Source organism: Achromobacter sp. RT286_PF (assembly GCF_059760425.1).
This window is the reverse complement of sequence record NZ_JCBAMR010000030.1, coordinates 1-57068: the sequence shown is the minus strand read 5'-3', so window position 1 is coordinate 57068 and position 57068 is coordinate 1. Positions and strand designations below refer to the sequence as shown.

Here is a 57068-nt window from a genome sequence, read left to right as displayed (position 1 = left end):
CCAAGGCCGCGGCGGATGACAGTTCGGTGCTGATGCCCCGGCGCTCAAGCCGTTGTTGCGCGGCAGCGGCAGCGGCATCGGAAACGTCCACCGGGGTGCCGCCCGAGCGGGCCAAGGCTTCCAGTGATTGCAACGTGCAGGTGCCGCCCGCGATGGAGTATTGCTGGGTGGCGCTTTCCCACAGGCCGCGCGCATCGCCCGTTGCGCGCGCGCGCGACAGGCGTGCATAGGGCTCGACGGCGTGCAGGCGAGGCAGGCGCGCGATGCGTCCGCTTTGCAGCAAATGCTGCCAGCCCAGCAAGATGCCCCACAGCAGATCGCCTCGCGCGGTGGGCACGATGATGTCGGTGGGCGTGGCGCAAACGTTCAGGATTTCGGTGGCGATGGGCTTGTAGCCTTCGACGCCATAGGGATGCGTGCCGACGGGGGGATTCAGATAATTGGTGCCCGCGAACGCGCCATGGTTGCGGCACAGATCCTCAACGTAGGGCCAGCGCGCCAGGCTGTCTTCGAACGCGCGAAGACGGGCGCCGAAGCGTTCCATGGCTTCCCGCTGCAAGGGCGGGCAGTTTTGGGTAATGGCGATATCCGCCTGCAAGCCGGCGGCGGCGCAGTAGGCCGCAATCGATACCCCGGCGTTGCCGCTGGAAGCCGCTGCCACGCGCGTCGCCCCGGCCAAGAGGGCCCGTGATATCAACTGGGCCGCCATGCGGTCCTTGTGGCTGCCTGTGGGGTTGGCGCTTTCGCACTTGAGCCATAGCTTGCCGATGCCTTCGGCGTCGGCAAGGTCGGGCGCCTCCAGGCAAGGCGTATCGCCTTCGCCCAAGGTCACCGCTTGAAGAACGGGCAGTGGCATGACGTTGCCGCTCTCCGTGGCGTCGTAGCGGCATTCCAGCGTGGCGGGGTGGCCGGCGGCAAGGCAGCTGGGGCAGCCTTCGGCGTAGTCGCCGGGCGCCCACAGGGCAGCGCAGCGGATGCAGCGCAGGTCGGTCAATCTGGGGTTCATCTGCATAGTCAGTATTTTGAGGCTAGGGAATCCAGGGGTAGGGCGGGGGCCACTTGCAGCAGGCAGTCGCCGTCGTCGCTGCGCGCGATGGCGCGCAGGCAAACCACCGTGCCGGCTTGCGGCGCGTAGAGCGGCCGCGCGGGGATATCCGGGCGCGCGGGTTCAATCAGGCGGCCGATCGGCTGGTCCGCCGTCACCACCTGCCCAAGCTCGACGCCGGGCACGAACACGCCGGGTTCGCCGGCGCGCAGCGTGGCGGCCGGCGCGTCCAGGTCATAGAGGCGGACGTCCCGATTCGCCGGAACAGGGGGGGCGGGCAATAGCCCCAGTTCGGCAAGGCAGCCCAGCAAGCCATCGCGGCAGCCGTCGACCAGCGCGCCGCGAGTCTGCCTGCCCCCGCCGATTTCGGCGCTTAGACGCAGCACGCCGTGGCGGCTGGCGGCGGCGGGCATCGAACCTGCCTCGTTGCCGCGAAAGAACACACAGTCGGGAAAGCCGAACGCGCGGGCCAGGGCTGGCAGGCGTTCGTCATAGGCGTCGTTGCCGTAACGCGTGATCACCGATGAAGGCAGGTAGCAGAGCGAGGCGCCGCCGCTATGCACGTCGACCATGGCCTGGATGCGGGGCAGCAGCCGTGCTTCCAGGGCCGCCGCCACGCTTTCCGTATAGCCGCGCGCCGGCGCGCCCAGGAACGCGCGATTCAGGTTGCCGCCGTCGCTGGGCGACAGACGCGTGCCGGCCAGAGAGGCCTCGGCATTGACCGCGGGCAGCAGGTACACGGTGCCATGTTGCAGCATGCCGGGAAGTTGCCGCCACAGGTCGAGGATGGCGGCCTGGCCTTCCCATTCGTCGCCATGCACGCCGGCAATCAAGGCCACGGCCGGGCCTGGTCCGGCCTCGATGCGCAGTACCGGCACGGTGACTCGGCGATAAGCCGAGTCATTGGTCGCAGCGGCAACAGAGAAGTCTTCCCGGCTTACGCGGACCATGCTTCGGCTCCGGCGGCTCTGGTGGCGGGGCGCGCGCCGGTCAATCCAGCGTGGCGGCCTTGATGATGCTTTCCCATTTGGGCAGTTCCTTGCGAATTTGGGTTTGGACGTCCTGCGGCGTGCCGCCCAGCGGCTCTTGCGACCGGCTACGCAGTTCCTTGGCGACGTTGTCCGATTGCAGTGCCTTGTTCATCGCGTCATTCAATCGACTGATCACGGCGGGGGGCGTGCCGGCGGGTGCGATCAGCGCGCTCCAGGCAGACTGCTCGTAGGCCGGATACCCTTGTTCGGCCACCGTCGGCACGTCGGGGTTGGATGCCGCGCGGGACTTGGTGGTGACGGCCAATGCGCGCAGTCGGCCGTCCTTCAGGTTGCCGATCAAGGGCGGCAGGTTTTCCATCATGGCGTCCACATGGCCGCCCAACAGATCCGACAACTGCGCGGCCGTGGCCTTGTAAGGGATCTGGCGCACGGCGGCGCCTGTCTGGGCGATGAACAGCTTGACGCCGACTTCACTGGTGGTGCCGGGGTCGGCCGATGTCATGGTCAAGCGGTCCGGCTGGGCGCGGCTGGCCTCGATAAAGCTCTTTAAGTCGCGATAGGGCGATGCGGCATTCACCACGATCACGTTGGGCGTTTCGGCCACCAAGCCGATCGGCGTTACGTCGCGGTCCAGGTTGTAGAGCTGTTGCTTGAACAGGAAGCGATGCAACACCAGCGTGCCGACGTGCGCGTAGCCGATGGTGTAGCCGTCGGCAGGGGCGCGAACCACGGCCTGCGTGCCGATGCGGCCACCCGCGCCAACGCGGTTTTCCACCACGACGGGCTGGCCCAGCTGTCGGCTCATTTCTTGTCCGATCAAGCGTGCGGTGATGTCGGCGTTGCCACCGGCGGCGGCTGGCACGATCAGGGTGATCGCGCGTTCTGGATAGTCGGCTTGCGCGGTGGTCGCGGCAAGGCAAAGCAGCAGGGCGGCAAGGCAGGCGGTGCGTTTCATGACGATTCCCCAGGCGTTGAGAGCTGCGCCATTGTGCGCGGCAGGCCCAAAGAATCCGTTTGCTTCAATTACATGGGTGTTCAAGAAAACCTAAGGGTTTTGACCCTTGTCCTTGTCCTTGTCGTTGTCGTTGTCCTTGTTGTTGTCCTTGTCTTGGTCCTGCCAAGCCCTGGCATCCGCCCGCTTGCCCAGCCCATAGCCGACGGCGGCCGCGCCCAGCGCCACCGCGGCGCCCAGCAGCGCGATCAGCGCCGCGCCATGGCCCAGCATGTCGACGCCGGCCTTGACCCATCCGCTGGCCGCGTCGCCGCCCCGGTAGACGACCGTATCGATGACGTTCTTGGTTTTGTATTTGTCTTCAGCAGGCACCGCCGTGAACAGCATTTCGCGGCCCGGCCGGATCAACGCATATTCGCCGGCACGGCGCAGGATCATCGCGGCGGCCAGGACGCCAAAGACCGGAAACGCGGCAAGGAACAGGAACGACAGCCCTACCGCCAGCGGCACCGCCGTCAACAGAAAGCGCACCCCCAGCCGGGCGGCCACGCGACCCGTGATGAACAGCTGCGACAGCAGCGCCAGCGTCTGCACGGTAACGTCCAGCGCGCTGAACACGCGGATGCGCTGGGCCGTGTCGGGAAAGGTATCGGCCACCAGGCGCGCCTGCTCCATGTACAGAAAGGTGTTCAGCGTGGCCAGCAACACCACCAGCAGCGAAATGCCAAGCAGATAGCGCGACTGGAAAATGCGCAGGATGCCGGCCAGCAGCGCGCCTTCGATGGGACGCTGCATGTCTTGCCGCCCGGTCTCGGGGCGTGTGGCGGCCCGCCAGCGCAACAACCATTGTTTGAGCGGCAGCGTGGCGGTCAGCAGCAGCGCCGATAACAGCAGCAAGCCGGCCGGGCCCAGCGCGCCGGCCAGCAGGGCGCCCAGCAACGGGCCGCACAACCCGCCAGCGCTGGCCCCCGCGGCAATCAGCGCAAAGAGGCGTTTGGCGGAGTCCATCCGGAACACGTCCGCCATCAAGCTCCAGGCGATCGACACCACGAACAGGTTGAAGACCGACAGCCACACATAGAATGCACGCGCCGCCCAGACGCTGCCCGGTTGCAGGTACAACAGGGCAGCGAAGCCCGCCATGGTCAGCGCAAAAATGCTGTACACCCAGGTCAGCAAGGTGGCGCGCGGGACGCGGGCGGACAGGGCGCCAAACAAAGGCACGACCGCCAGCGTGGCGACAAAGGTGGCGGTGAACAGCCATTGCAGCTGGTTGACGCCCGCCTGGATCCCCATGGTTTCGCGGATGGGGCGCAGCATGAAATAGCCGCAGAACAAAAAGAAAAAGAACGCGAAGCCGCAGGCGGCCGGGGCGATGTCGGCATCATGGATGCCCAGCGTTCGTGCAATGCGCGCGCGCGCGGGCTCAAGCCAGGCCCAGGCCATGGCCTTAAGCCAGCAGGGCCGCGATGCGGTCGCGCAGCGCGGCGTCGGGCTGCCGCCCGAACCCGGCCAGCGCGTTATCCGCCATGTTCGCGGGCTTGGACGTGGCGGGGATGACGGCGGTGACGGCCGGATGCCCGATGATGAATTTCAGAAAGATCTGTGCCCAGGAGGTGCAGCCGATTTCTGCGGCCAAAGCGGGCAGGGGGCGCCCCTTGATCTGCCGAAAGAGCGCGCCGTCCTGGAACGGGCGGTTGATCAGCACCGCCACGCCGTTGGCCTGGCAGGCCGGCAACAGGCGCTTTTCGGCGCTGCGGGCGCCCACGGACAGGTTCACCTGAAGAAAGTCGGGCTTTTCGCGTTCGACCAGTTCGGTCAGCTCGTCATGGGCATAGTCCGTGTAGTGCGTAATGCCGATGTAGCGCGTGACGCCTTGCTGCTTCAGTTCGCGCAGCAGGGCCAGTTGGTTGCGGGTGTCGATCAGGTTGTGCACCTGGATCAGGTCCAGCTTGTCACGCCTCAAGCGCCGTTGGGACTCGCGGATCTGGCCCATCGCGGCCTCCCGCCCTTGCGCGCCGATCTTCGTGGCCAGAAAGTACGGGGGCGCCGTGGCGGCCTGGCGGGCCAGCAGTGCGCCCACCACGGCCTCGGCCTGGCCGTAGCTGGGGGCGGTGTCGATCAGCGTGCCGCCTTCTTTGGTGAACACCTCCAGCACCTGCGCCAGCGGTGCCATGGCGGCGGCGTCATCGGGCGACGCGTTGAAGGTGTCCGCCGTGCCCAGGCCGATCACCGGAATCTGCTCTTTGGAGGACGGAATGGCGCGGGTCAACATGGCTTGCTTCATGCTGAGTGCGTGCACGGCGCCAGCTGGCCCCAGCAGGGCGGCGCAAGCGGCGGTCTGGAGGAAGCGGCGGCGGTCTTGCATCGGTAGCGCTCCAAAAGAAAAAGGCCTACACGTGAATGTAGGCCTTTGGACCGAACTGGCGGTGCGCGATTACTCGCGGTTGCCGCCGAAGATGCCCAGCAGCATCAGCAGGTTCGAGAAGACGTTGTAGACGTCCAGGTAGATGGCCAGGGTGGCCGACACGTAGTTGGTTTCACCACCATTGACCACGCGTTGCAGGTCAACCAGCATGAAGGCCGAGAACACCAGGATGGCCATGACCGAGATGGTCAGCATCAGCGCGGGCAGTTGCAGGAAGATGTTCGCCAGCGCCGCGATCAGGATCACGACCGCGCCGATGAACAGGAACTTCTGCATGCCGGACAAATCGCGCTTGATGGTGGAGGCCAGCGTGGCCATCGTGCCGAACACGATTGCCGTGCCGCCGAACGCCGTCATGACCAGCTGCGAGCCGTTGCTGAACCCCATGACGAAGCCCAACAGGCGCGACAGCATGATGCCCATGAAGAACGTGAAGGCCAGCAGCAGCACCACGCCCATCGAGTTGTTCTTGTTTTTCTCGATGGCGAACATCATGCCGAACGCGCCCACCAGGAAGACGATGGCGGACAGGCCCGGGCTGGCGCCCATGACGCGGTTGATGCCGGTGTACATGCCGACCGCCGCGCCCAGCACCGTGGGGATCAGCGATAGGGCCAAGAGCCAATAAGTATTGCGCAGGACCTGGTTGCGAGCGACCACGCCCGGCGCGCCAGCGACTGCGCCGGAACGATTAAAAGGGGACGGACGATATTCGTTCATGGAGAACTCCTGTATGCGCCAAAAAAGATAGCTTGAAAGCTTAGATGGGAAGGATACCTTACAGTTCCCTGAAGAATCCAGTTTTTGGAAGATTTACACCTGCGGCAAAGTGCCGGTTTCAGCCGGGTCGGACTTCATTCAGTACCCGGGAAACGATACCCGGTAATTCAGCGTCCATGCGCGTCTGGATCTGCTCGATGGCGTCGGCCAGCGCGCGGCGCATGAGCTGTTCGACTTCGGCTTGCAGGCGGGCCGTCACGACCGACGGGTCAGGCAGCGCGGCGGCGGAAGCTTGCGGGGCGGCCGAATGAACGGCGGGCGCTTCATCCACGTTCCAGTCCTGCCCGTTGTCGTCGGCGATGTCCGTCAGCAAGGGGAAGGCGTCGTCGGGGTCGGCAGCGCCGGCGTCGTCGGCCAGCTCGGTCAGCACCGGGGCGTCGGGCTCATCGGCCGGGGCCGGCGGCGCGTACAGCGTCGGTTCGGCCCGTTGAGTCAGGGTGGGAATGCCAGGGTCGTTGGGGCGAGAGGGCATGGGGGCTCCCGGATATCAGATTGCCGCAGTGGGCGCAGGGCCCACCGGACGGATTGGGCGGGTCAACCGCCGGCCTGTTGGCGGCTGAGATCGTGGCTTTGCGGCGTATGGCCTGCATTCTGGTACGTGCGCCAGCGCTGGCGGGCGGCCTGCTTGTCGTCAGGGTCGTCCGACACGATTTCAAGCACGCGTTCGAAGGCGTCGAAACCCGGCGGGCTGTCGTTGTCCAGATTCAGCAGCCACAGCGCGGGCGCGTCGGCGCCCGCGTTGGGTTGGGCCGCCTGGGCGGCCTGCTGCGGATCGCCCGCGGTCAGCACAACCGGCGTTTCAGGCGCCAGGGGGTCGTTGGCCAGCACGTGCGGGATGAAGGCGGTGTCGTCGAACGCCCACAGCATGCGGTCGAAAGCGGCCAGCCGCGAGCCGTCTTTACAGTACACCACCAGCCGCTGGCCCGCCAAAAATTGCTTGCGCACGACCTGGCAGGCCATGCGCAAGCGGTCGGGCGCGCCGAAGGCGAAATCGATCCGCGTCATGCCCGTTTCCGTTGCGAAGGTTTCAAACCTGATCCAGCAGGTATTGCATCAGCAGCGGCACGGGGCGGCCCGTGGCGCCCTTGTCCTTGCCGCCGCGCCAGGCGGTGCCGGCGATGTCCAAGTGCGCCCACGGGTAAGCCTTGGCAAAGCGCGACAGGAAGCAGGCGGCGGTGACCGCGCCGGCCGGGGGGCCGCCGATGTTGGCCAGGTCGGCAAAGTTGGACTTCAGCTGATCTTGGTAGGCGTCGTCCATCGGCATGCGCCATGCCGTGTCCAGCGACTTGCGGCCGGCAGCCGCCAGGGCGTCGGCCAGGGCGTCGTCCTTGGAGAACAGGCCGCTGTTGACGTTGCCCAGGGCAACGACGCAGGCACCGGTCAGCGTGGCGATGTCGATGACGGCCGCCGGCTTGAAGCGTTCGGCGTAGGTCAGGGCGTCGCACAGGACCAGGCGGCCTTCGGCGTCGGTGTTCAGGATTTCGATGGTCAGGCCGGCCATGCTGGTGACGACGTCGCCCGGCTTGTTGGCGGTGCCGCTCGGCAGGTTTTCGCAGGCGGGGATCAGGCCGACGACGTCAAGCGGCAGTTCCAGCTCTGCCAGGGCGCGGAACGAGCCCAACACGCTGGCTGCGCCGCACATGTCGTACTTCATTTCGTCCATGGTGGCGGCGGGCTTGAGCGAGATGCCGCCGGCGTCGAACGTGATGCCCTTGCCGACCAGCACGATCGGGCCTTGCGCATTCTTGGCGCCTTTCTTGGCGGCCTTGGCGCCGGCGTGGCGCAGCACGATGAAGCGCAACGCTTCGGCCGAGCCGCGAGCCACCGACAGGAACGAACCCATGCCCAGCGCTTCGACCTGCTTGCGGTCCAGCACTTCGACTTTCAGCGACTTGAATTCGCGCGCCAGGCGCTTGGCCGTGTCGCCCAGGTAGGTGGGCGTGCAGATGTTGCCGGGCAGGTTGCCCAGGGTGCGGGTCAGCTCCATGCCGTTGGCGATGGCCGCGCCTTCGCGCAGGCCCTTCTGGGCCTGGGCGGCGTCGGCGCGCTCGACGATCTGCACGATCTTCTTGAGTTTTGGGCGGGCGTCGCGATCAGGCTTGCCGAAGCTGGCGTCGTAATGATAGGTGGCGCCGCCGGCCGCGATGGCGGCGCTGCGGGCGCGGGCAATGATGGCGACGTCGGCAATGGGGTTGGCGGCCAGCGTGGACACGCCTTCCGTCAGTTGCGCAGCCACGCAGACCGAGGCGAATGCCTGTTCAGCCGACGCGTGGGCGCGGGCCGAATACTCTTCCTGCTTGCCCAGGCCCACCAGCACCACGCGCTGCGCGGTCACGCCGGGCAGGGTGCGCAGCGTCAGCGTGGAACCGGCGCGGCCGCGGAACTCGGTCTTGACCACGGCGCGCACGGCGCCGTTGGAAGCGCGGTCGATGATGTCCGCGGCGGGGCTCAACACGCCGTCCGCGTACACCCCGACAGCCAGGGCGGCGGTTTTAACCTGGTGCAGGGAAGCAGTGGTCTGTGTGCTAAATTCCATGAGGGTTTCCCGTGTGCGTCTGTGTATGATGCGGTCGATTATCCCGCATATTCTCCCATGTCTCTATTTAAACGCTCTGTCGTCAGCGAGATCACCAGTCACGCTGGCGTTGTCTTTTCCACGTTGCTCATCGTGTGGCTCAGCGTGCTTCTTGTGCGCCTGCTGGGTGAAGCAGCGGGCGGCAACATCGGAGCCGACGTCGTCCTGGTGCTGGCCGCGCTGTCCACGATCACCGCCTTGCCGACCATCCTGGCCGTGTCGATCTTCATTGCCGTGCTGACGACCGTCACGCGCAATTACCGCGAATCCGAAATGGTGGTGTGGTTTGCCAGCGGCTTGTCATTGGCCGACTGGTTAAAGCCCGTTCTGCGCGTTGCCGTGCCCGTGGCGCTGGCCGTGGCGGGCTTGACGCTGGTGGCCGCGCCCTGGGCGTATCGGCAAATCGGCGAATACCATGAACGCTTCGAGCAGCGCTCGGATCTGTCCAAGGTCACGGCGGGGCAGTTCGCTGAATCGTCGGGCGGCAATCGCGTGTTTTTCTCTGAAGACCCGGTTACGCCGACGGATGAATTGGGCAACGTGTTCGCGCGTGAAACCGGCCCTGAGTGGCTGAGCGTCTTGACGGCCAGCAGCGCGCACAGCGAAACGCTGCCCAATGGCGACCGCTTCCTGGTGCTGGGCGAAGGCCATCGCTACGACCTGAAGCCGGGCACGCCCGAAATCCGCCTGGTGCATTTCAACAAATATGGTCTGCGCCTGGAAAGCAAGGCCGGTGACGACCCGATCGGCGAAGCGCGTGCCGCGGCCGAGCGCTCGTCGAAAGCCCGTGCCACGATGCAACTGGTGGCGGACAACACGAACAGCAGCTGGTCGCAGGTGATGTGGCGCATTTCATTGCCTTTGGCCGCGCTGAACCTGGCGCTGCTGGCGATTCCGCTCGGGGCGGTGAACCCGCGCCTGGGCCGTTCGGGCGATCTGTTGATCGCAGGCCTGGTTGGCTTGCTCTATATGAACCTGATCAACCTGTCGCGCGCCTGGATTTCCAACGGCAAGCTCAGTTTCGGCGTGGGGGTGTGGGCGATTCACGGCGCGGTGGCGATGCTGACCGTGTTCCTGCTGATGCGCCGCCTGCGGGTCAAAGCACCCAAGGACGCCAAGCCGGCCTGAGTGCCGATAACGCTGCAACGAAGCGGGGGCCTATCTGGCCCCCGCTTCGCGTCAGGGCAGGTACTTCATCGTGCCGCGCTTGCCCGCCAGCAGGTCGGCGTTTTTCAGCACCGATTTGCGGATGAATTCCCACAGCACCGTCACGCGCTTTAGCTTGCGCAGGTCTTCGTGGCAATACATCCAAAACGATCGCGTGATTTCGATTTCGGTCTGAAGCACCGGCTTCAGGCGCGGGTCCTGGGCGGCGATAAAGCAGGGCAGCACCGCCAGCGACTGGCCCTGTAGCGCGGCGTGGTACTGCGCGACCACGCTGGTGCTGCGCAGCACCACATTGCTGGCGGGCAGCACATCTTCCAGGTAACGCAGGCGTTCACTGAACAGCAGTTCGTCCACATAGCCAATAAAGGTGTGATGCGCCAGGTCGGCGCGCGTCTCGATGGGGGCGTGGCGGGCCAGATAACCCGGCGTGCCGTACAGGCGCAGCGTGTAGTCGCACAGCTTGCTGCACACGTAGGGGCCGCGCTGCGGCCGTTCAATGGTGATGGCCAGATCCGCTTCGCGCTTGGACAGGCTGACAAAGCGCGGCACGGGCAAAATGTCCAAGGTGATGTGGGGATAGCGCCGCTGGAAGTCCGCCGCCAGCGGCGTCAGCACATAACTGCCAAAGCCCTCGGTGGCGCCAATACGCAAATGGCCGGACAGGGCCTGGCCGATGCCCGACAAGTTTTCGCGCGCGGTGTGCACCGTGCTTTCCATCTGCTCGGCGTGAACGAACAGGCGCTGGCCATCGTCCGTCAGCACAAACCCCGCACTGCGCGACTTTTCGAACAGCAGCGTATCCAACTCGGTTTCCAGCGCGCGGATGCGGCGCGACACGGTGGTGTGCTCGACCCCGAGCTTGCGCGCGGCCGCGCTGACCCGCTGGGTGCGGGCCACCTCCAGGAAGTACCGCAGGCTGTCCCAATCCAACACGATTTCGATCTCCGGATCCGCGCGCCCACGGGCTTGGGGCGGCCTTTTTGCGCTGTGCATTAATGCACAAGGAATGTGCATTTCTGGTGTTGCTTGTTGATTTTCACACATCTACACTGGGCCGGCAGGCCTCGGGGCATTGCCCTGGGAGTCGCAGGCCGCAAAGACGGCATCACGCTATCAATCAGCGCATAACACTCAGGAGACAAATCCATGAAATTGCACGCACGCGGGCTGGCCGCAGGCTTGTGTCTGGGCGCAATATTGGTAAGCCAGGCGCAAGCGGCCGACAAGCCGCCAGTGAAAATCGGCATCCTGACGGACATGTCCGGCACGTATGCCGGGATGGGCGGGCCCGGTTCGGTGGCGGCGGCGCAGTTGGCCATCGATGACTGCCTGGCCGCGGAATGCAAGGGCATGAAGATCGAACTGGTGTCGGCCGACAACCAGAACAAGGCGGACGTGGGCGCCGCGAAAGCGCGCGAATGGTTCGACCGCGATGGCGTCACGGCCATTGCCGACCTGACCAATTCGGCGGTGGCGCTGGCGGTGCAGGGCATCGCTCGCGAAAAGAACAAAGTGGTGATGTTCTCGGGTCCGGCCACGACAGCGCTGACCAACAAGGAATGCTCGCCCGTCGGCTTTCACTGGATGTTCGACACGTATTCGCAATCGGCCGGTGGCGCCAAGGCCACGGTGCGGGCGGGCGGCAAGTCCTGGTACTTCATCACGGTGGACTACGCGTTTGGCCATTCGCTGGAAGCCGACACGGTCAAGGCTGTGAAGGCGCTGGGCGGCACGGTGGCCGGCAGTGTGCGGCATCCCTTGAACGCGCCGGATTTTGCCTCGTACCTGTTGCAGGCGCAAAGCTCGAAGGCGCAGGTGGTGGCATTGGCCAACGGCGGGCAGGACACCGTCAACGCCGTCAAGCAGGCGCGCGAATTCGGCATCGTGTCGGGCGGGCAGCGCCTGGTGTCGCTGCTGATTTTCTTGTCGGATCTGCGGGCGCTGGGCCTGGAAAGCGCGCAAGGTTTGTCCTATGTGGACGGCTTTTATTGGGACTATGACGACGCGTCGCGGCAGTGGTCCACGCGTTTTGAAAAAGCCTTCCGGGGCTTGAAGCCGACGATGACGCAAGCGGGCGTGTATTCCAGCGTGTTGCATTACCTGCGCGCCGCGGCGGCGGCCGGCAGCACCGATGGCAAGGTCGTGGCCGACAAGATGCGCGAACTGCCAATCAAGGATCCGATCATGCGCAACGCATCGATCCGGCCCGACGGACGCGTGATCCACGACATGTACCTGTACGAAGTGAAGAAGCCCGCGGATTCCAAGGGCGGCTGGGACTATTCCAAGCTGGTGGCCACCATTCCAGCGGCCGAAGCCTTTCAGCCACTGGCCGACTCGACCTGCCCGCTGGTGAAGAAATAACCGGACGCGCCTGCCCGGCCCTTGCCTGGCAGGCGCGTTGCAAGATCCATGAACGCGGATTCATCCGCATCGACTACGCAGTGTGAGGAGCATCAAATGAGTGAAGTCCCCCGCGTTCCGCTATTGATCGGCGGCAAGCTCGTGCAGTCCAAATCCACCGAATGGCGTGACGTGATCAACCCCGCCACCCAGGAAGTCGTTGCCAAGGTGCCCTTCGCCACGCGCGAAGAGCTGGACCTGGCCGTCTCCAATGCCAAGGAAGCCTTCAAGACCTGGCGCAACAGCGGCCAGGGCGCGCGCATGCGCGTCATGCTGAAATTCCAGGAACTGCTGCGCGCCAACACCGGCAAGCTGGCCGAGATGATCACGCGTGAACACGGCAAGACGCTGCCCGACGCCGAAGGCGAGATCGGGCGTGGCCTGGAAGTGGTCGAGCACGCCTGCTCGATCGCCAACCTGCAATTGGGCGAGTACGCTGAAAATGCCGCGTCGGGTATCGACGTCTACACGCTGATCCAGCCGCTGGGCGTGTGCGCGGGTATCACCGCGTTCAACTTCCCCGTGATGCTGCCGTGCTTCATGTTCCCCATCGCGGTGGCGTGCGGCAACAGCTTCGTGCTGAAACCTTCTGAACAGGACCCGACGTCCTCGTTGTTCCTGGCGCAGCTGGCCCTGGAAGCCGGCCTGCCCCCGGGCGTGCTGAACGTGGTGCACGGCGGCCCGGATACGGCCAACGGCCTGTGCGAACACCCGGACATCAAGGCGGTGTCGTTCATCGGGTCGACCCGCGTGGGCACCGAGATCTACAACCGCGCATCGGCCGCCGGCAAGCGCTGTCAGTCGATGATGGGCGCCAAGAACCATTGCGTGATCCTGCCGGATGCCGACCCCGAAGTGGCGCTGAACCAGCTGGTGGGCGCGGCCTTTGGCGCGGCGGGCCAGCGTTGCATGGCCTCGTCGGTGGCCGTGCTGGTGGGCGACGCGCGCAATTGGCTGCCGGACTTTGTCGAGCGCTCGAAAAAGCTAAAGGTCAATTCGGGCACCGACCGCGAAGCCGATCTGGGCCCGCTGGTGTCGCCCAATGCCAAGAAGCGCGTGGAAAGCCTGATTCAAAAGGGCGTGGACGAAGGCGCCAAGCTGCTGCTGGACGGCCGCAACCTGAAGGTGAAGGGCTTTGAAGAAGGCAACTTCGTGGGCCCCACGATTTTTGACGGCGTTTCCGAGAACATGACCATCTACACCGAAGAAATTTTCGGGCCGGTGCTGTGCTGCGTTGGCGTGGAAACGCTGGAAGACGCGGTCGCCTTCATCAACCGCAACCCCAACGGCAACGGTGTGGCGCTGTTCACGCAGGATGGGGGCGCGGCGCGCTACTTCCAGAACAATATCGACGTCGGCCAGGTGGGCATCAACGTGCCGATCCCCGTGCCGGTGGCGTGGTTCAGCTTCACCGGATCGCGCGGTTCCAAGCTGGGCGACCTGGGCCCCAACGGCAAGCAGGCGGTGCAGTTCTGGACGCAGACCAAGACGGTCACGGCGCGCTGGTCCGCGCATGCCAAGACGGTGAACACCACCATTTCGATGCGCTGAAAGGGGGGACGCCTTGCTCCTAAGCTTATACGAATAAGTTATATGATGAGGCGTCCTTATTACTTATAATTGGCCGATCTATTAAGGGCCAATGTATGAACCTCCAGCAATTTCGTTTTGTGCGTGAAACCATCCGGCGCGACTTCAACCTGACCGAGGCCGCCCGGATGCTCTATACCTCGCAGCCTGGAGTCTCCAAGGCCATCATCGAATTCGAAGACGAGCTGGGCATCAAGATCTTCGAACGGCACGGCAAGCGCATCAAGGGCCTGACCAAGCCGGGCCTGGCGGTGTCGCAGGTTATCGACCGCATCATGCGCGAAGTCGACAATCTGAAAAAAGTCAGCGACGAGTTCGCGCGCCGTGACGAAGGCGGGCTGGTCATTGCCTGCACCCACACGCAGGCGCGTTATCTGCTGCCGCGCGTAATTCCCGCGTTCCGCAAGCAGTTTCCCAAAGTGCACTTGTCCCTGGCAGAGGGCAGCCCGGCGCAGTTGGCCGAAATGGTCTTGCACGAACAAGCCGATCTGGCGCTGGCCACCGAGTCCCTGGCGTTGACGCCGGGCTTGGCCACGCTGCCCGTTTATGCCTGGGAGCACACCGTTGTCGTGCGGCCGGATCACCCCTTGGCCGAGCTGACATCCAGCGCCGCCAAACGCCTGTCGCTGGCGCAGCTGGCCGAGCACCCCATCGTCACGTATGACCGCGCGTTTACCGGCCGTAGCACCATCGACGAGGTGTTCGCCAACCAGGGCATCCACCCCGACATCGTGCTGGAAGCCATCGATGCCGACGTGATCAAGACCTATGTGGACGTGGGCCTGGGCATCGGCATCATTGCCGGCGTGGCGTACGACCCCCGACGCGATTCCAACTTGGTCGGGCTGCCGGTGGGCCATCTGTTCGGCACGCACACGACGCGGGTGGGGGTGAAGTCCGGCGTGTTCCTGCGCGACTACGTCTACACGTTCCTGGAAATGCTGGCGCCGTCGCTGACGCGCGCGGTCGTGACCGAAGCAGTGCAGGGCGCGCCTAAATAGACCTTAGTTCGCACCAACAAAAAAGCGCGGCGTCTTCTGGACGGCGCGCTTTTTTTTGCGCGCAACATCCGCCAAGCGCGGGCCCCGACCGGCCGGAGAGCCGCGAGTTCCCTGGGCTTGAACAAATCTCGCTATCCCTTCCAGCTAGTTCATATAAATAATTAAATAAGAACCGATCTCATTTGAATTGACTAAAAAATAGGAATCATTATCATTACATCCAGGCTCAACGACCAGTGAGGTTCATCATGACGGCAGGACTCAGTGCAGTAGTGGTTGGCGCGGATCGTCTGGGAAATATCCCGGATCTGCTTAAAGGACACAACATCTCGATCACGCATCACATCAGCGGCCGAGACCCCTCGCACCAGAAGAAAACGCTACAACTGCCGTCGGGCACGCAACTGGTTATTTTGCTGACCGACTTCCTGGGTCACAACGTCATGAAGACGTTCCGCAACGCCGCGCAGCGCGGTGGCATCCGGGTCGTGGCTTGTCGCCGTTCGGTATGCAGCATGCAGCAAGCCCTGCAACAATGCGGCCTGTGCCCGCGCGCGGGTACGGTGCACTGAACCACCGCAATGCCAGCCATCGCCGGACCAAAAAATACTGGGGAGGCCGACACGGCCTGCGGCCTTCATGCCGCGAAAGAGCAATGAACACCAAGCACTGAAGCACGCATAATGAAAAACGCCGCCAGACAGAGGTCTGGCGGCGTTTTCTTTTTGGGGGATGGCGCCTGGGTGGCGTGTTGTGTGACGATGCCCGAGGCGGAAAATCAGGGATTAATCTTGCGCTCAGTTCGCGGCGCGGGCAGAGGCCATCAGGCTGTTGTCCAGGCGGCGGGCGCCGTTGTAGCGCTTGGTCCAGTAGGCCATGGTCATGCTTTCCACACGCACCACGCCACCGGCGCTGGGCGAGTGCACGAAGCGGTCATCGCCCAGGTAGATGCCCACGTGCGAGTAACGGCGGCCCATCGTGTTGAAGAAGACCAGATCGCCGGCTTTCAGTTCGTTTTTGTCGACCGAGACGCCTTGCTGGGCGATTTCGGCGGCGTTGCGGGGCAGCTTCAGGCCCAGCGAACGTTCTGCCGAATAGGCAACCAGGCCGCTGCAATCAAAACCGGTGTCGGGGGAACTGCCGCCGAAGCGGTAGCGGATGCCCAGGTAGTTAAGGGCTTCGCTGACCATGGCGTTGTCGCCGTTGACACCTGAATGGATGCCTTTGCCGGCTTGCTGGCGGTCGCGCTTGAACTTTTGCGTTACCAAGAGGCCGATGGGGTCATCGGCGGTGGCAACCCATTCCATTTCGTACGGATCAATCTCGGACGTATGGGCGGTTGACTTTTGCCCGGTACCTGCACAACCTGCCAGGGTCGCTACACAAGCCATCAACGCGAGCGTACGCAGACCGCGCTTTGCCTGGCCAGTGGATGAATTTAATCGCGCGATTATGGAGTGTCGATGCATTCGCCTGGGGATGACCTGCTTTTTGACAGCAAAAGCCACGGGATTAGCCGTGGATCGGGCCGAAATGTCAGCAGAATCAACAATTATCTACAACTTCGCGGGGATTCTACCAAACTTTCATTACCAATCATTGCCGAATCGGTAATGGTTCCATGCCGCGTGGACATTTGGCAGAACTTTTTGACTTGTGGCAAGCCTCGTGCAAGGTTTGCCTACCAGAATGACCGAATGATTCGCTAAGAAATCAATCAGCCTTAAGGCGTACGAACAATACCAGGAGACACAAATGCAAAAAACCCGGGATTTCCATTACAGATCATTGCATGACCGCGATGCGTTCTGGCGCGAGGAGGCCGGGCGCGTGCATTGGGATACGCCCTTTGAGTCTGTACTGGATTTTTCGCGCCCGCCATTCACCAAGTGGTTCGTGGGCGGCACGACCAATCTTTGCTACAACGCCGTCGACCGGTGGCTGCCCACGCAGGGCGACAAGCCCGCGCTGATCTGGGTGTCCACCGAGGTCGACCAAGAACGCATCTATACCCGGCAGGAGGTCTACGAAGAGGTCAATGCGGCCGCCGCCATGCTCGTGGAGCTGGGTGTTGCGCGCGGCGACCGCGTGCTGCTGTACATGCCCATGGTGCCCGAGGCGGTGTTCACCATGCTGGCCTGCGCGCGGATCGGCGCGGTGCATTCGGTGGTGTTCGGCGGCTTTGCGTCGGTCAACCTGGCGCAGCGCATCGACGATGCGGCGCCCAAGGTGGTGGTCTGCACGGATGGCGGCTCGCGCGGCGGCAAGGTGGTGCCCTACAAGCCCTTGCTGGACAAGGCGCTCAGCCTGGCGAAATCCCCGCCTGCCTCGGTCGTGGTGTTTGACCGGGGCTTGTCGCCCTTCGAACCCGTGGCCGGGCGCGACCATGACTACGCCACGCTGCGCGAACGCCACCGCGGCGCCCGGGTGCCGGTGCAATGGCTGGAGTCGTCCGAACCCAGCTACATCCTCTATACCTCCGGCACCACGGGCAAGCCCAAGGGCGTGCAGCGTGACACCGGCGGCTATGCCGTGGCGCTGGCCTCGTCCATGGAATATCTGTTCAACGGCCGCGCGGGTGACACCTTTTTCTGCACCAGCGACATCGGCTGGGTGGTCGGGCATTCCTATATTGTGTACGGCCCCCTTATCGGCGGGCAGACCACGCTGCTGTACGAAGGCACGCCGGTGCGCCCCGACGGCGCCATTCTGTGGCAGTTGGTGGAACGCTTTGGGGTCAACACGCTGTTCTCGGCGCCTACCGCCGTGCGGGTGCTCAAGCGCCAGGACCCCGCGCTGCTCCAGCGCCATGACCTGTCCACCCTGCGTGCGGTGTACCTGGCCGGTGAGCCGCTGGACGAGCCCACTGCCACCTGGATATCGCAAGGCCTGGGCAAGCCCATCATCGACAACTACTGGCAGACCGAGTCCGGCTGGCCGATTCTTTCCGCGCAGCCGGGCGTGGAGAACGTGCCGACCCGATTCGGCAGCCCGTCTTTTCCCGTCTACGGTTTTGACGCGCGCATCGTCAGCGAGGCCACGGGCGAAGACTTGGGCCCGGACGAAAAGGGCGTGGTGGCCATCGTGCCGCCACTGCCGCCCGGCGCCATGTCCACCATCTGGGGCGACGATGCGCGTTTCGTGCAGACGTATTTCACGTCGATTCCGGGGCGGCAGGTGTATTCCACCTTTGATTGGGGGCGCGTGGACGCCGATGGCTATTGGTTCATCCTGGGCCGCACGGACGACGTGATCAACGTGGCAGGGCACCGTTTGGGCACGCGCGAGATCGAAGAATCCGTCAACAGCCACAGCGCCATCGCCGAATGCGCGGTGGTGGGCGTGGCCGATCCGTTGAAGGGGCAGGTGGCCATGGCGTTCGCGGTCTTGAAGAATCCCGACATGGCCGCGACGCCCGCCGGGGCAAAGCAGCTGGAAGGCGATATCATGCGCCTGGTGGAAGATCAGCTGGGCGCCGTCGCAAGGCCCGCCCGGATCCGGTTCGTGGGCGCATTGCCCAAGACCCGGTCCGGCAAGGTGTTGCGCCGCGCGATCGTCGCCGTGTGCGAAGGACGCGAGCCCGGAGACCTGACGACCATTGAAGACCCATCCGCCCTGGAACAGATCAAGGAGTCGCTGCAATGAATACCAAACCCGTGCTGAGCGCCGAAGACGTCAAGAAGATCCTCGCCGCGGCCGAAGCACACGCCGTGCAGAACAAGTGGGCCGTGACCATCTCGGTGGTCGATGACGGTGGCCACCTGCTTGGCATGCTGCGCCTGGACGACGCGGCCCCGATCTCGGCGCACATCGCGCCGGCCAAGGCCAAGACCGCCGCGCTGGGCCGCCGCGAGTCGCGCATCTACGAAGAAATGATCAACAACGGCCGCGTGTCGTTCCTGTCGGCCCCGTTGATCGAAGGCATGCTGGAAGGCGGCGTGCCGGTCACCGTCAATGGCCATGTGGTCGGCGCTGTCGGCGTGTCGGGCGTGAAGTCGACCGAAGACGTGCTGATCGCCCAAGCGGGCATTGCCGCGCTGGGCCTGTGAGCCAGGCGCAATTGCCGGAACCGCCCGCGGGCGGTTCCACGCCGGACGCCGGAGCAGGGCGCGACAGCGCCTTGAATCCCGGCGTGGCCAAGCGCGAAGTCTGGGCCTGGGCCATGTACGACTTCGCCAATTCCGGCTACACCACCGTCATTCTCACGGCGGTGTTCAGCACCTATTTTGTTGGCGTGGTCGGCGGCAAGGCGCCGTGGGCCACGCTGGCCTGGACCGCGGCGCTGTCGCTGTCCTATTTGCTCATCATGTTGACGATGCCCACGCTGGGCGCGCGCGCCGACGCCGCCGGCAGCAAGCGTCGGCTGCTGTATTCCAGCACCATTGGCTGCGTGGCCGCCACGCTGGTCTTGACGCAAGCCGGCCCCGGCGATGTATGGCTGGCGCTGGCGGCCATCGTGGTGTCCAACTATTGCTACTGCGTGGGTGAATCCGTGGTGGCGGCATTCCTGCCCGAACTGGCCCGGCCAGCCGCGCTGGGCCGCGTGTCGGGATGGGGCTGGAGCTTCGGCTATTGCGGCGGGATGCTTACCCTGGGCCTGTCGCTGCTGGTCGTGACCTCGGCCGAAGCCGACGGCATGACCGCCGAACATTTCGTGCCCTGGGTCATCGTTGTGACCTGCGCGGTATTCGCGCTGGCGGCGCTGCCGTCCTTCCTGTTGCTGAAAGAGCGCGCACGGCCCAAGGCCGTCAAGCCGCAAGCGCTGCATATGCTGCGCCGCCTGGCCTACGCGTGGCGCGACACCGGCCAGCACTTTCCCGAATTCCGTCGCCTGCTGATGTGCATCGCCTGCTATCAGGCGGGCATTTCGGTAGTCATCACGCTGGCCGCCGTGTATGCATCCGAAGTCATGGGCTTCACGACGCCGCAAATCATGCTGCTGGTGTTCACCGTGAACATCGGCGCGGCGGTAGGCGCGTTTTCGTTCGGCTATGTGCAAGACCGCATCGGCCACAAGCCGGCGCTGGCCATTACCCTGGGCGGCTGGATCGTGATGGTGCTGGTGGCTTATTCGGCCGTGACCGCGCCCGTATTCTGGGTGGCCGCCACGCTGGCCGGGCTGTGCATGGGCACCACCCAAAGCGCGGGCCGTGCCATGACAGGCGCGCTTGCCCCCGCTGGTCGCCTGGCCGAGTTCTATTCGCTTTGGACCTTTGCCGTGCAGCTGGCCGCCGTGATCGGGCCGCTGACCTACGGCGTGGTCACCTGGGCCACCGATGGCAATCATCGTCTGGCCATCCTGGTGACTGGCCTGTTCTTCGTGGGCGGCCTCGCCCTGTTGTCGCGCGTGGACATGAAACGCGGCTTGGCGCGCAGCCCCGCCGCCTGAATGTGCCGGGCCGCCGGCCTGCCAGGGGCGCCGCTGGGCTGCTATCCTTATGCACTGCCTTCAAGGCATCGCGCGTGATGCGCGATGCCTTGCGTTGATTGCCGGCATGTTGGCCTGATGGCCGATGCCGCCGGGTTGCAGCGGTACTGCGGGATACGGCATTGCGGGCTCTGGCCCGCATTTTGCGTAAGGTGCCCGTAAGAGCGTGGCGATACGGTGGTGGGTAGATAAAGAAACTGTCCCTGCGCCGCACTTCCTTTGTGAAGCCCGCGGTGCGGCGGCCAAGGCGAAAACAGCGGCATCAACAACAAAATCACCGTTTGGAGACAAGATCATGTCGAAAGCAATTGAGTCCGTCCTGGTAGAAACCCGCGTTTTCCCGCCGCCCGAGCGCGCGGCCAACGGAGCGGCGATTCCCAGCATGGACGCCTACAACGCCCTGTGCGCCCAGGTTGAAAACGACTTCGACGGTTTCTGGGCCGGTCAGGCCCGGGATAATCTGAAATGGACCAAGCCGTTCACGCAAGTGCTGGACGAATCCGACGCGCCGTTCTACCGCTGGTTCGGCGACGGTGAACTGAACGTATCGGCCAACTGCCTGGACGTGCACCTGACCAACGGCAACGCCGACAAGACCGCCATCATCTTCGAAGGCGATGACGGCACGGTCAACAAGGTCACCTACCGCGAACTGCTGGCGCGCGTGTGCCGCTTTGCCAATGGCCTGACCGGCCTGGGTTACAAGAAAGGCGACCGCGCCATCATCTACATGCCCATGTCGATCGAAGCCGTGGTAGCGATGCAAGCCTGCGCGCGCCTGGGCGTGACGCACTCGGTGGTGTTCGGCGGCTTTTCCGCCAAGAGCCTGCAGGAACGCATCGTGGACGTGGGCGCATCGCTGGTCATCACCGCCGACGAACAGGTGCGCGGCGGCAAGACCATTCCGCTGAAACCGGCCGTGGAAGACGCCATTGCCATGGGCGGCTGCGAAGCCGTGTCCAAGGTGATCGTGTATCGCCGCACCGGCGGCAAAGTCCAATGGAACGAGGCGCGCGACCTCTGGATGCACGATGTCGAGGCCAACCAGCCCGACACCTGCGAGCCCGTGCCGGTCAACGCCGAACACCCGCTGTTCATCCTGTACACGTCCGGTTCCACTGGCAAGCCCAAGGGCGTGCAGCACTCGTCGGCCGGTTACCTGCTGTGGGCGCTGCTGACGGTGAAGTGGACCTTTGACGCCCGTAAAGACGACGTCTACTGGTGCACCGCCGACGTGGGCTGGGTTACCGGCCACACCTACATTACCTACGGCCCGCTGGCCGCCGGGCTGACGCAGGTGGTGTTCGAAGGCGTGCCCACCTATCCCAACGCCGGCCGCTTCTGGGACATGATCGCGCGCCACAAGGTCACCACGTTCTACACGGCGCCCACCGCGATCCGTTCGCTGATCAAGGCCGCCGAAGCCACGCCGGAGGCGCATCCCAAAAACTACGACCTGGACAGCCTGCGCATCATCGGCACGGTCGGTGAACCCATCAACCCCGAAGCGTGGATGTGGTATCACAAGCACATCGGCCGCGAACGCTGCCCCATCGTGGACACGTGGTGGCAGACGGAAACCGGCGGCCACATGATCACGCCGCTGCCGGGCGCCACGCCCACCAAGCCCGGTTCGTGCACGCTGCCGCTGCCGGGTATCGCTGCCGCCATCGTGGATGAAACCGGTGGCGATGTCGAAAAGGGCAATGGCGGTTTCCTGGTCATCAAGCGCCCGTGGCCCGCCATGATCCGCAACATCTGGGGCGACCCCGAGCGCTTCAAGAAAAGCTACTTCCCGTCCGAACTGCGCGGGTACTACCTGGCCGGCGACGGCGCGCAGCGCGACGCGGACGGCTATTTCTGGATCATGGGCCGCATCGACGACGTGCTGAACGTGTCGGGCCACCGCCTGGGCACGATGGAAGTCGAATCGGCGCTGGTGGCGCACGAACTGGTGGCCGAAGCCGCCGTGGTGGGCCGCCCGGATGACACCACGGGCGAAGCCGTTGTGGCGTTTGTGGTGCTCAAGCAGGCGCGCCCGGAAGGCGAACAGGCGCAAGCCATCGCCAAGCAGCTGCGCGACTGGGTCGCCAAGGAAATCGGCCCGATCGCCAAGCCCAAGGACATTCGCTTTGGCGACAACCTGCCCAAGACCCGCTCGGGCAAGATCATGCGCCGCCTGCTGCGCGTAGTGGCCAAGGGCGAGGAAGTCACGCAGGACGTCTCCACGCTTGAAAACCCCGCCATTCTGGAACAGTTGGCCAAACCTCTGTAAGCACGATCGGCCATCAGCGGCCGATCGACGTCCTGGCGACAGGAGCATAATGTCAGACGCCCGCACCGGTAAGCGCCGGTCCGGGCGTCTTTTCTTTTATTCCCCTCACAAGACGGAGCCATGGACGTGAGCCGCAGCAGTTTCGATCGCGCAGGGCTGGCCCTGATGTTCAGCACCATCGTGGTCTGGGCAGGCAGCTGGATAGCGATGAAACTGATCGTGCCCTACATCGGCCCGTTCGACTTCGTGGCGTTGCGATACGTCGTGGGCGCCTTGGTGCTGTTCGCGCTGGCCATCGCCACGCGCCGGCCGCTGGGCATGCCGCCCTGGAAGCTGACCTTGCTGATCGGCTTGACGCAGACGGCCGGATTCCAGGGCTTCGTGCAGACGGCGCTGGTGTCGGGCGGCGTGGGCAAGGTATCGCTGATGGCCTACACCATGCCGTTCTGGGTGGTGCTGTTTGCGTGGTGGCTGCTGGGCGAACGCCCATCGGCCAAGCATGGCGTGGGCATCGGCTTGGCGGCGATCGGCCTGATCTGTTTTGTGGAGCCCTGGAATGGCCTGGGCGATATCCGGCCCGTGCTGTTGGGCCTGGGCAGCGGCCTGTGCTGGGGGGTAGGCACAGTGCTGTCCAAGCGCATGTTCGAGCGGCACGCGCCCGACGTCATGACGTTCACGGCCTGGCAGATGTTGTTTGGCGGGCTGGTCATGGTGCCCGTGGCGTATCTCGTGCCGCAGATCAGCGCGCAGTGGGGCTGGCAGTTGTGGGCGGGCATGACCTACATCGTATTGATTGCCACGGCCGCCGGCTGGCTGCTGTGGTTGCAGGTGGTGCGCCGCGTGCCCGCATCCATCGCCGGCCTGTCCAGCCTGGGCGTGCCTGTTGTGGCCATGTTGCTGGCGTGGGCCATCCTGTCCGAACGGCCGTCGCTGGGCGAGCTGGGCGGCATGGTTCTTATCCTGGCCGGCATCTTCGTGGTCAGCCGCGCGGCGCCCGCCGCCCGCGCCGCTTGATCCGCGGGCTCTTCGATTTCCCTTCCCGATCTCCTTTTTCCTATCAAGGATTCCCCATGATCGATCTGCGTAGCGACACTGTCACCCGGCCGACGCCCGCCATGTTGCAGGCCATGGTTTCCGCCCCGTTGGGCGATGACGTGATGGGCGACGACCCCACCGTGATCCAGTTGCAGGCTGCCGTGGCCGAGCGCGCCGGCAAGGCCGCCGGCCTGTTCTTTCCGTCGGGTACGCAAAGCAACCTGGCCGCGCTGATGGCGCATTGCGATCGTGGCGACGAATACCTGGTGGGCCAGTTGGCGCACACCTACAAGTACGAAGGCGGCGGCGCGGCCGTGTTGGGCAGCATCCAGCCGCAGCCCATCGAGCATGCCGAAGATGGTTCCTTGCCGCTGGAAAAGCTGGCGGCCGCCGTCAAGCCCCAGGGCGATCCGCACTTTGCGCGCACGCGTTTGCTGGCGCTGGAAAACACGTTTCACGGCAAGCTGATTCCCGCCGGCTACATCCAGGCCGCCACCGACTGGGCGCGCAAAGAAGGCTTGGCCACGCACCTGGACGGGGCGCGTGTGTTCAACGCAGCGGTGGCCAGTGGCAAGCCGCTGGCCGACATGTGCCAGCCCTTCGACTCGGTTTCCATTTGTTTTTCAAAAGGCCTGGGTGCGCCCGTGGGCTCGGTGCTGGTCGGCAGCGCGGAACTGATCGGTCGCGCGCACCGCTGGCGCAAGATGCTGGGCGGCGGTTTGCGCCAGTCCGGCGTGCTGGCCGCGGCCTGCCTGTATGCGCTGGACCATCATGTGACGCGCCTGGCAGAAGACCACGAGAATGCCCGCGCCATGGCGGAAGGGCTGCGCGGCATTGCCGGCGTTAAGGTGTTGAGCCAGGACACCAACATGCTGTTCGTGGAATTCCAGCCTTCCCGTTGCGATGCGCTGACCGAAGCGCTGGGCAAGGAAGGCATCCTGATGCGCGCGGTGTACGGTGGGCCGACGCGCCTGGTCACGCACCTGGACGTGTCGGCCGACGACGTCCAGCGCGTGGTGCAGGCCGTGGCGCGCCACCTGGCCTGATAGCGGCTGATAGCGGCCCAGGGGGCGGCGGGCAGCGTCAGGCGCCGGCGCGCAGCACGTCCGCCAGCACCGAGAACAGCTCGTCGATCTGGTTGCGTTCGATGATGAGCGGGGGCGACAGCAGCATCGTGTCGCCCGCCGACCGGATCAGGCAGCCGCGTTCCAGGCAGGCGTTGTGCACGGCATAGGCGCGCTGCCCCGGCTGACCCTCCAGCGGCGCCAGTTCAATGGCGGCCAGCAGGCCGATGTTGCGGATGTCCACCACATGCGGCAGCCCCTTCAGGCTGTGCGCGGCGTCTTCCCAGTAACGCGCCAGTTCCTGGCTGCGTTGGAACAAGCCCTCGCGACGGCAGATGTCCAGCGTCGCCAAGCCCGCCGCGCAGGCCACGGGGTGGCCCGAATACGTGTATCCGTGCGCGAGCTCGATGGCGCTTTCCGGCCCTTGCATGAACGCGTCGTACACGTGTTGCCGCACCAGCGTTGCGCCCATCGGAATCGCCCCGTTGGTCAGGCCCTTGGCGCTGGTGATGATGTCGGGCTTGACGCCGAAATAGGGCGACGCGAACGCGCCGTCGATGCGTCCGAATGCGCAGATCACCTCATCGAAGATCAGCAGGATGCCGTGCGCATCGCAGATCTCGCGCAGCCGTTGCAGATAGCCGCGCGGCGGCACGATCACGCCGGTGGAACCGGCCACCGGTTCGACGATGACGGCCGCGATGGTCGAGGCGTCGTGCAGTGCCACAATGCGCTCCAGCGTGTCGGCCAGGTGCGCGCCCCAATCCGGCTGACCGCGCGTGTACGCCATCTGCTGGCGATCATAGGTGTGGGGCAGGTGGTCCACATAGGGCAGCAGATTGCCAAAGGGTTTGCGATGCCCGCCGATGCCCGACACGGACAGGCCGCCGAACCCCACGCCGTGATACGAGCGTTCGCGCCCGATCAGCCGCACGCGCTGGCCTTGGCCGCGCGCCCGGTGATAGCCCAGTGCAATCTTCAGCGCGGTGTCCACCGCTTCCGATCCCGAATTGGAAAAGAACACATTGGAAAAGCCATCGGGCGCCTCGGCGCACAGCGCGTCCGCCAGTTCAAAGGCCAGGGGATGGCTCATCTGGAACGACGGTGCGTAATCCAGTTCATGCGCGGTTCGCGCGATGGCCTCCACGATTTCCGGGCGGCGATGGCCCGCGTTCACGCACCACAAGCCGGCGATGCCGTCCAGGACGCGGCGGCCGTCCGGCCGGATGTAGTGCATGCCTTCGGCGGCGGCAAACAGTACCGGGTTGCGCTTGACCCGCCGGTTGGCGGTAAACGGCATCCAATAGGCGTCGGTTTGAGAAAGGGCGGAGGGGGACGAGGACATGGGGACGATCCTGCTTCAAGGAGAGTTCAGGTCCGTATATTTTGTATTAATACAACGATAAATACAATACGGGTCGTCGCGCAGGCCCATCCGCGGCACATCATGCAGTCGCGCGCGAGCCCACCCTGGCCGAAGCGGGCGCAGGCGGAGGGGTAAGCGGGTCAGGAGGCTTGGAGCGACGCTTTCAGGTGGCGGCGCATCAATTGCGACGCCCACTCCTGGTCGCCGGATTCCAGCGCGTCGATGATTTGCAGGTGTTCGTTGCTGGAATTGACGAAACGCGCGTCGCGATAGAACGCAGCGTGCTCTTCCAGCCGGCGCAGATGGTTTTGCTGCTGCACCGCTTGCAGGATGTAGCGGTTGCCGGAGAAGCGCGCCAGGAGCTCGTGGAACGACGCATTCAGGCCAAAAAATTCAGTAGCCGAAATGTCGGCGTCGTCGCGCTGGATCAAGGCCTCATGCGCGGCCCGCATGCGCGCCAGCGCCGCTTTGTCCACGCGGAATGTGGGCTCCAGGAGCCCGGCGCATTCCACCGTCATGCGGAAACGATAGCTTTCGTTCAGCGCTTCGGCGCTTTCCAGCGACGGGGCAAATTGCCAGCCATGCCCCTTGCGCTTCTCGATCAGGCCATCCGCCGACAGTTGCAGCAAGGTCTTGGCCAGCACACTGCGCGGCGCGTCATAGCGCTGCAACAGATCACGTTCGGTAAAGGTCTCGGGCAGTTGGCGCGACGCGCGGTCATCGATCAACTGGCGCGTCAGCTCTTCCTGCGTGGGGCCGGCCCCTTCAATGGCCGGGGGCGCTGACGCCGCAGCATGGTCGGACACGGTATAGCCGCTGTTGGGCCGATGCGTGATCAAGCCCTGAGCGGCCAGCAGGCGCAGCGCGCCGCGTACTGGCGTGCGCGACACCTCGTAAGCGGCCGCCAGTGTTTCTTCCGACAGGTGTGCGCCGGGCTCGTGCCGCCGCGCCACGATGTCTTCGGCGATGTGTCGCGCCAGGTCGACTTGCAGCGGAGTAGGGCGGGCAGGAGCGGCGGGGGGCATGGCGCGTCAGAGGGGAAAAGGGCAGGCAAGGATGGTAGGGCAATGGTACCGGAGCGCCATCGCTTTTGAATCAGGCCCGGGCAAACCCTAATATTGAACTTTTTACTATATTAGTACAAAATTTGGCCGTCGATTCTGACCGTATCACCCAGGCCGCCGTTCGGCCCTATCCCGGAGTTTTGCTAGCGTGACGATGCCTACCCCGTTTCCCCTGGTCGACGTCCAGGGCAGTCCTTATGAACGCGGCCGCCAGCATGGCTCGGCGGTGCCGGAACACGTGGCGCGCAGCGTGGCCTTGTATCGGGGCCAGCTGGAACGCCGTGGCGTGGACGCCGCCCGCCTGAAGGAACTGGCCGCTGCCATGGTGCCGGTGGTGGGCGACTACGACGCTGCCTACCTGGAAGAATTGCGCGGCATCGCCGATGGCGCCGGACAGTCGCTGGAAGATGTGGTGGTCATCAACTGCCGCACCGAAATGATGTTCGGCCATGCGGAACTGGGGCGCGCCCGCAAGGGGCTGGACGACGGCTGCACCGGCCTGGTCGTATTGCCCGAAGCCAGCGCCGAGGGCAAGTTGATGCACGCCCACAACTGGGACTGGCGCGAAGAATGCGTCGACACCGGCATCGTCGTGCGCATGCGCCGTGAAGACGGGCCCGACCTGTTGATGTTCACCGAGGCGGGCAGCCTGGCGCGCCACGGTTTCAACAGCGCGGGCGTATCGCTGTCCGGCAATTTCCTGTCATGCGAACAAGACTATCAACGGCCCGCACAGGTGCCGCTGGTGCTGGTGCGCCGCAAGATGCTGGAAGCCACCAACATCTGCAACGCCATGAAAGTGCTGTGGGCGTCGCGCCGCTTCTGCTCCAACAACCTGATGCTGGCCCAGGCACAGGGCGAGGCCGTGGACCTGGAATGCGCGCCGGACGAAATCTTCTGGATCAGGCCGCAGGACGGCCTGCTGGTGCATGCCAACCACTGGATCAGCCCGCCCGCGCGCGCCAAGTTGTTCGACAAGGGCCTGGCCGCCAACCCTGATTCCATCTATCGCCAGCGACGCGTTGAGGACATGCTTGCGCGCCAGGGCGGCAAGGTCGGTTGGGATGCCGTCAAGCGCATCCTGGCCGATGATTTCGCCGCGCCCGACGGCGTGCTGCGTTCGCCCAAGCCGGCCAGCTTCGACAGCATTTCGGCCACCGTGGCCACCACGCTGATGGAGCCGGAAAGCGGCGTGATGTGGATTGCGCGCAAGCCCTATGAAGGCCGCAATTTTGCTGAATACCGGCTGTTCTAAGCCGCGCCAGGAGACCATTTCATGACGTCGAAAGTCTTGCGCGGCAAGCGCGCGCTAATGTTATCCGCTGCCCTGGCCGGCGCCTTGACGGGCCTGCCGGGGCTGAGCCAAACCCAAACCCCCGCGTCGTCCCCGCTGCCCGAGATCCGCTACGCCGAAGGCTCGGGCACGCCCACGTCCGTGCCCGGCGGCCGCTCGCGCAACACGTCCACCGACAACGTGCTGGCTCACGTGGTCGAATCGCTGGTCGCGCTGCGCGCGGACATGAGCGTGGGCCCCATGCTGGCCGACAGCTGGACGCTGTCCGACGACAAGCGCAGCTATACCTTCAAGCTGCGCCAGGGCGTGACCTTCCACGATGGCTCGCCGATGACGTCAAGCGACGTCAAATGGACGTACGGCTACCTGACCGGCGCGCAGTCCGAATACGCCTGCAAGAATCTTTACGACGGCAGCAAGGGCGCCAAGGTGGTGGACGTGCAAACGCCGGACCCCGGCACCGTGGTCTTCACGCTGGATGCGCCCTATGCGCTGTTCCTGGACCAGATGGCCAGCGTGCAATGCCCGATGCCGGTGCTCAGCCCGAAAAGCGTCGACGCCGACGGCAAGTGGATCAAGCCCATCGGCACCGGCCCGTACGTACTGGCCGAATGGAAGAAAGAACAATACGTGCTGCTGACGCCGTATGCCGGCTATGTGCCGCGTAGCGAGGCGGCCAGCGGCATGGCCGGCAAGAAGGTGGCATCGGCCAACGTGCGCTTTGTGGTGATTCCGGACGCCGCCGCGCAAAAGGCCGCGCTGATGGCCGGCCAGGTTGACGCCTACAACGCCGACGAAGACAACCTGCCGGCGAAAGACCCGCGCTGGTCCATCGTCACCGAGCAAGGGCTGGACACCGTCAACCTGTTGATGCAGACGCGCGCGCCGCTACTGTCCGACGTCAACATGCGCCGCGCCATCGCGCTGGCGCTGGATTTTCCCGCCATCGCCCGCGCGCTGAACAACGGTCAGGCGGCGTACAACCCGTCGCTGGTGCCGATTGCAAGCGTGTACTACTCCGAGGCTGACAAGGCGGGCTACGAAAAGAACCTGAGCGAGGTCAAGCGCCTGTTGCAGGCCGCCAATTATCGAGGCGAAACGCTGAAGTTGCAGGCCAACAAGCGCTATCCCTACCTGTACCGCGTGGCAGTGGTCACCCAGCAGTTGCTGAACAAGGCCGGCATCAAGACCGAGCTGGACATGCTGGAATGGGGCACGCAGGTCACGAACTTTCGCGAAGGCAAGTTCCAGCTGATGGCCTTTGCGTATTCGGCGCGCACCGAGCCCGCGCTGATGTATCGCGACGTGATCGGCGACAAGTCCAGGACGCCCATGGCGCAATGGGAAAGCCCCGAGGCCGCGGCCCTGCTTGAAGGCATCGAGGCCGAGTCCGACACGGCCACGCGCAAGCAGGCGTTCGACAAGCTGCACGCGCTGATGCTGCGCGATACGCCGCTGCTGATGTACTACAACAAGCCCGGCTACGTCGTCGTATCCAGCCAGCTTCACGGCTTTACCGGCTGGCCGCTGCGCAAGCCGCGTTTCTTCAACGTCACCAAGAACTGAGGCGCCGTGCTGGGCTATCTAACCAAGCGCATCGCGGCGGCGGTGCCCACGATCATCGTGGTGACAGTGCTGGTCTTCGGCATGATCCGCGCCATACCCGGCGACCCCGCATCGCTGATGCTGGGCGACATCGACAACCCCGCGCTGCTGGCCGAAATGCGCCACGCCCTGGGCCTGGACCGCCCCGTGGGCGAGCAGTTCCTGATCTGGGTCGGCAATGCGCTGCATGGCGATCTGGGCATGTCCATTGCCCGCCGCGAGCCCGTCATGCACCTGGTCCTGACGCATTTCGCGGTGACGGCGCAGGTGGTGTTGACGGCAACGTTGCTGGCCTGCCTGGTGGCCATTCCCGCCGGCATGATTGCGGCGTGGCGGCAAAACCGGCGCGCGGATACGGCCATCGTTTCCACCTCGATATTGTTCGTGTCCATGCCCAGCTTCTGGGTCGGCATTCTGCTGATCTGGCTGTTTGGCGTGAAGCTGAACTGGCTGCCCGTGTATGGCTTTGAGTCGATGGCGCAAAGCGGTCTGGGCGCGTTGAAGTACTTGGTGCTGCCGGTATGCGCCATCGTGTTGACCGAGATTGCCGCGATCACGCGGATGATGCGCGCCAGCACCATCGAAACGTTGCGGCTGGAATACGTGGCGCACGCGCGCGCCAAGGGGCTGCCCGAAAAGCGCGTGATGCTGCGGCACGTGTTGCCCAATTCCTTCGGCCCCACGCTCACCGTCATCGGCCTGATGCTGGGCCATCTGTTGTCGGGCGCGGCGGTGATTGAAACCGTCTTCACCTTGCCGGGCATCGGCCGGCTGCTGGTGGAAAGCATCTATGCACGGGACTACCCGGTGGTGCAGGGCTGCCTGCTGTTTATTGCGTTGTTGTACGTGGCGGTCAATCTGGTGGTGGATCTGCTGTATCCGCTGTTCGATCCGCGCGTGAAGCTTCAATAGGAACGTCATGACGGGTTTCAAACCGGGTTTCAAACATACCAATGCCGTGGTGGGCGGCGCGCTGGTGGCGGGCGTGGTGCTGCTGGCGCTGGTGGGGCTGGTGTACACGCCGCACGACCCGCTGGAAGGCGATCTGCTGGCGCGCTTTTCGCCGCCGTCGTCCGAATATTGGTTGGGCACCGACGAGTTCGGTCGCGACGTCTTGTCGCGCCTGATGGCGGGCGCGGGCGTCAGCGTGGCGGTCAGCGTGTTCTCGGTGCTGCTGGCCTTGGTGCTGGGCACGACCATCGGCGTGGCGGCGGGCTATGCGGGCGGTTGGGTGGATCGTGGCATCAGCGTGCTGGTCGATTCCATGATGGCGTTTCCCGGCTTGCTGCTGGCGCTGGGCATCATGACGGTGCTGGGGCCGTCCAAGTGGGGCGTGGTGCTGGCGCTGGGCCTGGCGTATTCGCCATCCGTCTCGCGCATTGCGCGCGGCGCGGCGCTGTCGCTGCGGCAGCGTGACTTCGTCATCGCCTCGCGCGCCACCGGGCATAGCGGCCTGTGGACGGTGTTCCGCCACGTGCTGCCCAACTGCGTGGCGCCGCTGCTGATCTTCGCAACGTCCATCTTCGGGTCGGCGCTGCTGGCGGAAAGCGCCTTGTCCTTTCTGGGGCTGGGCGTGCCGCCACCCTTGGCGACGTGGGGCGGCATGCTGTCCGAAAGCCGCAACGCCATGGACCAGGCGATCTGGCTGGCGCTGTTTCCGGGCGCAATGATTTCGCTAAGCCTGCTGGGCATCAACCTGCTGGGCGACGCCGTGCGCGACCGCCTGGATCCGCGCATGCGGGGGGTGACGGCATGAACGCACCTGACCATTCCCTGGCAGGCGCTGCGCCCTTGTTGTCGGTGCGCGATCTGGAAATCCGCTTTCCCGGCAAGCGCGATGCCGCACCGGTGGTAAACCGCGTGTCCTTTGACCTGAAGGCGGGTGAATCGCTGTCCATCGTGGGCGAATCCGGCAGCGGCAAGACGCTGATCGGCAAGGCGCTGTTGGGCCTGTTGCCGGATGCCGCGCGCATTACTAACGGGCAGGCATTGTTCGACGGCCGCGACGTGCTGCCGCAAAGTGCGCGCGACTGGCAGGCCACGCGCGGCACCGGTATCGGCATGGTGTTCCAGGAACCCATGGTGTCCCTGAACCCCGCGTTCCGCGTGGGCGAACAGCTGATCGAAGCCCTGGTCCTGCGCCGGGGCATGACGCGCAGCGCGGCCTGGGATGCGGCCGTTCAGATGCTCGAACGCGTGCGGGTGCGCGATGCGCGCGATTGCATGAAGCGGTATCCCCACGAATTCTCGGGCGGCATGCGGCAGCGCATCCTGCTGGCCGGCGTCATGCTGCTCAAGCCGCGCCTGCTGATCGCCGATGAACCCACCACCGCGCTGGACTGCGTCGTGCAAAAAGAAGTGCTGGACCTGATGGTCGAGCTGACGCGCGAGCAAGGCACGGCGCTGATCTTTATCAGCCACAATCTGGCGCTGGTGGCCGCGTACACGCAGCGCGTGCTGGTGATGTGCCGGGGGCGCGCGGTGGAAACGGGCGAGGTGTCGCAAGTGCTGTCGCGCCCGGCGGACCCGTACACCCTGAGCTTGCTGGACGCGCTGCCCAAGCGCGGTCCGGCGCGCGCGCCTGTGACGGGTGCGCCGATCTTGCAGGTGGATCAACTGGCCATCGACTACGCCGTACGCGGTGGCTGGCGCCGCAAGCGATTCGTGCGCGCGGTGCATCAGGCGAGTTTTCACGTGGCGCCCGGTGAAACGCTGGCCATCGTGGGCGAATCGGGCAGCGGCAAGACGACCGTCATGATGTCGATTCTGGGCCTGGTGCCGCAGGCGCAGGGACGCATTGCGCTGGATGGGCAAGCGTTGCCGCCGGGCGGCGAGGGCGGCATCTGGCGCACGGCGCGCCGCCGCATTCAGATGGTCTTCCAGGACCCGTACTCGTCGCTCGATCCGCGCATGACCATCGGCGCGCTGGTGGGCGAGGGGCTGCGGCTGGAAGCGGGCATCACGCCGGATGCCCGGCAACAGCGCGTGGACCAGGCGTTGCGCGATGTGGGCTTGGGCGACGGCTATGCCGAGCGCTATGCGCATGAGCTGTCGGGCGGGCAACGCCAGCGCGTCGCCATTGCGCGGGCGCTGGTGATGCGGCCGGAAGTGATCATCGCGGACGAACCCGTGTCGGCGCTGGACGTGACCGTGCAGAAGCAGGTTCTGGAAACGCTGATGTCATTGCAGCGTTCCTATGGCTTTGCGTGTCTGCTGATCTCCCATGACCTGGGCGTGGTCGAGCAGATCGCCGACCGCGTGGTCGTCATGCTGCGCGGGCATATCGTCGAAGAGGGATCGCGCGACGAGGTGTTCGACCATCCGACGCATCCGTACACGCGCCGGCTGTTGCAGGCCGTGCCCGAATTGCGCGGCAATGCGGCAGACGGATTCCGTGTGCAAGTGCGCGAGCTGCCCGCCGGCACGCGCCGCGCCGATGCGGACTACTTTGATCCGTCCCGCAGCGCGGACGAGGCCGCGCCTGCCATGACGCCGGTGGCCGCATCCGGCGCCACGCATCGCGTTGCGCTGGCAGCCGGCGTGGCGTTGGCCGAAACGGTAGCCGCCTGACGCGTCAGCCGTGCCGGCTGCGGCTGTCGGCGGGCGCTTCGTCGCGCGCGTTCATGCCGTAGTCGCGCAGCACCTGCGCGACGCGCAGCCGATAGTTCTGGAACACGCCGCCGCGTCCCGCTTTCTGGGCGCGGCGATGCGACTCCAGCGAGCGCCAGCGCTTGACGGCGTCTTCATCGCGCCAGAACGACAGGGACAGCAGCTTGCCCGGCGTGCTCAGGCTTTGAAAGCGTTCCACCGAGATGAAGCCGTCGATGGCCTTGAGCTCGTCGATCAAACCGGCGGCAATGTGCAGATAGGGATCGGGGTTGCCATTGGCGGGTTCGACTTCGAATATCACGGCGATCATGGTGCGGGTTCCTTTGAAAATGCAAACTGCGGCACGCGTGCGTTGGGCAGCGGCCGATACCGGAAGCGGGATGCCAGGGCGGCCGCGTCGGCGCCTGCGTGCAGCAAATGGAGCAGCGCGCCCGATAGGAAATCCGGCTGCCAGTATCCGCCGCCCGGGCACGCAACGATTCGATGCCGGCCGAACTATGCCTGCGGCGTGTCCGGCCCGCGGGCGCCCGCTACGCGCAGCACCGCCGCGTAGCCCTGGCGTGAGTCCGGCCATTGCAGCGTGAAGCCGCTGGCGCGCAGCCGCGCGTTGCTGAGCTTCTTGCTGCCCACATTGGCGGGGGCAGGGGCGATACGTGGCGCGGGCGCACCTATCATGGCAGCGAGATCGGCGTAAAGCGTGTGCAGTGGCAGCGGGGTGTCGTCGCACCCGATATAAACCGGTTCAACCTTGGGCAACAGCGCCAGATGCAGCACGGCGGCGGCCGCGTCGTCGATATGGATACGGTTGGCCCAATGTTCAGGCTGCGTCGGCGCGCCCGCCGCGCCGCTGCGCAGGCGTTCGATCAATTGCAGCCGGCCAGGCCCGTACAGCCCCGCCAGCCGCAGCGCGGTAGACGACAGGCCGCGCGCGGCCAGCGCGGCTTCTGCTTCAAGCAGAATCTTGCCGTTGAAGCCTTGCGGCGCGGGCGGCGTGTCTTCGGTGACCCAGTCGCCATGGTGTTCGCCATACACGGCGCTGGATGACACGAACACCACGCGCTTGAGCCGCGACGTGTCCAACAGGTTCAGCACGTTCTGCAAGCCGTCGATGAAGACGCCGCGATACAAGGCCGGGTCGCGCCCACCGGGGGCGGGCAGGTGAATCAGCCGTGTCACGCCTGATGGCAAGGCGGGCAGGGAATCCGCGCGGGTAATGTCGCCTTGCAGCCATTGGATGCCGCTGTCGTCGTCGGGCGGTTGGCGGCGCAGCGCGTGCACGTGGTCGCCGCGCGCCAGGAAACGCCGGGCCACGCGCTGGCCAAGGTCACCGCAGCCAATGAGCAATACGCGTTCAGTCATGATGTGCCGCCTGAAAAAAAAGGCACCCAAGAGGTGCCTTGTTACTGGGGATGTGCCCGGCCAGGATTACATACCGCTATACACCGGCCCTTCGCCGCCTTGCGGGGCCACCCAGACGATGTTCTGCGTGGGGTCCTTGATGTCGCAAGTCTTGCAGTGCACGCAGTTCTGCGCGTTGATCTGCAAGCGGTCCTCGCCGTGATCGTCCTTGATGAACTCGTACACGCCGGCCGGGCAGTAGCGCGATTCCGGGCCGCCGTACTTGGCCAGGTTCACCTGCACCGGCACTGACGGGTCTTTCAGGGTCAGGTGGACGGGCTCGTTTTCTTCATGGTTGGTGTTCGAAATGAACACCGAGCTGAGCTTGTCGAACGTCAGCTTGCCGTCGGGCTTGGGGTAGTCGATGCGCGCGCATTCCGACGCCGGTTGCAGACAGGCATGGTCGGGCTTGTTGTGGCGCAAGGTCCAGGGCATCTTGCCCTTGAGCAGCAACTGCTCGACCCCGGTCATCACGGTGGCCACCGTGCGGCCCTTCTTGAACCACTGCTTGAAGTTGCGGGCCTTGTTCAATTCGGTGTGCAGCCAGGACGCTTCGAAGGCCTGCGGATACGCGGCCAGTTCGTCTTGGCGGCGGTCGGCCAGCAAGGCGTCGAACGCGGCTTCGGCGGCCATCTTGCCCGACTTGATGGCGGCGTGGCTGCCCTTGATGCGCGAGGCGTTCAGGAAACCGGCTTCGCAGCCCACCAGCACGCCACCCGGGAAGGTCAGCTTGGGCAGCGACATCAAGCCGCCCGCCGTGATGGCGCGCGCGCCGTAGGCGATGCGCTTGCCGCCTTCGAACGTGCCGCGTATGGCGGGGTGCGTCTTGTAGCGTTGGAATTCTTCGAACGGCGACAGCCAGGGGTTGGCGTAGTCCAGGCCGACAATCATGCCGACGGCCACCAGGTTGTTGTCCAGGTGGTACAGGAACGAACCGCCGTAGGTGTCGGAATCCAGCGGCCAGCCGGCGGTGTGGATAACCAGGCCGGGCTTGGATTGCGCCGGGTCCACTTCCCACATTTCCTTGATGCCGATGCCGTAGGACTGCGGGTTGCGCCCGTCGTCCAGCTTGAAGCGTTCGATCAGCTGGCGGCCCAGCTGGCCGCGCGAGCCTTCGCCGAACACGGTGTAGCGGGCATGCAGTTCCATGCCGGGCTGGTAGTGGTCGGTGTGCGAGCCGTCGCGCGCCACGCCCATGTCGCCGGTGGCCACGCCACGGACGGCGCCGTTTTCGTCGTACAGCACTTCAACCGCGGCAAAGCCCGGGAAGATGTCCACGCCCAGCGCTTCGGCTTGCTCGCCCATCCACTTGACGACGTCGCCCAGACGGACGATGTAGTTGCCTTCGTTGTGGAAACAGGGCGGCAGCAGCCAGTTCGGCGTGGTGCGCGCGCCGGTCTGGGACAGGAACATGAACTTGTCCTGCGTGACCGGCACGTTCAGCGGCGCGCCTTTTTCTTTCCAGTCGGGAATCAGCTCGGTCAGCGCCAACGGGTCCATGACGGCGCCGGACAGGATGTGCGCACCCAGCTCCGCGCCCTTCTCAAGCACGCATACGCCGATTTCCTGATTCTTTTCAGCGGCCAGCTGCTTTAGACGGATTGCGGTGGCCAGGCCGGCGGGTCCACCGCCAACCACGACCACGTCATATTCCATCGACTCGCGTTCAGACATTTGCAAAGCTCCCCGTATGTATTCCATATTTGGCTGGAAGTAATATCGGCGATTGTATTGCAGGCGGAGGCCGTGTATGCCTTCGTATTTCTTTTAGTCTTCAGGAGTAATTGGTGAACCCGGACAATCTGTCTGCGCGGATTCTGGCGGTGGGCGATACCCATCAGACCGAATTGCCTTTGCGTTGGGGCGACTCTGACGCCTTGAATCATCTGAACAACACGCTGTATTTCCGCCTCATGGAAGAGGCCCGCATGCAGATTCTGTACGACGCGGGCTTTGCGTTGCCCGCCGATAACGGCGCGATCCTGGCCCACGCCTCGTGCGATTTCCTGCGTCCGCTGACCTACCCGGCTACGGTCCGAGTCACGCACAAAGTCACGCGCATTGGCCGTTCCAGCGCCGAATTCGAGCTGCTGCTTGAGAAGGTCGGCGACGACGCCGGCCCCTATGCGCGCGGTCGCAACGTGCTAGTCTGGATGGATTACGTGGCCAATACGTCCGCACCGTGGCCGCCCGAAGTGCTGGCCCAAATGGCGACGCAATTCCAGGCGGCGGCGTCAGAATAACGGCGCTAAAACGCCCGTCATGCCGTTAAAATCAAGCGCAAAATCACGAAAAATAAAGGGGCGCGCCACCCTCGGCGCCGCAACCCAGAGACATCGGACAGTGTCTTGATGCCATCTGGGGCCGACGCCGGCAGCCGCGCTCCAGGAAAAACAGGGCTCACCCCGGCTTTCTTTGATCCCATGGGACACACCGCGCAAGCGGCGGGGCGGGCTCTCTTCGGTTAGACCTTAACTAGGAGTTGGAGCGATGGACAAGGTTTTTGCAAGCGCCCAGGAGGCGCTGGCAGGCATCGTCAAGGACGGTCAGATGATCGCCGTGGGCGGTTTCGGCCTTTGCGGTATTCCCGAAGCCCTGATCGCCGCGCTGCGCGATTCGGGCGTGAAGGACCTGACTTGCATCAGCAACAATGCGGGCGTCGACGGCTTTGGCCTGGGCCAGTTGCTGAACACGCGTCAGGTACGCAAGATGATCGCGTCCTACGTGGGCGAGAACAAGGAATTCGAACGCCAGTACCTGTCCGGCGAGCTCGAACTTGAATTCACCCCGCAGGGCACGTTGGCTGAAAAGCTGCGCGCAGGCGGCGCGGGCATTCCCGCCTTCTTCACCCGCACGGGCGTGGGCACCATCGTGGCCGACGGCAAGGAAATCCGCGAATTCGACGGCCAGCAATACGTGATGGAGCGTTCGCTGGTGCCGGACGTGTCGCTGGTCAAGGCGCACATCGCCGACCGCAGCGGCAACCTGGTGTTCCGCAAGACGGCCCGCAACTTCAACCCGAACGTCGCGATGGCCGGCAAGTTCACGGTGGTCGAGGTTGAACAGATCGTTGACACCGGCAGCCTGGATCCCGATCAGATCCACCTGCCCGGCATCTATGTGCAACGGATCGTGCTGAACACGACGCCGGAAAAGCGCATCGAACAACGCACCACTCGCCCGGCCTAAGGAGAAGACGACATGGCATGGTCCCGCGATGAAATGGCGGCGCGCGCCGCGCGCGAGCTGCAAGACGGTTTTTATGTGAACCTGGGTATCGGCTTGCCGACCCTGGTTGCCAACCACGTGCCCAAGGGCGTGGAGGTGTGGCTGCAATCCGAAAACGGCCTGTTGGGCATTGGCCCGTTCCCCACCGATGATGAAGTCGATGCCGACCTGATCAACGCCGGCAAGCAGACGGTAACGACGTTGCCGGGCTCGTCGATCTTTTCGTCGGCCGATTCGTTCGCGATGATCCGCGGCGGCAAGATCAACCTGGCCATCCTGGGGGCGATGCAGGTGTCCGAAAAGGGCGACCTGGCCAACTGGATGATCCCCGGCAAGATGGTCAAGGGCATGGGCGGCGCGATGGACCTGGTGGCCGGCGTAGGCCGCGTCGTGGTCCTGATGGAGCACGTGGCCAAGAAGAAAGACGGCACCGAAGACATCAAGCTGCTGCCCGAATGCAATCTGCCGCTGACGGGCGTGGGCGTGGTCGACCTGATCATTACCGACCTGGGCGTGATGGAAGTCACCGAAAACGGCCTGAAGCTGCTGGAAACGGCGCCAGGCGTCACGGTGGACGAAATCCAGTCCAAGACGCTGGCCAAGCTGGACGTGTCTTCGGTCAAGTAAACGGCCCTTGTAGGCGACCCTTGTAGGCGACCCTAGATGCACCAATGAAAACGCCCCGCAAAGGGGCGTTTTCATTTCTGCGGTAGGGGGCGCGAGGCGCTACGCCGCCGCGTCCAGGCGCATCCCCACATGCGGGATGCCGTCTTCAATGTATTCCTCGGTGACCTGCACAAAGCCGTGCCCGCCGTAGTAGTTGCGCAGCCGCGCCTGCGCGCCCAGATACATGGCGCGGCCCGGCCAGCGTTGGCGCACTTCGGCCATGGCGTGGCGGATCAGCTCGTGGCCCAGGCCCTGGCCGCGCGTCCAGGGTGCGGTGATCACCCGGCCGACTTCAATCTGGCCGTCTTTCAGCGACGGGTCCAGGATGCGGCAATATGCGGCCAGCTGCCCGTCCTGCCATGCCATCAGGTGCGACGTCTGGCCCATCAGGTCCTTGCCGTCGATGTCCTGGAAAACGCAGTTTTGCTCAACGACGAACACTTCCGTGCGCAGCCGAAGAATCGCGTAGATCTCCGGCACGGTGAGTTCCTGGTGGGGTTTGCAAATCCAGTCGGGCATTGCGGCAGTCCAAGTCAGCGGGTCGAAAAGGGAAAAGCAGAGCGCCGATAGCGTACCTCAAAGCGGCCCCGTTTTTTTTCTGTGTCTATCCGGCTTGCGCTTCGCCTCCCATTCCGACCTATCCACCGTTGTTACATAAATTCACGGGTATACCCTGAGTATGAAAAGGAATTTTCTTATTTAAAATTTGCGTGTAAACAGATTTACACAATCGCCAGATAAGCCGAACCCCCGCAAACGATGAACAAGGCCGTACTTACGATCGCTGATCGGATCGCCCGGGCCCAGCCCGCGCTGAGCCGGACGCAGCACAAGATGGCCGAATACGTGTTGGCGCACCAGTTTCGCGTCGCCACCATGACCATCGACGAATTCGCGGCGGCAGTGGGCGTATCCGTGGCCACGGCGAATCGCTTTGCGCGCGCGCTGGATCTGCCCGGCTACCCCCAGTTCCGTGCCGAACTGGCACGTGGCTTCGAAGCCGCGCTGGAACCCGTGGAAAAGCTGCGCACCGAATTGGCCCATTCCGCCAGTGCCGTGCAGATCTTTGCCGCCACGCTGGAAGAAGACATCCGCAACGCCCAACGCAACTTGCAGTCGCTGGATTCCGTGGCCTGTGAGCAGGCGGTGCAGGCGATCCTGGCGGCCGAACGCGTGTTCATCATCGGTTTCGGCGCCAGCGGTTTCCTGGCCGGCCTGTTGCAGCGCGGCCTGTGCATGCACCTGCATTCCGTTGAATCGCTGGCAGGCCCCGGCGGCGTGTCGCACGCGGCTCGGCAGATGTCGCGCATGACGTCCAACGACCTGGTGATCGCGATCGGTTTCCCTCGCTATCTGGCCGACACGGTAACGCTGGCCGCCGCCGCCAAGCAGGCCGGCGTGCCGGTGCTGGTGCTGACCGACAAGCCCACATCGCCGTTGGCGCCGACGGCCTCCGTTGTGCTGTACGCGTTTTCCGCGCGCCAGCTGATTCCCAATTCCGAAACCGCCGCGCTGGGCCTCATCGAAGCCCTGTCCGCGGCCGTGGCCTATCGGGCCAAGAATTCCGTTGCGGCAGCCGCTGGGGTGACCCAGTCCGTGATGCCGTGGCTTATCCATGGAGTAGGTAAACGATGATTCAACCCGTGATTGCCATTCACGGTGGCGCCGGCGCGATGTCCCGCGCGGCCATGTCGCCCGAGAAAGAACAGGAATACCTGGCCGCCCTGGAGTCCATCCTGACGGCCGGCCAGGCCGTGCTGGCCCGTGGCGGCAGCGCCCTGGACGCCGTTACCGAAGCCGTGCGCCTGCTGGAAGATTGCCCGCTGTTCAACGCGGGCCACGGCGCCGTGTTCACCAGCGCCGCCACGCACGAACTGGATGCCGCCATCATGGACGGCGCCACGCTGCGTTCGGGCGCGATTGCCAACGTCAATTGCGTGCGCAACCCCATTTTTGCCGCGCGCAAAGTCATGGAAAACAGCAAGCACGTGCTGTTCGTGGGCGAGGGCGCTGAAGCCTTCGCCAAGGCCGAAGGCCTGGAGATCGTGGACCCGTCCTATTTCTCTACCGACGCCCGCCGCGAACAACTGCTGCGCGTGCAGCGCGAAACGCCTGACGCCGCCGTGCTCGACCACGACGGCCAGGCCATGGTCGCGCGCGGCCAGCCCGCACCCGCCGACCCGCTGGACGCCGACAAGAAGTTCGGCACGGTGGGCGCGGTGGCTGTCGACGCGCAAGGCAACGTGGCCGCGGCCACCTCGACCGGCGGCATCACCAACAAGCAGGTCGGCCGCGTGGGCGATGCGCCCTTGATCGGCGCCGGCACCTACGCCAGCAACAAGACCTGCGCGGTATCCACCACGGGCACCGGCGAGATGTTCATCCGCATGGTCGCCGCTTACGACGTGGCGGCACAGATGGAATACAGCGGCGCGTCGCTGCAAGAGGCGGCCGACCGCGTCGTGATGGAAAAACTGCCCACCATCGGCGGCAAGGGCGGCCTGGTGGCCGTTGACGCCCAGGGCAATGTGGCCTTGCCGTTCAACACGGAAGGCATGTATCGCGGTTACGCCCGCGTTGGCGAAAAGCCGGTCACCGCTATCTACCGATAAGCGTGACGGGTTCTGTTTTGATTTTGGGGATTAATAAAGATGGTTGATCGCGCAAACAGCCTGGCGCTGCCGGAAAACCGCGTGGTCCAGGTCGACGACCTGACGGTGCGCTTCGTGGGTTCCGAGCGCACGGTCGAAGCCGTGCGCAACCTGTCGTTCCATGTGGACCGGGGTGAAACCCTGGCCATCGTGGGCGAATCGGGTTCGGGCAAATCGGTGACGTCCCTGGCGCTCATGCGTCTGGTGGAACATGGCGGTGGGCGCATCGCCCAGGGCCACATGGCGCTGCGCCGCCGCAACGGTTCCGTGATCGACCTGGCCAATTCCAGCCAGCGCGTCATGCGTAATGTGCGCGGCGCCGACATGGCCATGATTTTCCAGGAGCCGATGACGTCGCTGAACCCGGTGTTCACCGCCGGTGACCAGATCGCCGAATCGATCCGCCAGCACCAGGGCAAGGACGCCGCCGCCGCGCGCGCCGAAGCGCTGCGCATGCTGGAACAGGTGCGCATCCCGGAAGCCAAGTCCGTGCTGGACCGCTACCCGCATCAACTGTCGGGCGGCATGCGCCAACGCGTGATGATCGCCATGGCGCTGGCCTGCAAGCCCGCGCTGCTGATCGCCGACGAACCGACCACGGCGCTGGATGTCACCATCCAGGCGCAGATCCTGCAACTGATCCGTCAGCTTCAGGAAGAAATGCACATGGGCGTGGTGTTCATCACCCACGACATGGGCGTGGTGGCTGAAGTGGCCGACCGCGTGTTGGTCATGTACCGCGGCGACAAGGTTGAAGAAGGCCCGTCTGAACAAGTGTTCTCGGCGCCGCAGCACACCTACACCAAGGCGCTGCTGTCGGCCGTGCCCAAGCTGGGCGCCATGGAAGGCACCGATCTGCCCGCGCGCTTCCCGCTGCTGCAAGTGGAAGGCCAGGCCCAGCCCGTGGCCGAGCCTGGCATCACCAGCACGCAGGAAGTGCCGGCCGCCAAGCGCGAACCGATTCTGTCGGTGCGCAACCTGGTGACCCGCTTTGACCTGCGCGGCGGCATTCTCAGCCGCGTGCAGCGCCGCGTGCACGCGGTCGAACAGGTCAGCTTCGACCTGTACCCCGGCGAAACGCTCTCGTTGGTGGGCGAGTCCGGTTGTGGCAAGTCCACCACCGGCCGGTCGCTGCTGCGCCTGGTCGATAGCCAGGCGGGCGAGATCAAGTTCGGCGGGCGCGACATCGTCAGCCTGAAGAACAACGAATTGCAGTCCCTGCGCCGCGACATCCAGTTCGTGTTCCAGGACCCGTTCGCCTCGCTGGATCCGCGCGTCACCGTCGGCTTCTCGATCATGGAGCCGCTGCTGGTGCACGGCGTGGCCAAGGGCAAGGAAGCCGAACGCCGCGTGTCGGAATTGCTGGAACGCGTGGGTCTGCCGCCTGAAATGGCGCAGCGCTATCCGCATGAATTCTCGGGCGGCCAACGCCAGCGCATCTGCATCGCGCGCGCGCTGGCGCTGAACCCCAAGGTCGTGATCGCGGACGAGTCGGTGTCGGCGCTGGACGTGTCAATTCAGGCGCAGATTGTGAACCTGCTGATCGATCTGCAACGCGACATGGGCATTTCGTTCCTGTTCATCTCGCACGATATGGCCGTGGTGGAACGCGTCAGCCACCGCGTGGCGGTGATGTACCTGGGCCAGATCGTTGAGATCGGCCCGCGCCGCGCCATCTTTGAAAATCCGCAGCACCCGTACACCAAGAAGCTGATGTCGGCCGTGCCGATCGCCGATCCGGCGCGTCGCCACCTGAAGCGCACCTTGTTGTCCGATGAAATCCCCAGCCCGATCCGCAAGCTCGGCGACGAGCCGGTGGTGCAGCCGCTGGTGCAGGTTGGAACCGATCACTTCGTTGCCCGCCATCCGGTCGGCGGCGCGTATTGATTCCGTTGTCGTACCTATTTTTCTTCCACCAAACCCCCTAATTCCTTTTTGGAACCAGGAGTTGCAATGATGAAAGTTCTGCGCCCCACCAAGCTGATGGCCGCCGCCGCGGTGGCCTTCGGTGTGCTCACTTCGCCGTTGGCGCATGCTGCCAAGGACGTGACGTTTGCCGTCTCCATCGCACTGGAAACGCTTGATCCGTACAACACCAACAGCACGCTGAACCAGGCTGCCGGCAAGGCCTACTACGAAGGCCTGTTCGAATTCGACAAAGACCTGAAGGTCCAGAAGGTGCTGGCCACCGACTACACCGTCAGCGAAGACGGCCTGGTCTACACGTTCAAGCTGCGTCCCGGCGTGAAGTTCCACGACGGCACCGACTTCAATGCCGAAGCGGTCAAGATCAACTTCGATCGTCCGGCCAACCCGGAAAACCGCCTGTCGCGCTACATCCAGTTCAGCGTCATCGACAAGACCGAAGTGGTTGACCCGATGACCATCAAGATCACGTTGAAGAAGCCGTTCTCGGCCTTCATCAACGCGCTGGCCCACCCGGCCGCCATGATGATCTCGCCGGCCGCGCTGGCCAAGTACGGCAAGGAAATCGGTTTTCACCCGGTGGGCACCGGCCCGTTCGAATTCGTCGAATGGAAGCCGGCCGAATACCTGAAGGTCAAGAAGTTCGACGGCTACTGGAAGAAGGGCTACCCCAAGGTCGACACGCTGACCTTCCGTACCGTGACCGACAACAACACCCGCGCCGCCGTGGTGCAGACGGGTGAAGCGCAGTTCGCTTTCCCGGTGCCGTTCGAACAAGCCGCCGTGCTCAAGAAGAACGACAAGCTGGACGTGGTCGATCACCAGAACTCGATCATGGCCCGCTACCTGTCGATGAACACGCAGCAAAAGCCGTTCGACAACGTCAAGGTGCGCGAAGCCATCAACTACGCCATCAACAAGGAAGCGCTGGCCAAGGTTGCCTTCTCGGGTTACGCCACCATCGTGGACGGCGTGGTGCCCAAGGGCGTGGACTTTGCCCACAAGACCGGCCCGTGGCCGTACGACATCAAGAAGGCCAAGGCGCTGCTGGCTGAAGCCGGCTACCCCAATGGCTTCGAAAGCACCCTGTGGTCGGCCTATAACGACGGCACCTCGGTGAAGGTGGTTCAGTTCCTGCAACAGCAGCTGGCGCAAGTCGGCATCAAGGTGCAGGTTGAAGTGCTGGAATCGGGTCAGCGCGTGCAGCGTGTGCAGCAAGTGCAGAAGCCGGAAGATGCCAAGGTTCGCATGTACTACGCCGGCTGGTCGTCCTCGACCGGTGAAGCCGACTGGGGCCTGCGTCCGCTGTTGACCACCGCCGCTTTCCCGCCGGTGCTGAACAACGTGTCGTACTACTCGAACAAGGCGGTGGACGACGGTGTTCAGGAAGCCTTGGCCACGACCGACCGCGCCAAGAAGACTGAAATCTACAAGGGCGTTCAGGAAACCATCTGGAAGGACGCCCCGTGGGCCTTCCTGGTGACCCAGAACAACCTGTACGTGAAGTCCAAGAACCTGTCGGGCGTGTACGTGGAACCGGACACCTCGTTCTGGTTCGGCGACATCGACCTGAAGCAGTAAACCTAGCAGTCACTCTTGGGGCCTTCGGGCCCTTGTAAGGCCACATACGGCGGGGGCGCGGTGTCCCCGCCGATGTTGCAGGAATTTCAATGCTGACCTACATCGTCAAACGTCTTCTGGGCATGATCCCCACGCTGCTGCTGGTAGCCGTGGTCGTGTTCCTGTTTGTGCACATGCTTCCGGGCGACCCGGCGCGACTGGCCGCGGGCCAGGAGGCCGACCAGCAAACCGTTGAGCTCGTGCGCAAGGAACTTGGGCTGGATCTGCCCCTGCCGCAGCAGTTCGTGCGCTACTTCAGCCACATGCTGCAAGGCGACCTGGGTACCTCGCTGCGTACCAAGCGCCCCGTCTCGACCGAGATTTCCGACCGTTTCATGCCCACGCTGTGGCTGACGCTTGCCAGCATGGTGTGGTCCGTGACCTTCGGCATGATCATCGGGATCGTGTCGGCGGTCTGGCGCAATCGCTGGCCCGACCGGCTTGGCATGACGCTGGCGGTGTCGGGCATTTCGTTCCCCGCGTTCGCGCTGGGCATGATGCTGATGCAGGTGTTCTCCGTGAACCTGGGCTGGCTGCCGACCGTGGGCGCCTCGACCTGGCAACACTACATCCTGCCGTCCATCACGCTGGGCGCCGCGGTGGCCGCCGTGATGGCGCGCTTTACCCGCGCTTCGTTCGTGGAAGTCATCCAGGAAGACTTCGTGCGCACGGCTCGGGCCAAGGGCCTGACCGAGCGCCGCGTCGTCATCAAGCACGCGCTGCGCAACGCGCTGATTCCCGTGGTCACCATGATGGGCTTGCAGTTCGGCTTCTTGCTGGGCGGCTCGATCGTGGTGGAAACCGTCTTCAACTGGCCCGGCCTTGGCCGCCTGCTGGTTGATGCCGTGACCCAGCGGGACTATCCGGTGATCCAGGGCCTGGTGCTGCTGTTCTCGCTGGAATTCATTTTGATCAACCTGATTGTCGACGTGCTCTATGGCGTCATCAATCCCAGTATCCGTTACAAGTGAGGCGGCCATGAGCAATCCGACACCCGCCACGATGGTCGCCGCCGTTCCGAAGAACGACGTGCGCACGCCCGCCACCGAGTTCTGGCGCAAATTCAAGAAGCAGAAGCTGGCCGTGGGCGCCGGCATGTTCGTGCTGTTGCTGGTTGTGGTCGCGGCGTTTGCGCCGTGGATCGTGCCCTTCGACCCCGAGAATTTCTTCGACTACGACGCGCTTAACGCCGGCCCGTCGCTGACCCACTGGCTGGGCGTGGATTCGCTGGGCCGCGACATCTTCAGCCGAATTGTCATGGGCGCGCGGATCTCGCTGGCCGCGGGCTTCCTGTCGGTGGCCATGGGCGCCATCGTCGGCACCTTCATGGGCTTGATGGCCGGTTACTACGAAGGCTGGTGGGAACGCATCACGATGCGTATCTCGGACGTGCTGCTGGCGTTTCCGGGCATGCTGCTGGCGATTGGCGTGGTGGCCATCCTGGGTTCCAGCATGGTCAACGTGATCGTGGCCGTGGCCGTGTTCAGCGTGCCGGCGTTTGCCCGCCTGGTGCGCGGCAACACACTGTCGATCAAGCAGATGACGTATGTCGAAGCCGTCAAGAGCGTGGGCGCGTCCGACTGGACGATCATCATGCGCCACATCCTGCCCGGCACGATCTCGCCGATCGTGGTGTACGGCACGATGCGTATCGGCACGTCGATCATCACCGCCGCCAGCCTGTCGTTCCTGGGCATGGGCGCATCGCCTCCGACGCCCGAGTGGGGCGCCATGCTGAACGAGGCGCGCGCCGACATGGTCATCGCCCCGCACGTGGCCATCTTCCCGGCCCTGGCGATCTTCCTGACGGTGTTGGCGTTCAACCTGCTGGGCGACGGCCTGCGCGACGCGCTCGATCCGAAGATCGACCGCAAGTGATACCCGCGGGTAAATAGGAAAGGCCCTGCCGCCGGGCCGCCGGACCGCCGGGCCGCCGGAGCGCCGGACCGCCGGAGCGCCGGACCGCCCAAAGCGGTGCGGCGTGGGGCACTATCCGCGCCGTCGCCCCTTCCCAAAGGGCGGCGGCGTTTTGCATTAAGGAGCGTGGCAACACGCGGCAATCATGAACAAACAAGCGCTGGATATGCCCCGCATCGGTGTACTGCCGTCAGGGCCGCTGGATTCGATTTGCGACGTCGGCGACGTCACCGTCGGCCATCACACGCTGGCCGACGGCGCGCGGCAGACGGGCGTTACCGTCGTGCGCCCACATGCCCGCGACCCATTTCTGGACAAGGTTCCTGCCTCGGCAACCGTGCTGAACGGCTTTGGCAAAAGCACGGGCCTGGTCCAGGTACAAGAGTTGGGCGTGCTGGAAACCCCCATCGCGCTGACCAACACCTTTGGCGTGGGCACCGTCGCCAACGCGCAGATCCGCCAGGCCATCGCGGCCAACCCCGAGATCGGCCGCGGCATGGCCACCGTGAACCCGCTGGTGTTCGAATGCAATGACGGCTATTTGAACGACATCCAGGCGCTGGCCGTGCAGGAATCGCATTACGCCGACGCTTATGCCAGCGCCGCGAAATCGTTTGCGCAGGGGGCGGTAGGCGCCGGGCGCGGCATGTCGTGCTTCTCGTTCAAGGGGGGTATCGGCTCGGCGTCCCGCGTGGCGTCCATCCAGCCTGGCCTGCGTCACACCGTTGGCGCGCTGGTGCTGGCCAACTTCGGCCGCTTGCCCAACCTGACCGTGGCGGGCCGCCCGTTCGGGCGTCGTCTGGCCGACCAGCTGGACCAGGGCTTGGCACAGCAAGGCGAGAACGCCGCGATTGTGCCGGAGAAGGGCTCCATCATCTTGCTGCTGGCTACCGACGCGCCGCTGGACTCGCGCCAATTGCGCCGCTTGTCGCTGCGCGCTGGCGCGGGCCTGGCGCGCACCGGGTCCGTGTTCGGCCACGGCAGCGGCGACATTGCGCTGGCTTTTTCCACCGCGTACACCGTGCCGCAATTGGCCGAACAGCCGATGCCCGCCGTGGCGATGCTGCACGAAACCCGTATCGATCCCTTGTTCGAAGCCGCGGCCGAGGCCTGCGAACAAGCCATCATCGCCGCGCTGTGGCACGCCGACGCCGTGACCGGGCGCAGCGGCCATCACCGCGCGGCCATCCGCGACGTAGCGCCGCAGTGGCGCCAATGGCTGTCCGACTCCGCATTCTGAATTCCTTGAAGGCTGACCCCATGAAGATCCTGATTTCCACCGATATCGAAGGCGTCGCCGGCGTCTTTCACGCCGAGCAAGTCCGCGCCGGCAATGGCGAATACGAGCGCGCCCGCGCCTGGATGACCGCCGAGGCCAACGCGGCCGTGCAAGGCGCCATTGCTGGTGGCGCCGAAGAAATCCTGGTCAACGATTCGCACGGGGGGTTTCGCAACCTGCTGCCCGATGGCCTGGACGAACGCGCGCGCCTGGTGCTGGGCAAGCCGCGCTACCTGGGCATGATGGGCGGCTTGGAAGAGGGCTGCGATGCCGTCTTCATGATCGGCTATCACTCGCGTTCGCAAGGGCGCGGCATCCTGGCGCACACGATCAACAGCTTTGCCTTCGCGCGCGTGCTGATCAACGGAATGGAGCTGGGCGAAGCGGGCCTGTACGGCGCGCTGGCCGGCGAAATGGGCGTGCCCGTGATCCTGGGCACGGGCGACGACGTGTTCATCGCGGAAACGCGCGACACGTTCCCCGGCGCTGAATGGGTGCAGACCAAAGTGGCGCACGGCCAGGGCAGCGGCGTGACCTTGTCGCCCGCCGCCTCGCGCCGCGCCATCGCCGCCGCGGCCGAAACCGCGGTGCGCAAGCTCAAGAGCAAGGCCACTTCCGCCGCCGATCCGAAACCCGTTCCTTTCCGCATTCCCGCCCCTATAGAATGCCGGTTGCAGACACAGAGCGCGGCGCTGGCCGACCTGTTCTGCATGTGGCCCACGCTGGAACGCGTGGACGGCGTCACCGTGCGATTCAACGTGGATAGCATGCAGTCGGCCGTCCGCACGTTGAACAGCCTGGCCGCCATGTCTTTCATGTTGCGCTAAGGATCCCATCCCCCATGTCTAGCACCGACGCCCGTATCGCCCAACTGCGGCAGGCCATGAGCCGCCGCGGCCTGTCCGCCTATATCGTCCCGTCCTCGGACCCGCACCTGTCCGAGTATCTGCCGGCACGCTGGCAAGGGCGGCGCTGGCTGTCGGGCTTCACGGGGTCGGTTGGCACGCTGGTCGTCACGGCGGACTTTGCCGGCCTGTGGGTGGACAGCCGCTACTGGGTGCAGGCCGAGACGCAACTGGCCGGCACCGGCGTGCAGTTAATGAAGATTGCGCTGGCGTCCACGCCCGGCCATGTCGACTGGCTGGCCGCCAACACCCGCGCGGGCGATGTCATCGGCGTGGACGGCCAGGTGCTGGGCCTGGGCGCGTTTCGCGCCTTGTCGGCCGCTGCCGCCAAGTCCGGCGCCACGCTGGAAATCCGCGTAGACCTGCTGGACGACATCTGGACCGACCGCGCCGGCCTGCCCGACGCAAAGATCTATGAGCACGTTGCGCCCGAAGCCTGCGTGACCCGCGCCGACAAGCTGGCCCAGGTGCGCGACGCCATGCGCGCGCACGGCGCCGATGTGCATTTCATCTGCACGGTGGACGACATTGCCTGGCTGCTGAACCTGCGTGGCGCGGACGTGGACTACAACCCGGTGTTCGTTGGCCATGCGCTGATCGGCCTGGACCACGCCACGCTGTTCGTGGCGGACGGCAAGATCGACGACGCCCTGCGCGCCACGCTGGCCGCCGATGGCGTCGAAGTGGCGGGCTATGCGCAAGCCGCCGACGCCTTGGCCTCGCTGGAACTGGACCAGACCTTGCTGATCGATCCGGCGCGTGTGACCTGCGGCGTGTTCCACGCCATGGACCCCGCCGTGCCGCGCATTGAAGCAATCAACCCGTCCACCTTGCTCAAGTCGCGCAAGACGGATGCCGAACTGGCCCATGTGCGCCAGGCGATGGCGCAAGACGGCGCCGCATTGTGTGAATTCTTTTCCTGGTTCGAAGGCGCGCTGGGCAAGGAAACCATTACCGAACTGACGATCGACGAGCAGATCACCGCCGCCCGCGCCTGCCGCCCGGCCTACGTCTGCCCCAGCTTTGCCACCATCGCCGGCTTCAACGCCAACGGCGCCATGCCGCATTACCGCGCCACGCCGCAATCGCATGCCACCATCGAAGGCGATGGCCTGTTGCTGATCGATTCGGGCGGCCAGTACCTGGGCGGCACCACCGACATCACGCGCGTGGTCGCGGTGGGCACGCCCAGCGCCGATCAGAAAGTGGACTTCACGCTGGTGCTCAAGGGCATGATCGCGTTGTCGCGCGCGTCGTTCCCGCGCGGCACGCCGTCGCCCATGCTGGACGCCATTGCGCGCGCGCCCATTTGGGAAGGCGGGGCGGAATACGGCCATGGCACCGGCCACGGCGTGGGCTATTTCCTGAACGTGCACGAAGGCCCGCAAGTGATCTCGTACCGCGCCATGCCGGGCCCGCACACCGCGATGGAGCCGGGCATGATCACGTCGAACGAACCCGGTATCTATCGCCCGGGCCGTTGGGGCGTGCGCATTGAAAACCTGGTTGCCAACCGCAGCTGGCTGACGTCGGAACTGGGCGAGTTCCTGTGCTTTGAAACGCTGACGCTATGCCCGATCGACACGCGCTGCATCGAGGTGTCGCTGATGCGCGCCGACGAAATCGCGTGGCTGAACGACTATCACAAGACGGTGTTCGAGCGACTGTCGCCGCTGGTGCAAGGCGAGGCCCTGGCGTGGCTTGAACGCAGCACCGCGCCGATCAGCGCATAGGACGGTCGCCGGGCGGGGCCGGCGACAACGCTCAGGCCGACTTCGCCGCCTGCCTGGCGCCCCAGTACAGCGCCAGGGCGCCGGCCATGCACCCCATCACCAGCAGCGCGGCGTAGATTGCCAGCACGGCGGCGCTTGCCGAATAAGACTGCGCGGCGCGCATCATCTGGCTCCATGTCATGGCGTTGACGGCCAGATAGGCCAGGCCGATGCCGGCCGCCTGCGCCAGCCAGAAGGCCAGGCTGCCATGGGCCACCGCGCGCCCCATCCGGGCGCGGCCGATGTGGCGCGGCAAAGCCTTCAGGCACGTGACGACGCACAGCGCAAGCAGCAGCGCGGGCAGCGCTATATAGCCCAACACGAAGGCCGTCCAACCGGCATCCAGAAACATCATTTGCAGGTAGCCGCCCGCGGCGATTGATACGGTCAACTGCCACGCCAGCATGGACAACCCGGCGATCCAGGCCGCATGCCGTCGACCGTAGGCGGGTGCGCCCGGCGCGCCCTTGCGTTGCACGGTCCAGGCAGCGATGCGCACGACCAGGCACATGCCGACGATTTCCAGCACGATATTCACGACGCGAAACAGCAGGGCCATGGTGAGGAACTGGCCGGTCAGCTCGAGGCCGAACTGCTGGGTCAGCGCGCCGCGGTTCTCCATGACGAAGTGCATGCCCACGTTGTGCAGGTAGGCGGTGGCGGCCGACACCATCAAGGTGTAGATCAGCTGCAAGGCGATGAAGGTGCCGAACAGCTTGCGCGGCTCGTCCACCGCCGTGGTGTTGTGGCGGCGCAGCCAGCCGTGCATCGTGCCCCACACCGTCAACCCGACCATGACGGCGGACGCCAGGATGTTGGTCAGCAGCGGCATCAGGTATTGCGGCTGGCTGTACATCTCGCGCATTTGGTCGAATTGCGGCAAGGCCAGCATGGTGTAGCCCTGCACCAGCGCACCATAAGCCAGGCGCACGATGACGGCGGTCAACGCCAGGCGCCAGGCAAGCGAAGCGGGGCGATGGGTGGAAGCAGGGGCCGCGGGAGGGGATGCCGGGGAAGGCGGCGCGGATGCAGGAAACGGGGAAGGGGTCATCGACGGTGGCGGAAGGTTGAGAAAAGCGGGGTCGAAAATTAGGGATCGAACATATCACGGCGCCTTCGGCCCACGTGAATGCGGCGCGCCAGGGCGGGCATTTGAGTGCTGCCAAATGTTACGCGTCATCGCTAGGGGAAAACCCAAATAACTTCCGCCTCCCGGCTATAATCCAAATTTCCCGCACGCGCCCGCTCGTCCCGGGTGCTCATTACGATGACCAAATACGTATTTGTCACCGGCGGAGTGGTGTCTTCCCTGGGCAAGGGCATCGCCGCTGCGTCGCTCGCCGCCATTCTCGAGTCGCGTGGTTTGCAGGTCACCATGCTGAAGCTCGATCCGTACATCAACGTCGATCCGGGCACGATGAGCCCCTTCCAGCACGGTGAAGTGTTCGTCACGGAAGACGGCGCCGAAACCGATCTGGACTTGGGCCACTACGAGCGTTTCATTTCCGCTCGCATGCACAAGGTGAACAACTTCACCACCGGGCAGATCTACGAATCGGTGCTGCGCAAGGAACGGCGTGGCGACTACCTGGGCAAAACTGTCCAGGTGATTCCGCACATCACCAACGAAATCCAGGACTTCATCGCCCGTGGCGCCGAAGCGGGCTGGAACGGCAACACGGACGTCGCCATCGTCGAAATCGGCGGCACCGTGGGCGACATCGAGTCCCTGCCTTTCCTGGAAGCCGCGCGCCAGATGAGCCTGCGCATGGGCCGCAACAACGCGGCCTTCGTGCACCTGACCCTGGTGCCGTTCATCGCTTCCGCCGGCGAACTCAAGACCAAGCCTACGCAGCATTCGGTCCAGAAGCTGCGCGAAATCGGTATCTACCCGAACGCGCTGCTGTGCCGCGCCGACCGTCCCATCCCAGACGATGAGCGCGCCAAGATCTCGATGTTCTCGAACGTGCCGCTGGACGCCGTCATCTCCGTGTGGGATGCCGATTCCATCTACAAGATTCCCGCCATGCTGCACAAGCAAGGCGTGGACAACATCGTCTGCGAAGCGCTGGGCCTGACCCCGCCGCCGGCTGATCTGTCCATGTGGGACAACCTGGTCGAAGCGCTGGAGCACCCGCAGCACCAGTTGACGATCGGCATGGTCGGCAAGTACGTCGACCTGACCGAATCGTACAAGTCGCTGACGGAAGCGCTGGTTCACGCCGGCATCCACACGCGCTCGAAGATCAACATCGAATACATCGATTCGGAAGACATCGAAACCCGCGGCACCGACCAACTGAAGCATCTGGACGCCATTCTGGTCCCGGGCGGCTTCGGCAAGCGCGGCACCGAAGGCAAGATCGCCGCGATCCGCTACGCCCGTGAAAACGGCGTGCCGTATCTGGGCATCTGCCTGGGCATGCAACTGGCCGTCATCGAGTTCGCGCGCCACGTCGCCGGCCTGGGTGGCGCCAACAGCACGGAATTCGACCCGTCGGCGCCCCATCCGGTGGTGGCACTGATTACCGAATGGATGGACCGCGAAGGCAAGGTCGAAAAGCGCGACAATTCGTCCGACCTGGGCGGCACCATGCGCAAGGGCGCGCAGCGCGTGCCGATCAAGCCGGGCACTCGCGCGCAGACCATCTACGGCGACGAAGTGAACGAGCGTCACCGTCACCGCTACGAGGTCAACAACGTCTACGTGCCGCGACTGGAAGAGTCCGGCATGGTGATCAGCGCCCGCACGCCGACCGAAAACCTGCCGGAAATGATGGAATTGCCCGACCACCCGTGGTTCGTGGGCGTGCAGTTCCACCCGGAGTTCACGTCGACCCCGCGTGATGGCCACCCGTTGTTCTCCAGCTATATCCGCGCCGCCATCGAGCAGAAGTCTCGTCGCGGTCAGGAGGCGTAATGCCGGTTCGCGGTCTCGAGTTCCGTAAGCGGATCCTCGGGGCCGCGGCCCATTTCTCCAGCGCCGCACTAGGCGGCGGCGCTTCTTTCGGATACAACCAATTAGCATCGGACAGGTGTCGCCAGGCCGCTTTGCGCGACACTGGCGGCTTTGCCGTATCCGGCGCCCACCCCCTTTCAACGCTACTGCTCTGAAGGAACCCCATGAGTGCTTACATCATCGCCGAAGTCACGGTGACCAAGCCCGCGCAATACGAGGACTACAAGCGTCTGTCCACGCTCGCCATGCGCGCGTACGATGCCAAGGTCCTGGTGCGGGGCGGTGAGACCAAGCACCTTGAGGGCCGTAAGCCTGGCCGCACCGTCGTCATGGAATTTCCGTCGATGACCGCCGCCCAGGCCTTCTACGACTCCTGGCAGTACCGCCGTGCCCGCAACGCCCGCGAGGGCGCGGCCGTCATGAATATGTTTATCGTTCAGGGAATGTAAAGTCATGAGTGCAATCGTCGACATCATCGGCCGCGAGATTCTGGATTCGCGCGGCAACCCCACCGTGGAATGCGATGTGCTGCTGGAATCCGGCGCCATGGGCCGTGCGGCCGTGCCGTCCGGCGCATCCACCGGCGCCCGCGAAGCCATCGAGCTGCGCGACGGGGACAAGAGCCGTTATCTGGGCAAGGGCGTGCTGCGCGCCGTTGAGAACCTGAATACGGAAATCTCCGAAGCCTTGATGGGCCTGGACGCCCAGGAACAGACCTTCGTCGATCGCACCTTGATCGAGCTGGACGGTACCGAGTCCAAGGAACGCCTGGGCGCCAACGCGATCCTGGCGGCCAGCATGGCCGTGGCCCGCGCCGCCGCCGACGAATCGGGCCTGTCGCTGTACCGCTATTTCGGCGGCAGCGGCCCCATGAGCATGCCCGTGCCGATGATGAACGTCATCAACGGCGGCGCGCACGCGAACAACACGCTGGACCTGCAAGAACTGATGATTCTGCCGGTGGGCGCGGGCAGCTTCCGCGAAGCCCTGCGTTGGGGCGCTGAAGTCTTCCACATGCTGAAAAAGCTGATCCACGGCCAGGGCATGTCCACGGCCGTTGGCGACGAAGGCGGCTTTGCCCCCAACGTCCCCAGCCATGAAGCCGCCATCCAGCTGATCCTGAAGGCCATCACCGAAGCCGGCTACGAGCCGGGCACGCAGATCGCCCTGGGCCTGGATTGCGCCAGCTCGGAGTTCTACCGCGACGGCAAGTACACGCTGGCCGGCGAAGGCGGCATCTCGCTGTCCTCGCAGGAATTCACCAACCTGCTGGCCACCTGGTGCGACAAGTACCCCATCATTTCGATCGAAGACGGCATGGCCGAAAACGATTGGGACGGCTGGAAGTTGTTGACCGACCAGTTGGGCAAGAAAGTGCAATTGGTGGGCGACGACCTGTTCGTCACCAACACCAAGATCCTGCGTGAAGGCATCCAGAAGGGCGTCGCCAACTCGATCCTCATCAAGATCAACCAGATCGGCACGCTGACCGAAACCTTCGCCGCCATCGAAATGGCCAAGCGCGCCGGCTACACCGCCGTCGTGTCGCACCGTTCGGGCGAAACCGAAGATTCCACCATCGCCGACATCGCCGTGGCGACCAACGCCATGCAGATCAAGACGGGTTCGCTGTCCCGTTCGGATCGCATGTCCAAGTACAACCAGCTGCTGCGTATCGAAGAAGAGCTGGCTGAAGTGGCGTCGTATCCTGGCCTGGAAGCTTTCTACAACCTGCGTTGATGGGAAGCGCGATGGCGACGCCCGGCGCCGCCATCGCATCCGCGCCACGACTGCTCTGAGGGTTCTCGCGTATGCGCCTGTTGTTCCTGGTGCTGTTCGTGCTGGTAGGCTTGATCCAATACCCGCTTTGGCTGGGTAAGGGCGGCTGGTTCAAGGTCTGGGATTTGCAACGCCAAGTGGCCGAGCAGCGCGAGACCAATGAAGGCCTGCGCGCGCGTAATGCCGCGCTGGAAGCCGAAGTGCGAGACCTTGAAGGCGGCTCTGGCGCCATTGAAGAGCGCGCCCGCGGCGAGTTGGGCATGATGCGCGACGGTGAAGTGTTCGTTCACATCCTGCCGCAGAATGCGCAGCCGCCCGCCGGTGGCGCCACGCTGGCGACCGACGCGGCCACCAAGCCCGCCACGCCGGCCCGCACCAGCGCCCCGGCAGCCAAGCCGCCGGCGGCTCGCGCCACACCCGCCGCCGCACCCAGGCCGGCCAACAGCCCCCGCCAGTAAGCTTGCGGCGGCCGGCAACGGCTTGCTGGTCGTTGACAGCTGATCGCCGGTAACTCATAGCCGCTAACTCATAGCCGATGCCCGGCGTCAATCGCAGTGGGCATCGCGGCATGCTCCCATCACGATTTCCGCCGGCCTTGGCCGCGCGCCCGTCCAATCGACCGGGTGCGTGTGCATCTCCATTTCCAGTTCAACCTGAATCGGCAACAACCCATGCCTGCGAGCCACGCCCGCATAGCTGGCGTCGTTGCGCCCCAGCGCGGTGAGCGCCGCTCGTACGGGGAACAGCCAAGGCTTGTGCAGATAAGTCAGCCGCAGCTTCAGGGTGTTGGCGTCGAAGATGGTGGCAGCGCCGGGGCGGGGCGGTCGCCTGGCGTGCTGCAAGTCCTGGTAGTCGTTGTCGATGGCGCGTCGGCCCGGCGCGGCCAGGACGACCAAGTCCGTGCGGCGATGGTCGCGGAACATCCTGGCATTGGGCTGCAAGACTTCGATTCGCCACGCGCCAAGGCCCGTGCCCGCCGAGGCGTCGGCATGTGCGCGCGCCAGCCTGCGCCTTGCACCGGCTTCGCCGTCAGCGCCGGCATGCAGGGGCAGCAAGCCTTGAATGAAGGCATCGCGCATAGGGGCCGGTTGCGCATGGGCGGTGGCGCCGGCGCGCGCGGCTTCCATCAGCGCCACGTGCGCCATTTGGCGCACGGCTTGCCAGCGTGCTGCTTCAATGCCCAGCAGGCCCATCAGCAACACCATGGCGCCCGCCACGGCGAATTCAATGGCGGCGGCGCCCCGCTGGCGCGAGGCGGCAAAGAAAAAGGCGGTCATGGCTGCGCAGTGTGGCGC

51 protein-coding genes (1 of these 51 running past the window's edge) are annotated in these 57068 nt (G+C 64.8%); 32 read left to right on the top strand and 19 right to left on the bottom strand.

What is annotated here, in order from left to right:
- The 9 genes from AC6LJY_RS20790 to AC6LJY_RS20750 form a co-directional block, all read right to left on the bottom strand.
- Positions 1-1012: the 5' portion of a pyridoxal-phosphate dependent enzyme gene (locus AC6LJY_RS20790; protein ID WP_498136664.1), read on the bottom strand. 89 nt of this gene lie to the left of the window's left edge; only the first 1012 of its 1101 coding nucleotides appear in the window; it begins with the start codon at positions 1010-1012; its stop codon lies off the left edge, out of view.
- A 2-nt stretch (positions 1013-1014) separates the two neighbouring features.
- Positions 1015-1995 carry a M14 family metallopeptidase gene (locus AC6LJY_RS20785; RefSeq protein ID WP_104143031.1) on the bottom strand — a complete coding sequence of 327 codons (981 nt, stop codon included), beginning with the start codon at positions 1993-1995 and terminating at the stop codon, positions 1015-1017.
- Between the two features lie 40 nt (positions 1996-2035).
- Positions 2036-2992, bottom strand: coding sequence for a Bug family tripartite tricarboxylate transporter substrate binding protein (locus AC6LJY_RS20780; protein ID WP_314361198.1), 957 nt, complete (start codon positions 2990-2992; stop codon positions 2036-2038).
- A gap of 90 nt (positions 2993-3082) precedes the next feature.
- The gene (locus AC6LJY_RS20775) at positions 3083-4435 is read right to left on the bottom strand and encodes an NTP/NDP exchange transporter (RefSeq protein WP_498136663.1); all 1353 of its coding nucleotides are present in this window, start codon (positions 4433-4435) and stop codon (positions 3083-3085) included.
- A gap of 4 nt (positions 4436-4439) precedes the next feature.
- Complete coding sequence (locus tag AC6LJY_RS20770; RefSeq protein WP_498136662.1) at positions 4440-5357, bottom strand: aldo/keto reductase; 918 nt, start codon at positions 5355-5357, stop codon at positions 4440-4442.
- 69 nt (positions 5358-5426) lie between these two features.
- Positions 5427-6137, bottom strand: a complete 711-nt coding sequence (locus AC6LJY_RS20765; RefSeq protein WP_498136661.1) for a Bax inhibitor-1/YccA family protein — start codon at positions 6135-6137, stop codon at positions 5427-5429.
- 118 nt (positions 6138-6255) lie between these two features.
- Positions 6256-6669 carry a hypothetical protein gene (locus tag AC6LJY_RS20760; RefSeq protein WP_498136660.1) on the bottom strand — a complete coding sequence of 138 codons (414 nt, stop codon included), beginning with the start codon at positions 6667-6669 and terminating at the stop codon, positions 6256-6258.
- A gap of 62 nt (positions 6670-6731) precedes the next feature.
- Complete coding sequence (locus tag AC6LJY_RS20755) at positions 6732-7202, bottom strand: DNA polymerase III subunit chi (RefSeq protein WP_498136659.1); 471 nt, start codon at positions 7200-7202, stop codon at positions 6732-6734.
- 22 nt (positions 7203-7224) lie between these two features.
- Positions 7225-8733, bottom strand: coding sequence for a leucyl aminopeptidase (locus AC6LJY_RS20750; RefSeq protein ID WP_046802617.1), 1509 nt, complete (start codon positions 8731-8733; stop codon positions 7225-7227).
- A 57-nt stretch (positions 8734-8790) separates the two neighbouring features.
- Between AC6LJY_RS20750 and lptF the strand changes: the two genes are divergently transcribed.
- Positions 8791-9900: an LPS export ABC transporter permease LptF gene (lptF, locus tag AC6LJY_RS20745; RefSeq protein ID WP_120154287.1), complete on the top strand. Its 1110-nt coding sequence runs from the start codon at positions 8791-8793 to the stop codon at positions 9898-9900.
- A 51-nt stretch (positions 9901-9951) separates the two neighbouring features.
- On the opposite strand, the gene AC6LJY_RS20740 is transcribed toward lptF, so the two are convergent.
- On the bottom strand, positions 9952-10872 hold the full coding sequence (locus AC6LJY_RS20740) for a LysR family transcriptional regulator (RefSeq protein ID WP_046802858.1): 921 nt from the start codon (positions 10870-10872) through the stop codon (positions 9952-9954).
- Between the two features lie 213 nt (positions 10873-11085).
- On the opposite strand from AC6LJY_RS20740, the gene AC6LJY_RS20735 reads away from it, so the two are divergent.
- The 4 genes from AC6LJY_RS20735 (at position 11086) to AC6LJY_RS20720 (ending at position 15505) form a co-directional block, all read left to right on the top strand.
- Positions 11086-12303, top strand: a complete 1218-nt coding sequence (locus tag AC6LJY_RS20735) for an ABC transporter substrate-binding protein (protein WP_104143039.1) — start codon at positions 11086-11088, stop codon at positions 12301-12303.
- A 96-nt stretch (positions 12304-12399) separates the two neighbouring features.
- Positions 12400-13893: a CoA-acylating methylmalonate-semialdehyde dehydrogenase gene (locus AC6LJY_RS20730; protein WP_046802619.1), complete on the top strand. Its 1494-nt coding sequence runs from the start codon at positions 12400-12402 to the stop codon at positions 13891-13893.
- A 95-nt stretch (positions 13894-13988) separates the two neighbouring features.
- Complete coding sequence (locus AC6LJY_RS20725) at positions 13989-14933, top strand: CysB family HTH-type transcriptional regulator (protein WP_006218069.1); 945 nt, start codon at positions 13989-13991, stop codon at positions 14931-14933.
- 248 nt (positions 14934-15181) lie between these two features.
- Complete coding sequence (locus tag AC6LJY_RS20720) at positions 15182-15505, top strand: DUF2325 domain-containing protein (RefSeq protein ID WP_035212827.1); 324 nt, start codon at positions 15182-15184, stop codon at positions 15503-15505.
- A gap of 225 nt (positions 15506-15730) precedes the next feature.
- Here AC6LJY_RS20720 and AC6LJY_RS20715 read toward each other — a convergent pair whose 3' ends face one another.
- Positions 15731-16402 (bottom strand): C40 family peptidase, encoded by a 672-nt coding sequence (locus AC6LJY_RS20715; protein ID WP_046802620.1) that lies wholly within the window; start codon positions 16400-16402, stop codon positions 15731-15733.
- Between the two features lie 247 nt (positions 16403-16649).
- On the opposite strand from AC6LJY_RS20715, the gene AC6LJY_RS20710 reads away from it, so the two are divergent.
- The 6 genes from AC6LJY_RS20710 (at position 16650) to ltaE (ending at position 24717) form a co-directional block, all read left to right on the top strand.
- Complete coding sequence (locus tag AC6LJY_RS20710; protein WP_498136673.1) at positions 16650-18578, top strand: propionate--CoA ligase; 1929 nt, start codon at positions 16650-16652, stop codon at positions 18576-18578.
- On the top strand, positions 18575-18982 hold the full coding sequence (locus AC6LJY_RS20705; protein ID WP_006218075.1) for a heme-binding protein: 408 nt from the start codon (positions 18575-18577) through the stop codon (positions 18980-18982). Before AC6LJY_RS20710 ends, AC6LJY_RS20705 begins: the two co-directional genes overlap by 4 nt.
- Positions 18979-20322 carry an MFS transporter gene (locus tag AC6LJY_RS20700; protein ID WP_498136658.1) on the top strand — a complete coding sequence of 448 codons (1344 nt, stop codon included), beginning with the start codon at positions 18979-18981 and terminating at the stop codon, positions 20320-20322. Before AC6LJY_RS20705 ends, AC6LJY_RS20700 begins: the two co-directional genes overlap by 4 nt.
- Before the next feature lie 334 nt (positions 20323-20656).
- The gene (gene acs / locus AC6LJY_RS20695; protein WP_143215204.1) at positions 20657-22636 is read left to right on the top strand and encodes an acetate--CoA ligase; all 1980 of its coding nucleotides are present in this window, start codon (positions 20657-20659) and stop codon (positions 22634-22636) included.
- 126 nt (positions 22637-22762) lie between these two features.
- Positions 22763-23650, top strand: a complete 888-nt coding sequence (locus AC6LJY_RS20690; RefSeq protein ID WP_143215205.1) for a DMT family transporter — start codon at positions 22763-22765, stop codon at positions 23648-23650.
- A gap of 56 nt (positions 23651-23706) precedes the next feature.
- Positions 23707-24717, top strand: a complete 1011-nt coding sequence (ltaE, locus tag AC6LJY_RS20685; protein WP_046802623.1) for a low-specificity L-threonine aldolase — start codon at positions 23707-23709, stop codon at positions 24715-24717.
- A 37-nt stretch (positions 24718-24754) separates the two neighbouring features.
- Here the strand turns inward: ltaE and aptA are convergent, their stop codons facing one another.
- Both aptA and AC6LJY_RS20675 read right to left on the bottom strand, forming a co-directional pair.
- On the bottom strand, positions 24755-26080 hold the full coding sequence (gene aptA, locus AC6LJY_RS20680) for an omega-aminotransferase AptA (protein ID WP_498136657.1): 1326 nt from the start codon (positions 26078-26080) through the stop codon (positions 24755-24757).
- Positions 26081-26241: 161 nt separating this feature from the next.
- Positions 26242-27126 (bottom strand): GntR family transcriptional regulator, encoded by an 885-nt coding sequence (locus tag AC6LJY_RS20675; RefSeq protein ID WP_314361168.1) that lies wholly within the window; start codon positions 27124-27126, stop codon positions 26242-26244.
- Between the two features lie 193 nt (positions 27127-27319).
- Here AC6LJY_RS20675 and AC6LJY_RS20670 point away from each other — a divergent pair, with 193 nt between their 5' ends.
- Genes AC6LJY_RS20670 through AC6LJY_RS20650 form a run of 5 tightly spaced genes read left to right on the top strand, consistent with a single transcriptional unit; the run spans position 27320 to position 33634 of the window.
- A complete protein-coding gene (locus AC6LJY_RS20670; protein ID WP_498136672.1) occupies positions 27320-28420 on the top strand; it encodes a C45 family autoproteolytic acyltransferase/hydrolase in 1101 nt (366 codons plus the stop codon).
- 21 nt (positions 28421-28441) lie between these two features.
- Complete coding sequence (locus tag AC6LJY_RS20665; protein WP_498136656.1) at positions 28442-30025, top strand: ABC transporter substrate-binding protein; 1584 nt, start codon at positions 28442-28444, stop codon at positions 30023-30025.
- A 6-nt stretch (positions 30026-30031) separates the two neighbouring features.
- The gene (locus AC6LJY_RS20660) at positions 30032-30976 is read left to right on the top strand and encodes an ABC transporter permease (RefSeq protein WP_046802627.1); all 945 of its coding nucleotides are present in this window, start codon (positions 30032-30034) and stop codon (positions 30974-30976) included.
- 7 nt (positions 30977-30983) lie between these two features.
- The gene (locus AC6LJY_RS20655) at positions 30984-31820 is read left to right on the top strand and encodes an ABC transporter permease (RefSeq protein ID WP_104143054.1); all 837 of its coding nucleotides are present in this window, start codon (positions 30984-30986) and stop codon (positions 31818-31820) included.
- Positions 31817-33634: a dipeptide ABC transporter ATP-binding protein gene (locus AC6LJY_RS20650; RefSeq protein WP_498136655.1), complete on the top strand. Its 1818-nt coding sequence runs from the start codon at positions 31817-31819 to the stop codon at positions 33632-33634. The genes AC6LJY_RS20655 and AC6LJY_RS20650 overlap by 4 nt, the downstream gene beginning before the upstream one ends.
- Positions 33635-33638: 4 nt before the next feature.
- Here the strand turns inward: AC6LJY_RS20650 and AC6LJY_RS20645 are convergent, their stop codons facing one another.
- From AC6LJY_RS20645 to AC6LJY_RS20635, 3 genes are all read right to left on the bottom strand, one after another.
- A complete protein-coding gene (locus tag AC6LJY_RS20645; protein ID WP_498136654.1) occupies positions 33639-33983 on the bottom strand; it encodes an antibiotic biosynthesis monooxygenase family protein in 345 nt (114 codons plus the stop codon).
- Positions 33984-34168: 185 nt separating this feature from the next.
- Entirely contained in the window at positions 34169-35032 is an 864-nt protein-coding gene (locus AC6LJY_RS20640) for an NAD-dependent epimerase/dehydratase family protein (protein WP_498136653.1), read from the bottom strand.
- A 66-nt stretch (positions 35033-35098) separates the two neighbouring features.
- Positions 35099-36745, bottom strand: a complete 1647-nt coding sequence (locus AC6LJY_RS20635; protein WP_046802632.1) for an electron transfer flavoprotein-ubiquinone oxidoreductase — start codon at positions 36743-36745, stop codon at positions 35099-35101.
- A gap of 113 nt (positions 36746-36858) precedes the next feature.
- On the opposite strand from AC6LJY_RS20635, the gene AC6LJY_RS20630 reads away from it, so the two are divergent.
- The 3 genes from AC6LJY_RS20630 (at position 36859) to AC6LJY_RS20620 (ending at position 38926) form a co-directional block, all read left to right on the top strand.
- Entirely contained in the window at positions 36859-37314 is a 456-nt protein-coding gene (locus AC6LJY_RS20630; RefSeq protein WP_046802862.1) for an acyl-CoA thioesterase, read from the top strand.
- A gap of 247 nt (positions 37315-37561) precedes the next feature.
- Entirely contained in the window at positions 37562-38260 is a 699-nt protein-coding gene (locus AC6LJY_RS20625; RefSeq protein WP_046802633.1) for a CoA transferase subunit A, read from the top strand.
- Between the two features lie 12 nt (positions 38261-38272).
- Positions 38273-38926 (top strand): CoA transferase subunit B, encoded by a 654-nt coding sequence (locus tag AC6LJY_RS20620; RefSeq protein WP_046802634.1) that lies wholly within the window; start codon positions 38273-38275, stop codon positions 38924-38926.
- Positions 38927-39025: 99 nt separating this feature from the next.
- On the opposite strand, the gene AC6LJY_RS20615 is transcribed toward AC6LJY_RS20620, so the two are convergent.
- Positions 39026-39484 (bottom strand): GNAT family N-acetyltransferase, encoded by a 459-nt coding sequence (locus AC6LJY_RS20615; protein ID WP_046802635.1) that lies wholly within the window; start codon positions 39482-39484, stop codon positions 39026-39028.
- 240 nt (positions 39485-39724) lie between these two features.
- On the opposite strand from AC6LJY_RS20615, the gene AC6LJY_RS20610 reads away from it, so the two are divergent.
- From AC6LJY_RS20610 to AC6LJY_RS20570, 9 genes are all read left to right on the top strand, one after another.
- A complete protein-coding gene (locus tag AC6LJY_RS20610; protein WP_498136652.1) occupies positions 39725-40600 on the top strand; it encodes a MurR/RpiR family transcriptional regulator in 876 nt (291 codons plus the stop codon).
- The gene (locus tag AC6LJY_RS20605) at positions 40597-41577 is read left to right on the top strand and encodes an isoaspartyl peptidase/L-asparaginase family protein (RefSeq protein ID WP_046802637.1); all 981 of its coding nucleotides are present in this window, start codon (positions 40597-40599) and stop codon (positions 41575-41577) included. The genes AC6LJY_RS20610 and AC6LJY_RS20605 overlap by 4 nt, the downstream gene beginning before the upstream one ends.
- 39 nt (positions 41578-41616) lie before the next feature.
- Entirely contained in the window at positions 41617-43503 is a 1887-nt protein-coding gene (locus AC6LJY_RS20600; protein WP_046802638.1) for a dipeptide ABC transporter ATP-binding protein, read from the top strand.
- 66 nt (positions 43504-43569) lie between these two features.
- Positions 43570-45123, top strand: a complete 1554-nt coding sequence (gene gsiB, locus AC6LJY_RS20595; RefSeq protein WP_046802639.1) for a glutathione ABC transporter substrate-binding protein GsiB — start codon at positions 43570-43572, stop codon at positions 45121-45123.
- A gap of 89 nt (positions 45124-45212) precedes the next feature.
- Positions 45213-46133, top strand: a complete 921-nt coding sequence (gene gsiC / locus AC6LJY_RS20590) for a glutathione ABC transporter permease GsiC (RefSeq protein WP_046802640.1) — start codon at positions 45213-45215, stop codon at positions 46131-46133.
- Between the two features lie 7 nt (positions 46134-46140).
- The gene (gene gsiD / locus AC6LJY_RS20585) at positions 46141-47040 is read left to right on the top strand and encodes a glutathione ABC transporter permease GsiD (RefSeq protein WP_046802641.1); all 900 of its coding nucleotides are present in this window, start codon (positions 46141-46143) and stop codon (positions 47038-47040) included.
- A 184-nt stretch (positions 47041-47224) separates the two neighbouring features.
- Positions 47225-48319: a DmpA family aminopeptidase gene (locus tag AC6LJY_RS20580; protein ID WP_485132338.1), complete on the top strand. Its 1095-nt coding sequence runs from the start codon at positions 47225-47227 to the stop codon at positions 48317-48319.
- 20 nt (positions 48320-48339) lie between these two features.
- Positions 48340-49185, top strand: a complete 846-nt coding sequence (locus AC6LJY_RS20575; protein WP_314361135.1) for a M55 family metallopeptidase — start codon at positions 48340-48342, stop codon at positions 49183-49185.
- A gap of 14 nt (positions 49186-49199) precedes the next feature.
- Complete coding sequence (locus AC6LJY_RS20570) at positions 49200-50996, top strand: aminopeptidase P family protein (protein WP_498136651.1); 1797 nt, start codon at positions 49200-49202, stop codon at positions 50994-50996.
- 31 nt (positions 50997-51027) lie between these two features.
- On the opposite strand, the gene AC6LJY_RS20565 is transcribed toward AC6LJY_RS20570, so the two are convergent.
- Positions 51028-51981 (bottom strand): hypothetical protein, encoded by a 954-nt coding sequence (locus AC6LJY_RS20565; RefSeq protein WP_498136650.1) that lies wholly within the window; start codon positions 51979-51981, stop codon positions 51028-51030.
- 321 nt (positions 51982-52302) lie between these two features.
- Here AC6LJY_RS20565 and pyrG point away from each other — a divergent pair, with 321 nt between their 5' ends.
- The 4 genes from pyrG to ftsB all read left to right on the top strand — a co-directional run bounded on the left by pyrG (position 52303) and on the right by ftsB (position 56231).
- Entirely contained in the window at positions 52303-53955 is a 1653-nt protein-coding gene (gene pyrG / locus AC6LJY_RS20560) for a CTP synthase (protein ID WP_046802645.1), read from the top strand.
- A 203-nt stretch (positions 53956-54158) separates the two neighbouring features.
- Positions 54159-54443 carry a DUF1330 domain-containing protein gene (locus AC6LJY_RS20555; RefSeq protein WP_046802646.1) on the top strand — a complete coding sequence of 95 codons (285 nt, stop codon included), beginning with the start codon at positions 54159-54161 and terminating at the stop codon, positions 54441-54443.
- A 4-nt stretch (positions 54444-54447) separates the two neighbouring features.
- Positions 54448-55734: a phosphopyruvate hydratase gene (eno, locus tag AC6LJY_RS20550; protein WP_046802647.1), complete on the top strand. Its 1287-nt coding sequence runs from the start codon at positions 54448-54450 to the stop codon at positions 55732-55734.
- 71 nt (positions 55735-55805) lie between these two features.
- On the top strand, positions 55806-56231 hold the full coding sequence (ftsB, locus tag AC6LJY_RS20545; RefSeq protein WP_314361122.1) for a cell division protein FtsB: 426 nt from the start codon (positions 55806-55808) through the stop codon (positions 56229-56231).
- A gap of 87 nt (positions 56232-56318) precedes the next feature.
- Here the strand turns inward: ftsB and AC6LJY_RS20540 are convergent.
- A partial coding sequence (locus AC6LJY_RS20540) for a TadE/TadG family type IV pilus assembly protein (RefSeq protein WP_498136649.1) occupies positions 56319-57068 on the bottom strand: 750 nt, incomplete at its 5' end.

Bases quoted from the DNA above. Each gene is read 5' to 3' on its own strand.
- AC6LJY_RS20645 (WP_498136654.1), bottom strand. From the start codon at position 33,983: ATGATCGCCGTGATATTCGAAGTCGAACCCGCCAATGGCAACCCCGAT.
- AC6LJY_RS20725 (WP_006218069.1), top strand. From the start codon at position 13,989: ATGAACCTCCAGCAATTTCGTTTTGTGCGTGAAACCATCCGGCGCGAC.
- eno (WP_046802647.1), top strand. From the start codon at position 54,448: ATGAGTGCAATCGTCGACATCATCGGCCGCGAGATTCTGGATTCGCGC.
- AC6LJY_RS20775 (WP_498136663.1), bottom strand. From the start codon at position 4,435: ATGGCCTGGGCCTGGCTTGAGCCCGCGCGCGCGCGCATTGCACGAACG.
- AC6LJY_RS20655 (WP_104143054.1), top strand. From the start codon at position 30,984: ATGACGGGTTTCAAACCGGGTTTCAAACATACCAATGCCGTGGTGGGC.
- AC6LJY_RS20670 (WP_498136672.1), top strand. From the start codon at position 27,320: ATGCCTACCCCGTTTCCCCTGGTCGACGTCCAGGGCAGTCCTTATGAA.
- AC6LJY_RS20555 (WP_046802646.1), top strand. From the start codon at position 54,159: ATGAGTGCTTACATCATCGCCGAAGTCACGGTGACCAAGCCCGCGCAA.
- AC6LJY_RS20570 (WP_498136651.1), top strand. From the start codon at position 49,200: ATGTCTAGCACCGACGCCCGTATCGCCCAACTGCGGCAGGCCATGAGC.
- AC6LJY_RS20640 (WP_498136653.1), bottom strand. From the start codon at position 35,032: ATGACTGAACGCGTATTGCTCATTGGCTGCGGTGACCTTGGCCAGCGC.
- gsiC (WP_046802640.1), top strand. From the start codon at position 45,213: ATGCTGACCTACATCGTCAAACGTCTTCTGGGCATGATCCCCACGCTG.
- pyrG (WP_046802645.1), top strand. From the start codon at position 52,303: ATGACCAAATACGTATTTGTCACCGGCGGAGTGGTGTCTTCCCTGGGC.
- AC6LJY_RS20675 (WP_314361168.1), bottom strand. From the start codon at position 27,126: ATGCCCCCCGCCGCTCCTGCCCGCCCTACTCCGCTGCAAGTCGACCTG.
- AC6LJY_RS20575 (WP_314361135.1), top strand. From the start codon at position 48,340: ATGAAGATCCTGATTTCCACCGATATCGAAGGCGTCGCCGGCGTCTTT.
- ltaE (WP_046802623.1), top strand. From the start codon at position 23,707: ATGATCGATCTGCGTAGCGACACTGTCACCCGGCCGACGCCCGCCATG.
- aptA (WP_498136657.1), bottom strand. From the start codon at position 26,080: ATGTCCTCGTCCCCCTCCGCCCTTTCTCAAACCGACGCCTATTGGATG.
- AC6LJY_RS20635 (WP_046802632.1), bottom strand. From the start codon at position 36,745: ATGTCTGAACGCGAGTCGATGGAATATGACGTGGTCGTGGTTGGCGGT.
- AC6LJY_RS20750 (WP_046802617.1), bottom strand. From the start codon at position 8,733: ATGGAATTTAGCACACAGACCACTGCTTCCCTGCACCAGGTTAAAACC.
- AC6LJY_RS20760 (WP_498136660.1), bottom strand. From the start codon at position 6,669: ATGCCCTCTCGCCCCAACGACCCTGGCATTCCCACCCTGACTCAACGG.
- AC6LJY_RS20715 (WP_046802620.1), bottom strand. From the start codon at position 16,402: ATGCATCGACACTCCATAATCGCGCGATTAAATTCATCCACTGGCCAG.
- AC6LJY_RS20665 (WP_498136656.1), top strand. From the start codon at position 28,442: ATGACGTCGAAAGTCTTGCGCGGCAAGCGCGCGCTAATGTTATCCGCT.
- AC6LJY_RS20770 (WP_498136662.1), bottom strand. From the start codon at position 5,357: ATGCAAGACCGCCGCCGCTTCCTCCAGACCGCCGCTTGCGCCGCCCTG.
- AC6LJY_RS20785 (WP_104143031.1), bottom strand. From the start codon at position 1,995: ATGGTCCGCGTAAGCCGGGAAGACTTCTCTGTTGCCGCTGCGACCAAT.
- AC6LJY_RS20765 (WP_498136661.1), bottom strand. From the start codon at position 6,137: ATGAACGAATATCGTCCGTCCCCTTTTAATCGTTCCGGCGCAGTCGCT.
- AC6LJY_RS20650 (WP_498136655.1), top strand. From the start codon at position 31,817: ATGAACGCACCTGACCATTCCCTGGCAGGCGCTGCGCCCTTGTTGTCG.
- acs (WP_143215204.1), top strand. From the start codon at position 20,657: ATGTCGAAAGCAATTGAGTCCGTCCTGGTAGAAACCCGCGTTTTCCCG.
- AC6LJY_RS20615 (WP_046802635.1), bottom strand. From the start codon at position 39,484: ATGCCCGACTGGATTTGCAAACCCCACCAGGAACTCACCGTGCCGGAG.
- AC6LJY_RS20735 (WP_104143039.1), top strand. From the start codon at position 11,086: ATGAAATTGCACGCACGCGGGCTGGCCGCAGGCTTGTGTCTGGGCGCA.
- gsiD (WP_046802641.1), top strand. From the start codon at position 46,141: ATGAGCAATCCGACACCCGCCACGATGGTCGCCGCCGTTCCGAAGAAC.
- AC6LJY_RS20705 (WP_006218075.1), top strand. From the start codon at position 18,575: ATGAATACCAAACCCGTGCTGAGCGCCGAAGACGTCAAGAAGATCCTC.
- AC6LJY_RS20600 (WP_046802638.1), top strand. From the start codon at position 41,617: ATGGTTGATCGCGCAAACAGCCTGGCGCTGCCGGAAAACCGCGTGGTC.
- AC6LJY_RS20755 (WP_498136659.1), bottom strand. From the start codon at position 7,202: ATGACGCGGATCGATTTCGCCTTCGGCGCGCCCGACCGCTTGCGCATG.
- AC6LJY_RS20720 (WP_035212827.1), top strand. From the start codon at position 15,182: ATGACGGCAGGACTCAGTGCAGTAGTGGTTGGCGCGGATCGTCTGGGA.
- AC6LJY_RS20580 (WP_485132338.1), top strand. From the start codon at position 47,225: ATGAACAAACAAGCGCTGGATATGCCCCGCATCGGTGTACTGCCGTCA.
- AC6LJY_RS20620 (WP_046802634.1), top strand. From the start codon at position 38,273: ATGGCATGGTCCCGCGATGAAATGGCGGCGCGCGCCGCGCGCGAGCTG.
- gsiB (WP_046802639.1), top strand. From the start codon at position 43,570: ATGATGAAAGTTCTGCGCCCCACCAAGCTGATGGCCGCCGCCGCGGTG.
- lptF (WP_120154287.1), top strand. From the start codon at position 8,791: ATGTCTCTATTTAAACGCTCTGTCGTCAGCGAGATCACCAGTCACGCT.
- AC6LJY_RS20625 (WP_046802633.1), top strand. From the start codon at position 37,562: ATGGACAAGGTTTTTGCAAGCGCCCAGGAGGCGCTGGCAGGCATCGTC.
- AC6LJY_RS20605 (WP_046802637.1), top strand. From the start codon at position 40,597: ATGATTCAACCCGTGATTGCCATTCACGGTGGCGCCGGCGCGATGTCC.
- AC6LJY_RS20780 (WP_314361198.1), bottom strand. From the start codon at position 2,992: ATGAAACGCACCGCCTGCCTTGCCGCCCTGCTGCTTTGCCTTGCCGCG.
- AC6LJY_RS20730 (WP_046802619.1), top strand. From the start codon at position 12,400: ATGAGTGAAGTCCCCCGCGTTCCGCTATTGATCGGCGGCAAGCTCGTG.
- AC6LJY_RS20610 (WP_498136652.1), top strand. From the start codon at position 39,725: ATGAACAAGGCCGTACTTACGATCGCTGATCGGATCGCCCGGGCCCAG.
- ftsB (WP_314361122.1), top strand. From the start codon at position 55,806: ATGCGCCTGTTGTTCCTGGTGCTGTTCGTGCTGGTAGGCTTGATCCAA.